This is a genomic window from Azospirillum halopraeferens DSM 3675 (genome assembly GCF_000429625.1).
In the GTDB taxonomy this organism is placed as follows: domain Bacteria; phylum Pseudomonadota; class Alphaproteobacteria; order Azospirillales; family Azospirillaceae; genus Azospirillum; species Azospirillum halopraeferens.
Genome location: NZ_AUCF01000005.1, coordinates 1 through 57,671 on the forward strand (window position 1 = coordinate 1; position 57,671 = coordinate 57,671).

At 70.9% G+C, this 57,671-nt stretch carries 46 protein-coding genes and 4 tRNA genes (1 of these 50 running past the window's edge); 20 read left to right on the forward strand and 30 right to left on the reverse strand.

What is annotated here, in order from left to right; genetic code table 11:
* The 17 genes from G472_RS40020 to G472_RS0106305 all read right to left on the reverse strand — a co-directional run.
* Nucleotides 1-95 (reverse strand): GTP-binding protein (locus tag G472_RS40020; protein ID WP_155888827.1); only part of this gene is annotated, 95 nt, incomplete at its 3' end.
* A 73-nt stretch (nt 96-168) separates the two neighbouring features.
* Nucleotides 169-2,244, reverse strand: a complete 2,076-nt coding sequence (gene fusA / locus G472_RS0106230) for an elongation factor G (RefSeq protein WP_029007682.1) — start codon at nt 2,242-2,244, stop codon at nt 169-171.
* Nucleotides 2,245-2,271: 27 nt separating this feature from the next.
* A complete protein-coding gene (gene rpsG / locus G472_RS0106235) occupies nt 2,272-2,742 on the reverse strand; it encodes a 30S ribosomal protein S7 (RefSeq protein WP_029007683.1) in 471 nt (156 codons plus the stop codon).
* Nucleotides 2,743-2,755: 13 nt separating this feature from the next.
* Nucleotides 2,756-3,127, reverse strand: coding sequence for a 30S ribosomal protein S12 (gene rpsL / locus G472_RS0106240; protein ID WP_029007684.1), 372 nt, complete (start codon nt 3,125-3,127; stop codon nt 2,756-2,758).
* A 253-nt stretch (nt 3,128-3,380) separates the two neighbouring features.
* Nucleotides 3,381-3,728 carry a hypothetical protein gene (locus G472_RS0106245; RefSeq protein ID WP_029007685.1) on the reverse strand — a complete coding sequence of 116 codons (348 nt, stop codon included), beginning with the start codon at nt 3,726-3,728 and terminating at the stop codon, nt 3,381-3,383.
* 153 nt (nt 3,729-3,881) lie between these two features.
* Nucleotides 3,882-8,048 carry a DNA-directed RNA polymerase subunit beta' gene (gene rpoC, locus G472_RS0106250; RefSeq protein ID WP_029007686.1) on the reverse strand — a complete coding sequence of 1,389 codons (4,167 nt, stop codon included), beginning with the start codon at nt 8,046-8,048 and terminating at the stop codon, nt 3,882-3,884.
* A 95-nt stretch (nt 8,049-8,143) separates the two neighbouring features.
* Nucleotides 8,144-12,337: a DNA-directed RNA polymerase subunit beta gene (gene rpoB, locus G472_RS0106255; RefSeq protein WP_029007687.1), complete on the reverse strand. Its 4,194-nt coding sequence runs from the start codon at nt 12,335-12,337 to the stop codon at nt 8,144-8,146.
* Nucleotides 12,338-12,559: 222 nt separating this feature from the next.
* On the reverse strand, nt 12,560-12,937 hold the full coding sequence (rplL, locus tag G472_RS0106260) for a 50S ribosomal protein L7/L12 (protein WP_029007688.1): 378 nt from the start codon (nt 12,935-12,937) through the stop codon (nt 12,560-12,562).
* Nucleotides 12,938-12,991: 54 nt separating this feature from the next.
* A complete protein-coding gene (gene rplJ / locus G472_RS0106265; RefSeq protein WP_029007689.1) occupies nt 12,992-13,519 on the reverse strand; it encodes a 50S ribosomal protein L10 in 528 nt (175 codons plus the stop codon).
* Nucleotides 13,520-13,791: 272 nt separating this feature from the next.
* Nucleotides 13,792-14,493: a 50S ribosomal protein L1 gene (rplA, locus tag G472_RS0106270; RefSeq protein ID WP_029007690.1), complete on the reverse strand. Its 702-nt coding sequence runs from the start codon at nt 14,491-14,493 to the stop codon at nt 13,792-13,794.
* Between the two features lie 3 nt (nt 14,494-14,496).
* Entirely contained in the window at nt 14,497-14,928 is a 432-nt protein-coding gene (rplK, locus tag G472_RS0106275) for a 50S ribosomal protein L11 (protein ID WP_029007691.1), read from the reverse strand.
* Between the two features lie 121 nt (nt 14,929-15,049).
* The gene (gene nusG / locus G472_RS0106280; protein ID WP_029007692.1) at nt 15,050-15,580 is read right to left on the reverse strand and encodes a transcription termination/antitermination protein NusG; all 531 of its coding nucleotides are present in this window, start codon (nt 15,578-15,580) and stop codon (nt 15,050-15,052) included.
* 5 nt (nt 15,581-15,585) lie between these two features.
* On the reverse strand, nt 15,586-15,783 hold the full coding sequence (gene secE, locus G472_RS0106285) for a preprotein translocase subunit SecE (protein WP_029007693.1): 198 nt from the start codon (nt 15,781-15,783) through the stop codon (nt 15,586-15,588).
* Nucleotides 15,784-15,886: 103 nt separating this feature from the next.
* Nucleotides 15,887-15,962 (reverse strand) — tRNA-Trp (locus G472_RS0106290).
* A gap of 119 nt (nt 15,963-16,081) precedes the next feature.
* Complete coding sequence (tuf, locus tag G472_RS0106295) at nt 16,082-17,272, reverse strand: elongation factor Tu (protein ID WP_029007694.1); 1,191 nt, start codon at nt 17,270-17,272, stop codon at nt 16,082-16,084.
* A gap of 95 nt (nt 17,273-17,367) precedes the next feature.
* Nucleotides 17,368-17,441, reverse strand: a tRNA-Gly gene (locus G472_RS0106300).
* Nucleotides 17,442-17,504: 63 nt separating this feature from the next.
* Nucleotides 17,505-17,590, reverse strand: a tRNA-Tyr gene (locus G472_RS0106305).
* 160 nt (nt 17,591-17,750) lie between these two features.
* On the opposite strand from G472_RS0106305, the gene rlmB reads away from it, so the two are divergent.
* The 3 genes from rlmB to G472_RS31620 all read left to right on the forward strand — a co-directional run bounded on the left by rlmB (nt 17,751) and on the right by G472_RS31620 (nt 19,438).
* A complete protein-coding gene (gene rlmB / locus G472_RS0106310) occupies nt 17,751-18,617 on the forward strand; it encodes a 23S rRNA (guanosine(2251)-2'-O)-methyltransferase RlmB (protein WP_029007695.1) in 867 nt (288 codons plus the stop codon).
* A 69-nt stretch (nt 18,618-18,686) separates the two neighbouring features.
* A tRNA-Thr gene (locus G472_RS0106315) sits at nt 18,687-18,762 on the forward strand.
* Nucleotides 18,763-19,129: 367 nt separating this feature from the next.
* Entirely contained in the window at nt 19,130-19,438 is a 309-nt protein-coding gene (locus G472_RS31620) for a hypothetical protein (protein ID WP_035691401.1), read from the forward strand.
* A 78-nt stretch (nt 19,439-19,516) separates the two neighbouring features.
* Here the strand turns inward: G472_RS31620 and G472_RS0106325 are convergent, their stop codons facing one another.
* Nucleotides 19,517-20,095, reverse strand: coding sequence for a polysaccharide biosynthesis/export family protein (locus G472_RS0106325; protein ID WP_029007696.1), 579 nt, complete (start codon nt 20,093-20,095; stop codon nt 19,517-19,519).
* Between the two features lie 310 nt (nt 20,096-20,405).
* Entirely contained in the window at nt 20,406-21,713 is a 1,308-nt protein-coding gene (locus G472_RS0106330) for an outer membrane beta-barrel protein (RefSeq protein ID WP_035691403.1), read from the reverse strand.
* An 801-nt stretch (nt 21,714-22,514) separates the two neighbouring features.
* Between G472_RS0106330 and G472_RS0106335 the strand changes: the two genes are divergently transcribed.
* From G472_RS0106335 to G472_RS0106355, 5 genes are all read left to right on the forward strand, one after another.
* The gene (locus G472_RS0106335; RefSeq protein ID WP_245593409.1) at nt 22,515-22,991 is read left to right on the forward strand and encodes a MarR family winged helix-turn-helix transcriptional regulator; all 477 of its coding nucleotides are present in this window, start codon (nt 22,515-22,517) and stop codon (nt 22,989-22,991) included.
* Nucleotides 22,992-23,176: 185 nt separating this feature from the next.
* A complete protein-coding gene (locus tag G472_RS0106340) occupies nt 23,177-24,415 on the forward strand; it encodes an ABC transporter substrate-binding protein (RefSeq protein ID WP_029007699.1) in 1,239 nt (412 codons plus the stop codon).
* A gap of 41 nt (nt 24,416-24,456) precedes the next feature.
* Complete coding sequence (locus tag G472_RS31625) at nt 24,457-26,325, forward strand: ABC transporter permease (RefSeq protein ID WP_051340556.1); 1,869 nt, start codon at nt 24,457-24,459, stop codon at nt 26,323-26,325.
* Nucleotides 26,322-27,065: an ABC transporter ATP-binding protein gene (locus G472_RS0106350; protein WP_029007700.1), complete on the forward strand. Its 744-nt coding sequence runs from the start codon at nt 26,322-26,324 to the stop codon at nt 27,063-27,065. Before G472_RS31625 ends, G472_RS0106350 begins: the two co-directional genes overlap by 4 nt.
* Complete coding sequence (locus G472_RS0106355) at nt 27,062-27,778, forward strand: ABC transporter ATP-binding protein (protein WP_029007701.1); 717 nt, start codon at nt 27,062-27,064, stop codon at nt 27,776-27,778. The genes G472_RS0106350 and G472_RS0106355 overlap by 4 nt, the downstream gene beginning before the upstream one ends.
* A 2-nt stretch (nt 27,779-27,780) precedes the next feature.
* Here the strand turns inward: G472_RS0106355 and G472_RS0106360 are convergent, their stop codons facing one another.
* Both G472_RS0106360 and otsB read right to left on the reverse strand, forming a co-directional pair.
* Nucleotides 27,781-28,017, reverse strand: coding sequence for a hypothetical protein (locus G472_RS0106360; protein ID WP_029007702.1), 237 nt, complete (start codon nt 28,015-28,017; stop codon nt 27,781-27,783).
* Nucleotides 28,018-28,050: 33 nt separating this feature from the next.
* The gene (gene otsB, locus G472_RS31630) at nt 28,051-28,887 is read right to left on the reverse strand and encodes a trehalose-phosphatase (protein WP_245593410.1); all 837 of its coding nucleotides are present in this window, start codon (nt 28,885-28,887) and stop codon (nt 28,051-28,053) included.
* A gap of 430 nt (nt 28,888-29,317) precedes the next feature.
* Here otsB and nagA point away from each other — a divergent pair, with 430 nt between their 5' ends.
* Nucleotides 29,318-30,484: an N-acetylglucosamine-6-phosphate deacetylase gene (gene nagA, locus G472_RS0106370; RefSeq protein WP_029007703.1), complete on the forward strand. Its 1,167-nt coding sequence runs from the start codon at nt 29,318-29,320 to the stop codon at nt 30,482-30,484.
* Between the two features lie 208 nt (nt 30,485-30,692).
* Here nagA and G472_RS0106375 read toward each other — a convergent pair whose 3' ends face one another.
* The gene (locus tag G472_RS0106375; protein WP_029007704.1) at nt 30,693-31,595 is read right to left on the reverse strand and encodes an ROK family protein; all 903 of its coding nucleotides are present in this window, start codon (nt 31,593-31,595) and stop codon (nt 30,693-30,695) included.
* Between the two features lie 188 nt (nt 31,596-31,783).
* Here G472_RS0106375 and G472_RS40505 point away from each other — a divergent pair, with 188 nt between their 5' ends.
* Nucleotides 31,784-34,114 carry an ankyrin repeat domain-containing protein gene (locus G472_RS40505; RefSeq protein WP_051340511.1) on the forward strand — a complete coding sequence of 777 codons (2,331 nt, stop codon included), beginning with the start codon at nt 31,784-31,786 and terminating at the stop codon, nt 34,112-34,114.
* A 30-nt stretch (nt 34,115-34,144) separates the two neighbouring features.
* Here the strand turns inward: G472_RS40505 and G472_RS0106385 are convergent, their stop codons facing one another.
* Nucleotides 34,145-35,212, reverse strand: a complete 1,068-nt coding sequence (locus G472_RS0106385) for an anhydro-N-acetylmuramic acid kinase (RefSeq protein WP_029007705.1) — start codon at nt 35,210-35,212, stop codon at nt 34,145-34,147.
* Nucleotides 35,212-35,505, reverse strand: a complete 294-nt coding sequence (locus tag G472_RS0106390) for a hypothetical protein (protein ID WP_029007706.1) — start codon at nt 35,503-35,505, stop codon at nt 35,212-35,214. Before G472_RS0106390 ends, G472_RS0106385 begins: the two co-directional genes overlap by 1 nt.
* 161 nt (nt 35,506-35,666) lie before the next feature.
* On the opposite strand from G472_RS0106390, the gene tyrS reads away from it, so the two are divergent.
* The gene (tyrS, locus tag G472_RS0106395; RefSeq protein ID WP_029007707.1) at nt 35,667-36,920 is read left to right on the forward strand and encodes a tyrosine--tRNA ligase; all 1,254 of its coding nucleotides are present in this window, start codon (nt 35,667-35,669) and stop codon (nt 36,918-36,920) included.
* 299 nt (nt 36,921-37,219) lie between these two features.
* Here the strand turns inward: tyrS and G472_RS0106400 are convergent, their stop codons facing one another.
* The gene (locus tag G472_RS0106400) at nt 37,220-40,879 is read right to left on the reverse strand and encodes a YhdP family protein (protein ID WP_051340512.1); all 3,660 of its coding nucleotides are present in this window, start codon (nt 40,877-40,879) and stop codon (nt 37,220-37,222) included.
* A 114-nt stretch (nt 40,880-40,993) separates the two neighbouring features.
* Between G472_RS0106400 and G472_RS0106405 the strand changes: the two genes are divergently transcribed.
* The gene (locus G472_RS0106405) at nt 40,994-43,987 is read left to right on the forward strand and encodes a bifunctional [glutamine synthetase] adenylyltransferase/[glutamine synthetase]-adenylyl-L-tyrosine phosphorylase (RefSeq protein ID WP_029007709.1); all 2,994 of its coding nucleotides are present in this window, start codon (nt 40,994-40,996) and stop codon (nt 43,985-43,987) included.
* On the forward strand, nt 43,984-44,448 hold the full coding sequence (locus G472_RS0106410; RefSeq protein WP_029007710.1) for a peroxiredoxin: 465 nt from the start codon (nt 43,984-43,986) through the stop codon (nt 44,446-44,448). Before G472_RS0106405 ends, G472_RS0106410 begins: the two co-directional genes overlap by 4 nt.
* Before the next feature lie 61 nt (nt 44,449-44,509).
* Here the strand turns inward: G472_RS0106410 and G472_RS0106415 are convergent, their stop codons facing one another.
* The 3 genes from G472_RS0106415 to parA form a co-directional block, all read right to left on the reverse strand.
* Nucleotides 44,510-45,166, reverse strand: a complete 657-nt coding sequence (locus G472_RS0106415) for an outer membrane protein (protein ID WP_029007711.1) — start codon at nt 45,164-45,166, stop codon at nt 44,510-44,512.
* Nucleotides 45,167-45,402: 236 nt separating this feature from the next.
* On the reverse strand, nt 45,403-46,344 hold the full coding sequence (locus G472_RS0106420; RefSeq protein ID WP_029007712.1) for an NAD-dependent epimerase/dehydratase family protein: 942 nt from the start codon (nt 46,342-46,344) through the stop codon (nt 45,403-45,405).
* A gap of 3 nt (nt 46,345-46,347) precedes the next feature.
* Complete coding sequence (gene parA / locus G472_RS0106425) at nt 46,348-46,995, reverse strand: ParA family partition ATPase (RefSeq protein ID WP_029007713.1); 648 nt, start codon at nt 46,993-46,995, stop codon at nt 46,348-46,350.
* A 122-nt stretch (nt 46,996-47,117) separates the two neighbouring features.
* Here parA and G472_RS0106430 point away from each other — a divergent pair, with 122 nt between their 5' ends.
* The 5 genes from G472_RS0106430 to recN all read left to right on the forward strand — a co-directional run bounded on the left by G472_RS0106430 (nt 47,118) and on the right by recN (nt 53,383).
* Nucleotides 47,118-48,089: an L-threonylcarbamoyladenylate synthase gene (locus G472_RS0106430; RefSeq protein WP_029007714.1), complete on the forward strand. Its 972-nt coding sequence runs from the start codon at nt 47,118-47,120 to the stop codon at nt 48,087-48,089.
* 161 nt (nt 48,090-48,250) lie between these two features.
* Nucleotides 48,251-49,672, forward strand: a complete 1,422-nt coding sequence (locus tag G472_RS0106435) for an FAD-binding oxidoreductase (RefSeq protein WP_029007715.1) — start codon at nt 48,251-48,253, stop codon at nt 49,670-49,672.
* Between the two features lie 18 nt (nt 49,673-49,690).
* Nucleotides 49,691-50,803, forward strand: coding sequence for a glycosyltransferase family 4 protein (locus G472_RS0106440; RefSeq protein WP_029007716.1), 1,113 nt, complete (start codon nt 49,691-49,693; stop codon nt 50,801-50,803).
* Between the two features lie 85 nt (nt 50,804-50,888).
* Entirely contained in the window at nt 50,889-51,707 is an 819-nt protein-coding gene (locus G472_RS0106445; protein WP_029007717.1) for an outer membrane protein assembly factor BamD, read from the forward strand.
* The gene (gene recN, locus G472_RS0106450; protein ID WP_245593411.1) at nt 51,674-53,383 is read left to right on the forward strand and encodes a DNA repair protein RecN; all 1,710 of its coding nucleotides are present in this window, start codon (nt 51,674-51,676) and stop codon (nt 53,381-53,383) included. The genes G472_RS0106445 and recN overlap by 34 nt, the downstream gene beginning before the upstream one ends.
* Before the next feature lie 7 nt (nt 53,384-53,390).
* Here the strand turns inward: recN and G472_RS0106455 are convergent, their stop codons facing one another.
* Together G472_RS0106455 and G472_RS31640 are read right to left on the reverse strand one after the other, a co-directional pair.
* The gene (locus G472_RS0106455; RefSeq protein WP_029007719.1) at nt 53,391-54,002 is read right to left on the reverse strand and encodes a LysE family translocator; all 612 of its coding nucleotides are present in this window, start codon (nt 54,000-54,002) and stop codon (nt 53,391-53,393) included.
* Nucleotides 54,003-54,108: 106 nt separating this feature from the next.
* Nucleotides 54,109-55,002: a LysR substrate-binding domain-containing protein gene (locus tag G472_RS31640; RefSeq protein ID WP_051340514.1), complete on the reverse strand. Its 894-nt coding sequence runs from the start codon at nt 55,000-55,002 to the stop codon at nt 54,109-54,111.
* Nucleotides 55,003-55,249: 247 nt separating this feature from the next.
* Here G472_RS31640 and phnA point away from each other — a divergent pair, with 247 nt between their 5' ends.
* A complete protein-coding gene (phnA, locus tag G472_RS0106465) occupies nt 55,250-56,491 on the forward strand; it encodes a phosphonoacetate hydrolase (RefSeq protein WP_029007720.1) in 1,242 nt (413 codons plus the stop codon).
* Between the two features lies 1 nt (nt 56,492).
* A protein-coding gene (locus tag G472_RS0106470; RefSeq protein ID WP_035691408.1) for an alkaline phosphatase family protein crosses the window boundary here: on the forward strand, nt 56,493-57,671 show its 5' portion. Its footprint extends 99 nt past the window's final position; the window shows 1,179 of its 1,278 coding nt (coding positions 1-1,179); its start codon is at nt 56,493-56,495; its stop codon lies off the right edge, out of view.

Sequence of the window (57,671 nt, forward strand, 5' to 3'; positions counted from 1 at the left end):
ATCGCGGCCGTCAGCGACGTCTTGCCGTGGTCGACGTGCCCGATCGTGCCGATGTTGCAGTGCGGCTTGGTCCGCTCGAATTTCGCCTTCGCCATGGCGCTGTGTCTCCGTGTGCTGGATAGTTCTGGCGTTGCTGAGGGGGCCGGCGTGGCGCGGAGGTCGTCCGCGTCAGGCCATTCTGGCGCGGATCTCGTCCGCGACCGCCTGGGGCACCGGTTCGTAGTGATCGAAGTGCATCGTATACTGGGCGCGGCCCTGGCTCATGGAGCGCAGGGTGTTCACGTACCCGAACATGTTGGCCAGCGGCACCATCGCGGCGAGGACCCGGGCATTGCCGCGCTGGTCCATGCCGGTGATCTGCCCGCGCCGGCTGTTGATGTCACCGATGACGTCACCCATGTAGTCGTCGGGCGTCACCACCTCGACGCGCATGATCGGCTCCAGCAGCGCCGGGCCGGCCTTGGCGACGCCCTCGCGGAAGGCCGCACGGGAGGCGATCTCGAAGGCCAGCACGGACGAGTCGACGTCGTGATAGGCGCCGTCCACCAGTTCGACCCTGACATCGATGACCGGGAAGCCGGCGATGACGCCGGTGTTCCGGGCGCCGTCCAGGCCCTTCTGGACCCCGGGCACGTACTCCCTGGGCACCGCGCCGCCAACGACCTTGCTCTCGAACCGGAACCCGGAGCCGGCCGGCAGCGGCTCGAACACCAGCTTCACCCGCGCGAACTGCCCGGTGCCGCCGGTCTGCTTCTTGTGGGTGTAGTCGACCTCGGCCCTGCGGGTGATGGTCTCGCGGTAGGCGACCTGTGGCGCGCCGACATTGGCGTCGACCTTGAACTCCCGCTTCATGCGGTCGACCAGGATCTCCAGGTGCAGCTCGCCCATGCCGCGGATGACCGTCTGGCCGCTCTCCGGGTTGACCGCCACGCGGAACGACGGATCCTCCTGGGCCAGGCGCTGCAGCGCCACACCCATCTTCTCCTGATCCGCCTTCGACTTGGGTTCGACCGCAACCTCGATGACGGGTTCGGGGAACTCCATACGCTCCAGGATCACGGGATGCCGGGGGTCGCACAGGGTGTCGCCGGTGGTGGTCGCCTTCAGCGACGCAAAGGCGACGATGTCGCCCGCCCCGGCTTCCTTGATCTCTTCGCGGCTGTTGGCGTGCATCAGCAGCATGCGGCCGACGCGCTCGCGCTCGCCCTTCGCGGCGTTCAGCAGATGACTGCCGACCTCCACGGTGCCGGAATAGATGCGCACGAAGGTCAGCGACCCGACGAACGGATCGTTCATGATCTTGAACGCCAGCGCCGCGAAGGGAGCGTCGTCGTCGGCGGGCCGTTCATCCGGGGCGCCCTCGGGGGTCACTCCGCGCACGCCGGCGATGTCGCCCGGCGACGGCAGGTAGTCGACCACGGCGTCCAGCATCGGCTGGACGCCCTTGTTCTTGAACGCCGATCCGCAAAGGACCGGGACGAACCGGAAATCCAGCGTGCCCCGGCGGATGAGGCGGCGCAGCGTGTCCGGATCGGGCGGCGTGCCCGTCTCCAGATAGGCTTCGGTAGCCTGCTCGTCCAGTTCCACGGCAGCCTCGACGAGGCGCTCGCGGTAGGACGCCGCGCGCTCCTTCAGCGCGTCGGGAATATCGGTGTGATAGAACTCCGCACCGAGCGTCTCATCCTTCCAGATGATCGCCCGGTTCTCCACCAGGTCGACCAGCCCGACAAAGTCCGACTCGGACCCGATCGGCAGTTGCAGGACGAGCGGCACGGCCCCCAGCCGGTCGTGGATCATCTCCACGCAGCGGTAGAAGTCGGCGCCGATGCGGTCCATCTTGTTGACGAAACACATGCGCGGCACGCGGTACTTGTCCGCCTGCCGCCACACGGTTTCCGATTGCGGTTCGACGCCGGCCACGGAATCGAAGACCGCCACCGCACCGTCGAGCACGCGCAGGGAGCGTTCGACTTCGATGGTGAAGTCGACGTGCCCGGGCGTGTCGATGATGTTGATGCGATGGTCCCGCCAGAAGCAGGTGGTGGCCGCCGAGGTGATGGTGATGCCCCGCTCCTGCTCCTGTTCCATCCAGTCCATGACGGCGGTGCCCTCATGGACTTCGCCGATCTTGTAGGATCGGCCGGTGTAGAACAGGATCCGCTCGGTCGTCGTCGTCTTCCCGGCATCGATGTGGGCCATGATGCCGATGTTGCGATAGCGGTCGAGGGAGTGCGAGCGGGGCATGACACGCGTCTTCCGGGCTGCGGTCGCTTACCAGCGGTAGTGCGAGAACGCCTTGTTGGCCTCGGCCATGCGGTGCGTGTCCTCGCGCTTCTTCACCGCGGTGCCGCGCTGGTTGGCGGCATCGAGGAGTTCGCCCGACAGACGCTCCGTCATGGTGTTCTCGGACCGGGCGCGCGCGGCGCCGATCAGCCAGCGGATGGCCAGGGCCTGGGCGCGGTCCGAGCGGACCTCGACCGGAACCTGGTAGGTGGCGCCGCCGACGCGACGGGAGCGCACTTCCAGGTGCGGCTTCACGTTCGACAGGGCGTCGTGGAAGACCTGGACCGGATCGGCCTTGGCCTTGCCCTCGATGCGCTCGAGCGCACCGTAGACGATGCGTTCGGCGGCAGATTTCTTGCCGTCCAGCATCAGGCAGTTCATGAACTTGGTCAGAACGCGGTCGCCATACTTGGCGTCCGGCAGGACCTCACGCTTCTCGGCGCGACGACGACGGGACATCGCCTGATACTCCTTACTTCGGGCGCTTCGCGCCGTACTTCGACCGACGCTGCTTACGGTCCTTCACACCCTGGGTATCCAGAGTGCCGCGAATGATGTGGTAGCGGACACCCGGAAGGTCCTTCACACGGCCGCCGCGGATCATCACGACGGAGTGTTCCTGAAGATTGTGCCCTTCACCCGGGATGTAGCTGGTGACCTCGAAGCCGTTGGTCAGACGCACGCGGGCGACCTTACGAAGGGCCGAGTTCGGCTTCTTCGGCGTCGTGGTGTAGACGCGGGTGCAGACGCCGCGCTTCTGCGGGCAGGCCTCCAGCGCCGGAACCTTGTTGCGCGCGGCCTCGGGCTCACGCGGCTTACGGATCAACTGGTTGATCGTCGGCATTACAGCCCTTCATTCCTTCCGTTGGGTCGCCCGGTCAGCATTGACCGGACGATGCAAAAGCCCGCCATCGAAGCGCAATCGCCTCGTTGCGGGCTCAATCGTCGAGCGCCGACCGGTGTGATGCGGGTACGGCTATGTCGCAATTCGAGCAGGACAGCGTCTAGGCGTACCCCCGCCTACCACCAGCCCTTCTGAAGTTCACGGACTATATGGATGGTGCGAAGGCGCGTCAAGCGCGATCGCCGCGCAACCGTCACTCGGCCGCCGGCTTCACCAGGGCGTCGAACCGCTTGCCCAGCATGTCCAGTCCACCGCGAAGCTGTTCGATGTCGCGGCGGTCCTGCTGGATCAGGCCGGCGGTGCGCTGTCCCACCTGTTCGATCATCGCTTCCAGGCGGGCGTGCCCCTCCCGTGTCTCCTGACGATGGTCGGCAAGTTCGGCCTTGGTCGCCATTTCGGCACGGACGGCGGCGATGTCGGCCTTGGTCGCCATCTCCGCACGGATCGCCGCGATGTCGTCCCTGGTCGCCATGGTGGACGCGATGACGTCGATGCGGTCCACCAGAACACCAAGGAGGCGCTTCAACTCTTCATCGGCCATCCGCTTCCTCCGCCCGGATCCGGCTGAGCATACCATCGTGAGTGTCGCAGGGCCAGAGGCACCACCGGCCCGCGCAATCGTGCGGCGCGACCACGCCCATAAAAAAAAGGCGCGCCCCGCGGGGCGCGCCTCCCTTTGCCATGATACCGAACGTCAGGCGGCCGAGCTTTCGCCATGGTGCGGCGGCAGAGCCGCCGGCTCCTCCTCCGCGGCAACCGCCGCCAGCCGGTCGCGCTCGGCAGCGATCTGCTTCAGGCGGTTGACCACGGAACCGGTGCCGGCCGGGATGAGGCGGCCGACGATGACGTTCTCCTTCAGGCCTTCCAGGTTGTCGGTCTTGCCCGACACCGCGGCCTCGGTGAGGACGCGGGTGGTTTCCTGGAACGACGCGGCCGAGATGAAGGAACGGGTCTGCAGCGACGCCTTGGTGATGCCCTGCAGGACCGGCTTGCCTTCGGCCGGCTTCAGCCCTTCGCCGACGGTCTTGGCGTTCTCCTCCTCGAACTCCTGGCGGTCGACCTGCTCGCCCACCAGGAAGGTGGTCTCGCCGGCGTCCATGATCTCGACCTTCTGCAGCATCTGGCGGACGATCACCTCGATGTGCTTGTCGTTGATCTTCACGCCCTGCAGTCGATAGACCTCCTGGATCTCATTGATGAGATAGTTGGCCAGGGCCTCCACACCCATCACCGACAGGATGTCGTGCGGAACGGGGTTGCCGTCCATCAGCAGATCACCGCGCTGCACATAGTCGCCCTCCTGGACGGAGATGTGCTTGCCCTTGGGGATCAGGTACTCCCGCTCGTCCGCCGTCTCCTCGTTGCGCACGACGATGCGACGCTTGGTCTTGTAGTCCTTGCCGAACTCCACGCGGCCGTCGATCTCCGAGATGATCGCGAAGTCCTTGGGACGGCGCGCCTCGAACAACTCGGCCACGCGCGGCAGACCGCCGGTGATGTCGCGGGTCTTCGACGACTCGCGCGGGATGCGGGCCAGCACGTCGCCGGCCTTGACCGGAGCGCCGTTCTCCACCGACAGGATGGCGTCCACCGACATGAAGTAGCGGGCCTCCATGCCGTTGGGCAGGGTCACCACATTGCCCGAGGCATCCCGCAGGGTGATGCGCGGCTTCAGGTCGGCACCGCGCGGCTGCTGGCGCCAGTCAACGACGACCTTGGACGAGATGCCGGTGGCTTCGTCCATCACCTCGCGCATGGACACGCCCTCGACCAGGTCGACGTAATGGGCGGTGCCTTCGCGCTCCGTGATGATGGGCAGGGTGTACGGGTCCCACTCCGCCAGCTTCTGGCCGCGTTCCACCCGCGTGCCCTCGTCCGCCAGCAGCTTGGTACCGTAGGGGACGCGGTGACGCGCCCGCTCGCGGCCCTGCTCGTCCAGCAGCACGACCTCGCAGTTGCGGCCCATCACGACCGGGACGTTGGCCGAGTTCAGCACCACGTTGCGGTTGTTGATCCGCACCGTGGCGTCGAAGGCCGCCTCCACGAAGCTCTGCTCCGCGCCGCGCTGGGCGGCGCCGCCGATGTGGAAGGTGCGCATGGTGAGCTGCGTGCCCGGCTCGCCGATCGACTGGGCGGCGATGACGCCGACCGCCTCGCCGGTGTTGACCAGCGTGCCGCGGGCCAGGTCGCGCCCGTAGCACTTGGCGCACACGCCGTCACGCGTCTCGCAGGTCAGCACCGACCGGATGCGCACGGAGTCGATGCCCGACCGCTCGATGCGGTCGACCAGCGGCTCGTCGATCAGGTCGCCGCGCTTGCAGATCATTTCGCCGTTCAGCGGGTCGACCACGTCGTCCACCGCGGTGCGTCCGAGGATGCGATCGGACAGCGGGGAGATGACCTCGCCGCCGTCGATCACCGCCTTGACGGTGATGCCCTTCTCGGTGCCGCAATCGTGCTCGACGATGATGGCGTCCTGGGCCACGTCCACCAGGCGGCGGGTGAGGTAACCGGAGTTCGCCGTCTTCAGGGCGGTGTCGGCCAGACCCTTGCGGGCGCCGTGCGTGGAGTTGAAGTACTCCAGCACCGTCAGGCCTTCCTTGAAGTTCGAGATGATCGGCGTCTCGATGATCTCACCCGACGGCTTGGCCATCAGGCCGCGCATGCCGGCAAGCTGACGGATCTGCGCCGCCGAACCGCGGGCCCCGGAGTGGGCCATCATGTAGACCGAGTTCACCGGCTTGCCCGGTGCCGTGTCGGAGATGACCTTCATCATCTCCGATGCCACCTTCTCGGTGCACTCCGACCAGACGTCGACGACCTTGTTGTACTTCTCGCCCTGGGTGATCAGGCCGTCGAGGTACTGCTGCTCGTACTCCTTCACCCGCTCCTTGGCGTCGTTGACCAGCTTCTCCTTGGCGGCGGGGATGACCATGTCGTCCTTGCCGAACGAGATGCCGGCGCGGCAGGCATGGCCGAAGCCCAGCTTCATCAGCCGGTCGGCGAAGATCACCGTCTCCTTCTGGCCGCAATGGCGGTAGACGGCGTCGATGACGTTGCCGACGTCCTTCTTGGTCAACAAGCGGTTGATCAGGGAGAACGGCACCTGCGGGTGGCGCGGCAGGATCTCCGACAGCAGCATGCGACCCGGCGTCGTCTCGACGATGGTGACGATCCGGTTGCCCTCGGAATCAACGCCCTTGTAGCGCGCCTTGACCTTGGCGTGCAGGGTGATCGCCTTGGCGTCCAGCGCCTGTTCGATCTCGCCCACGCTGCCGAACACCATGCCCTCGCCCGGCTCGCCCGGACGGTCCATGGTGATGTAGTAGAGGCCGAGCACGATGTCCTGCGACGGCACGATGATCGGCTTGCCGTTGGCGGGCGACAGGATGTTGTTGGTGGACATCATCAGGACGCGCGCCTCGAGCTGGGCTTCCAGGCTCAGGGGGACGTGCACGGCCATCTGGTCGCCGTCGAAGTCGGCGTTGAAGGCGGTGCAGACCAGCGGGTGAAGCTGGATCGCCTTGCCCTCGATCAGCACCGGCTCGAACGCCTGGATGCCCAGGCGGTGCAGCGTCGGCGCCCGGTTCAGCATGACCGGGTGCTCGCGGATCACCTCTTCCAGGATGTCCCAGACCTCGGGCCGCTCCTTCTCCACCATGCGCTTGGCCGCCTTGATGGTGGAGGCCAGGCCGTACAGCTCCAGCTTGGCATAGATGAAGGGCTTGAACAGCTCCAGGGCCATCTTCTTGGGCAGGCCGCACTGGTGCAGCTTCAGCTCCGGGCCGACCACGATGACCGAACGGCCGGAGTAGTCGACGCGCTTGCCCAGAAGGTTCTGGCGGAAGCGGCCCTGCTTGCCCTTCAGCATGTCGGACAGCGACTTCAGCGGACGCTTGTTGGCGCCGGTGATGACGCGGCCGCGGCGGCCGTTGTCGAACAGGGCGTCGACGGCCTCCTGCAGCATGCGCTTCTCGTTGCGCACGATGATGTCCGGCGCCTTCAGCTCGATCAGGCGCTTCAGGCGGTTGTTGCGGTTGATGACGCGCCGGTACAGGTCGTTCAGGTCGGACGTGGCGAAGCGGCCGCCGTCCAGCGGGACGAGCGGGCGCAGCTCCGGCGGGATCACGGGAATGACCTCGAGGATCATCCACTCCGGCCGCGACTGGCTTTCCATGAACGCGTCGATGAGCTTCAGGCGCTTGACCAGCTTCTTGCGCTTGGCTTCCGACGCGGTGTCGCGCAGCTCTTCACGGCAGCGCTTCTTCTCATCCTCCAGGTCGAGGGCGGAGAGCATGATGCGCAGCGCCTCGGCGCCGATGGACGCGGTGAAGGCGTCCTCGCCGTACTCGTCCTGGGCGGTGATGAACTCCTCTTCCGAGAGGAGCTGGTGCAGCTTCAGCGGGGTCAGGCCGGGCTCGATGACGACGTAATTCTCGAAATAGAGGATGCGCTCCAGGTCCTTCAGCGTCATGTCGAGCAGCAGGCCGATGCGGCTCGGCAGGGACTTCAGGAACCAGATGTGCGCCACCGGCGAGGCCAGCTCGATGTGGCCCATGCGCTCGCGCCGGACCTTGGAGAGGGTCACCTCGACGCCGCACTTCTCGCAGATGATGCCGCGATACTTCATGCGCTTGTACTTGCCGCACAAGCACTCGTAATCCTTGATCGGTCCGAAGATGCGCGCGCAGAACAGGCCGTCGCGCTCCGGCTTGAAAGTGCGGTAGTTGATGGTCTCCGGCTTCTTGATCTCGCCGTACGACCAGGACCGGATGCGCTCGGGGCTCGCGATCTGGATGCGGATCTGATCGAAGCTCTGAGGGCCCTGGACCTGGCCGAAAATGTTCATCAACTCGTTCATGACCGTCTCCCGCTGGCTTCAGCCGCGTTGTCACATGGGGACGCGCCGCCGGGATGCGCGCCGCTCGCGTTTCCCGGCGGTGGTCGTCGTCTCGCTCAGTAGGACCGCTGGTTCAATTCGACGTTCAGGCCCAGGGAGCGCAGCTCCTTGACCAGAACGTTGAACGATTCCGGAATGCCGGCCTCGAAGTTGTCGTCGCCGCGGACGATGGCCTCGTAGACCTTGGTGCGGCCGGACACGTCGTCCGACTTGACCGTGAGCATTTCCTGGAGCGTGTAGGCGGCGCCGTAGGCTTCGAGCGCCCACACCTCCATCTCACCGAACCGCTGTCCGCCGAACTGCGCCTTGCCGCCCAGCGGCTGCTGGGTCACCAGCGAGTAGGGGCCGATCGAGCGGGCGTGGATCTTGTCGTCCACCAGGTGGTGCAGCTTCAGCATGTAGATGTAGCCGACCGTGACCTTGCGGTCGAACGACTCGCCGGTGCGGCCGTCCACCAGAGTCACCTGGCCCGACCGGTCCAGCCCGGCCAGCTCCAGCATCCGGCAGATGTCGTCCTCGCGCGCACCGTCGAACACCGGGGTGGCGAACGGGATGCCCTTGCGCAGGTTGCCCGCCAGCTCCATCAGCTCCGGTTCGGTCATGTCCGCGACGTCTTCGGCGTAGACCTTGTCGCCGTAGGCGGCGAGGAGCTTCTCGCGCAGGGCCTCCACCGCCGGCTCGCCCGAGCCGCGGGTGCGGTTCAGGTGGCGGTAGCGGTCGATGCACGCGCCGATCTGCCGCCCCAGGCCGGCGGCGGCCCAGCCCAGGTGCGTCTCCAGGATCTGCCCGACGTTCATGCGCGAGGGCACGCCCAGCGGGTTGAGCACCAGATCGACCGGGGTGCCGTCCTCGAGGTAGGGCATGTCCTCCTGCGGGATGATGCGCGACACCACGCCCTTGTTGCCGTGACGGCCGGCCATCTTGTCGCCCGGCTGCAGCTTGCGCTTCACCGCAACGAAGACCTTGACCATCTTCATGACGCCGGGCGGCAGCTCATCGCCGCGCTGCAGCTTCTCGACCTTGTTCTCGAAGCGGTTCTGCAGCGCCTGGATGCTCTCATCGAACACCCGGGCGATGTTCTCGACGTTCTCCATCACCTTCTCGTCGGCGACGGAGATCTGGCGCCACTGGCCGCGGGTGATGGCGGCCAGCCCCTCCTCGGTGATCGGCAGCCCGACCTGGAAGCCGCGCGGGCCGGTCTGGGCCACCTGGCCCACCAGCAGCTCCTTCAGGCGGGTGTAGAAGCTGCGCTCCAGAATCGCCTTCTCGTCGTCGCGGTCCTTGGCCAGCTTCTCGATCTCGGCCCGCTCGATGGCCAGCGCGCGCTCGTCCTTGTCGACGCCTCGCCGCGAGAAGACGCGCACCTCGACGATGGTGCCGGTGACACCCGGCGGCAGGCGCAGGGACGTGTCGCGGACGTCCGACGCCTTTTCGCCGAAAATGGCGCGCAGCAGCTTCTCTTCCGGCGTCATCGGGCTTTCGCCCTTGGGCGTCACCTTGCCCACGAGGATGTCGCCCGGCTTCACCTCGGCACCGATGTAGACGATGCCCGCCTCGTCGAGGTTCTTCAGCGCCTCTTCGCCGACGTTCGGGATGTCGCGGGTGATTTCCTCCTGGCCCAGCTTGGTGTCGCGGGCCATCACCTCGAACTCCTCGATGTGGATCGAGGTGAAGACGTCGTCCTTCACGATCCGCTCGGAGATGAGGATGGAGTCCTCGAAGTTGTAGCCGTTCCAGGGCATGAACGCGACGAGCACGTTGCGCCCCAGCGCCAGTTCGCCGAGCTCCGTCGAGGGGCCGTCGGCGATGATGTCGCCGGCCGCCACGCGGTCGCCCACCTTCACCAGCGGCCGCTGGGTGATGCAGGTGTTCTGGTTGGAGCGCTGGAACTTCAGCAGGTTGTAGATGTCGACGCCGGGAGCGGTGGAGTCGGCGTTGTCGGTGGCGCGAATCACCACGCGGGTGGCGTCCACCTGGTCGACGATGCCGGAGCGCTTGGCGACGATGGTCACGCCGCTGTCACGGGCAACCGTGGCTTCCATACCCGTACCGACCAGGGGCGCGTCCGCCTTCACCAGCGGCACCGCCTGGCGCTGCATGTTGGAACCCATCAGCGCGCGGTTGGCGTCGTCGTTCTCCAGGAACGGGATGAGCGCCGCAGCGACGGAGACGAGCTGCTTGGGCGACACGTCGATCAGGTCGATCGCCTCGGGCCGGAACATCAGGTACTCGCCGCCCTGACGGCACGACACCAGGTCGGCGATGAAGCGGCCTTCCTCGTCCAGTTCGGCGTTCGCCTGGGCGACGACGTAGCGGCCCTCCTCCATGGCCGAAAGGTACACCACCTCGTCGGTCACCCGGCCGTCCGCCACCTTGCGGTACGGGCTCTCGATGAAGCCGTACTGGTTGACGCGGGCGTAGGTGGCCAGCGAGTTGATCAGGCCGATGTTGGGGCCTTCCGGCGTTTCGATGGGGCAGATGCGGCCGTAGTGCGTCGGGTGCACGTCGCGCACCTCGAAGCCGGCGCGCTCGCGCGTCAGACCGCCCGGGCCGAGCGCCGACAGGCGGCGCTTGTGGGTGATCTCCGACAGCGGGTTGGTCTGGTCCATGAACTGGGAGAGCTGCGAGGAGCCGAAGAACTCCCGCACCGCCGCCGCCGCCGGCTTGGCGTTGATCAGGTCGTGCGGCATGACCGTGTCGATCTCGACCGAGGACATGCGCTCGCGAATCGCCCGCTCCATGCGCAGCAGGCCGACGCGGTACTGGTTCTCCATCAGCTCGCCCACCGACCGGACGCGGCGGTTGCCGAGGTGGTCGATGTCGTCGATCTCGCCGCGGCCGTCCTTCAGGTTGACCAGCACCTTGAGGATCTCGAGGATGTCCTCCTTGCGCAGGACGCGCACGGTGTCGTCGGTCTTGAAGTTCAGGCGGGCGTTCATCTTGACGCGGCCCACCGCCGACAGGTCGTAGCGCTCGCTGTCGAAGAACAGGCCGTTGAACAGGGCCTCGGCGGACTCCAGCGTCGGCGGCTCGCCGGGGCGCATGACGCGGTAGATGTCGATCAGCGCGTCCTCGCGCGACGCGTTGCGGTCCGCCGCCATGGTGTTGCGGATGTAGGCGCCGACGTTGATGTGGTCGATCGCCAGCACCGGGATCTCGGCGATGCCGGACTTCTCCAGCTTCTCCAGATCGCCGGCGGACAGCTCGTCACCGGCTTCGTGCAGGACCTCGCCGGTCTGCTCGTTGATGATGTCGACGGCGAGATAGCGGCCGGTCAGTTCCTCGGTGGAGACGAGCTGCTCAGCCAGGCCACCGTCCTGGAGCTTGCGGATCAGGCGCGGGGTCATCTTGGAGCCGGCCTCGGCGACGACCTGGCCGGTCGCGGCGTCGACCAGGTCGGAGACCAGCTTGACGCCCTTCATGCGCTCGGCCGAGAACGGAGTCTTCCAGCCGCCGGACGCCCGGCTGTAGGTGATGACATCGTAGAAGTAGGAGAGGATCTCCTCCTTCGACATGCCCTGCGCCTCGTAGGGCAGCAGGTCCTTGCCGGTCTCCTTGCGGCGGGCGCGCAACGACGCGCTGTCGGCACCGTCGAGCGCGAACAGCAGCGTGGTGGCCGGCAGCTTGCGGCGGCGGTCGATGCGGACGTACACGAGGTCCTTGGCGTCGAACTCGAAGTCGAGCCAGGAGCCGCGGTAGGGGATCACCCGGGCAGCGAACAGGTACTTGCCCGACGAGTGGGTCTTGCCCTTGTCGTGGTCGAAGAACACGCCCGGCGAGCGGTGCATCTGGGAGACGATGACACGCTCGGTGCCATTGATGATGAAGGTGCCGTTGGCCGTCATCAGGGGCATATCGCCCATGTAGACGTCCTGCTCCTTGATGTCGCGGATCGAGCGCAACCCGGTGTCTTCCTCGACGTCGAACACCGACAGACGCAGGGTGACCTTGAGGGGTGCCGCGAAGGTCATGCCGCGCTGCTGGCACTCCTCCACGTCGTACTTGGGCTGCTCCAGCTCGTACTTGACGAAGTCGAGTACGGCCCGGTCGGAGAAGTCCTTGATCGGGAACACCGACCGGAACACCTCCTGCAGCCCGAGGTTCGCCCGCTTTTCGGGCGGGACGTCCATCTGCAGGAAGTGGTCGTACGAGCTTCTCTGAACCTCGATGAGGTTGGGCATCTGGGTGACTTCCGGGATGCGCCCAAAGCTCTTGCGTATACGCTTACGACCGGTAAAGGATTTGGCCATGGATGTCCCCAAACGTCTGTCCGTGTGTGCGCTCATCCGATCGCGCGACGCGTCCCGGCAGCCGGCTGGGCCTTCGGGACGGCAAATGCCGGGCAGCGGGCACCCTCGCGGGAGCCCTCCGACCGGTGGAAGGACGAAAACGCCGTGCGGCGGCGGGCCCCGCGTGGGGGCCAGCCGCCGTTCGGCGTGGATATATGCGTTCCGCTTCGCAGCAAGACGATCTTACTTAATATCCACCTTGGCGCCAGCTTCTTCAAGCTGCTTCTTGATCTTGGCGGCCTCGTCCTTCGAGACGCCTTCCTTGACGGCCTTCGGAGCGCCCTCGACCAGGTCCTTGGCCTCCTTCAGGCCGAGACCGGTGATGGCGCGGACTTCCTTGATCACGTTGATCTTCTTGTCGCCGGCGTCGGCGAGGATCACGTTGAACTCGGTCTGCTCCTCGACCGGCGCAGCGGCGGCGGCGGCACCCGGGGCGGCGGCGACGGCCACCGGAGCGGCGGCGGACACGCCCCACTTCTCCTCGAGCAGCTTCGACAGCTCGGCGGCCTCGATGACGGTCAGGGCCGACAGTTCGTCGACCAGCTTCTGCAGATCAGCCATTTCTCTCTTCCTAAGACTTGGGTTCCGGGTCGGTATACGCGTTTACAGCGAGGCTCAGGCCGCCTCGCCCTGCTCGTCCTTCTTGGCATAAGCCGCCAGAACGCGGGCAACCTGGCCGCCCGGCGCCTGGAGAACGCCGGCGATACGGGTCGCCGGGGTCTGGATCATGCCAACGAGCTTGGCGCGCAGTTCGTCCAGCGACGGGAGTTCGGCGAGCGCCTTCACCCCGTCGGCGTTGAGCATCTGGGTGCCGAGACCGGCACCGACGATGGCCAGCTTGTCGTTGGACTTGGCGTAGGCGGCCACAACCTTGGCCGCCGCCACCGGGTCCTTCGAGTAGGCAATCGCCGTCGGGCCCTTGAACAGGCCGTCCAGACCCTCGAACTGCGTGCCCTTCAGGGCACGGCGGGCGAGCCGGTTCTTCGTCACCTTGAAGCTGGCCCCCGCGGCCCGCATCTTCGCACGCAGGTCGGTCACTTCCGCGACCGTCAGGCCCAGGTGGTGGGTGACCACCACCAGGCCGGTGTCCTGCAGCTTCGAATGCAGGTCCGCGATCGTCGCTTCTTTTTGTGTACGATCCACGGATCGCCTCCAATGCACTAGAGTGCACCATGGGACCGCGTTCTCCCCCGCGAGGGATCGGCGGCCCCGGGTTAACCTGTCCCAGAAGCCCCAAGCCGAAATGACCGCGGGTCCGCCGCGGCCGGTGTCCGGTTGCAACTCCCGTCTGCGCAGGGCGTATTAAGCCGTTGCCGGCGCCTGCGGTCTCGGACAGGGGCGGATGCGGCCGCTCGCGCGCCCGCACCCAGTACGCCGCCCACCCCTACAGGGGAAAGACGGCGAAACGGTGGCCGTCAGGCCTGGCTGCTCAGGCTCGGAATGTCGAGCTTGAGGCCGGGGCCCATGGTCGAGCTGAGCGACACCTTCTCGATGTAGGTGCCCTTGGCCCCCGACGGCTTGGCCTTCGTGATGGCGTCCACGAAGGCGTGGATGTTCTGCGCCAGCGCCTCTTCGGAGAAGCTGGCCTTGCCGACGCCGGCGTGCACGATGCCCGTCTTCTCGGCCCGGAACTCCACCGCACCGGCCTTGGCCGCCTTCACGGCGTCGGCGACGTTGGGGGTCACGGTGCCCAGCTTCGGGTTCGGCATCAGGCCGCGCGGGCCCAGGATCTTGCCGAGCTTGCCGACCACGCCCATCATGTCGGGCGAGGCGATGCAGCGGTCGAAGTTCATCTCGCCGGCCTGGATCTTCTCCGCCAGGTCCTCGGCGCCGACGATGTCGGCACCGGCGGCGAGCGCCTCGTCGGCCTTGCCGCCCTTGGCGAAGACGGCGACGCGGACGGTCTTGCCGGTACCGTTGGGCAGGTTGACGACGCCGCGGACCATCTGGTCGGCGTGGCGCGGGTCGATGCCCAGGTTCATCGCGATCTCGACGGTCTCGTCAAACTTCGCGGTGGCGTTGGTCTTCACCATCTTGATGGCGTCGTTGAGGGTGTAGAAGGCGTCACGGTCGATGTCGCCGTAGGCCTTCTTCAGACGCTTGCCGAGCTTCGCCATGGATCAGCCCTCCACCACTTCGAGGCCCATCGAACGGGCGGAGCCGGCGATCATGCGGGCCGCCGCCTCGACGTCGTGGGCGTTCAGGTCCTGCATCTTCTTCTGGGCGATCTCACGGACCTGGGTCGTGGTGACCTTGCCGATGAAGCCCTTGCCCGGCGTCTGCGTGCCCTTGTCGACGCCGGCCGCCTTCTTCAGGAAGTAGGTGACAGGCGGGGTCTTGGTCACGAAGGTGAAGGTGCGGTCGCCGTAGGCGGTGATCACCACGGGGATCGGCATGCCGACCTCCAGGTCCTGCGTCTTGGCGTTGAACGCCTTGCAGAACTCCATGATGTTCAGGCCGCGCTGGCCGAGCGCCGGACCGATGGGGGGCGACGGGTTGGCCTTGCCGGCCGGCACCTGAAGCTTGATGTAACCGACGATCTTCTTTGCCATGTCTGAACCTCCGATAGCGGCCCCCGCGCGTCACGGCGGGGCCGCTGGGTTTCCGTGGTGCGGCTATGGCGGGCCTTCCACGGTCCGAATAGCCGGCGGCGGGGCATCCCGCCGCGGGCGATCAAACCTTTTCGACCTGGGTGTACTCCAGTTCCACCGGCGTCGAGCGGCCGAAAATGGACACCGCCACCTTGAGGCGGGCCTTCTCCTCGTCGACCTCCTCGACGGTGCCGTTGAACGAGGTGAAGGGGCCATCGCTGACGCGCACCTGCTCGCCCACCTCGAAGGTGATGGAGGGCTTGGGACGCTCCACGCCCTCCTGCACCTGGCGCACGATCCGCTCGGCTTCCTTCTGGCTGATCGGCTGCGGCTTGCCGCCGCCGCCGAGGAACCCGGTGACCTTGGGCGTGTTCTTGACCAGGTGCCAGCTGTCGTCCGTCAGGTCCATGCGGATGAGGACGTAACCGGGAAAGAACTTGCGCTCGGAGCTGACCTTGGAGCCGCGGCGCACCTCGACGACCTCTTCGGTCGGAACCAGGATCTCGCCGAACAGGTCCTCAAGCCCTTTCTGGGCGGCCTTTTCGCGGATCGACTGGGAGACCTTCTTTTCGAAGCCGGAGTAGACGTGGACCACGTACCAGCGCATCGCCATGTCCGTCAGCCTCCGAGACCGAGCACGAGGCGCACGGCGAACGACAGGACCTGGTCGACCAACAGGAAGAACAGCGCGGCAAGGACGACCATCACGAACACCATGGCGGTGGTGACGGCGGTTTCCTTGCGGGTCGGCCAGGTCACCTTCGCGATCTCGCGGCGGACCTCGCTGGCGAATTCTGCGGGATTGACTTTAGCCATGGTGCGATGCGTACCAGCTCCGGGAGCGACGAAGCGCCGCGAGGGCACTCCAGCGAAAAAGCGCCGGCAACGGGCCGGCGCGACGTTCATCGGCGGACGGGAATGGCAGGAGTGGAGGGGCTCGAACCCCCAGCCCCCGGTTTTGGAGACCGGTGCTCTACCAATTGAGCTACACTCCTATCGCCGTTCCGACGCGCCGTCCCGGAGGGCGACGCGCGGTATAGCGTAACTTCCGCTCGAACTCCACCAAAAACTCCGCCGCCGGCTCTGGTCCGGCGGCGGAGCGAGCCTTATACCATCACTCGATGATCTTGGCAACCACGCCGGCGCCGACGGTGCGGCCGCCCTCGCGGATGGCGAAGCGCAGACCCTCGTCCATGGCGATGGGGGCGATCAGCTCCACGCGCACCGACACGTTGTCGCCGGGCATCACCATCTCCGTGCCTTCCGGCAGGACCACCTGGCCGGTCACGTCGGTGGTGCGGAAGTAGAACTGCGGACGGTAGTTGGTGAAGAACGGCGTGTGGCGGCCGCCCTCCTCCTTCGTCAGGATGTACGCCTCGGCCGTGAACTTGGTGTGCGGCGTGATGGTGCCCGGCTTCGCCAGAACCTGGCCGCGCTCCACGTCCTCGCGCTTGGTGCCGCGCAGCAGCGCCCCGATGTTGTCGCCCGCCTCGCCCTGGTCGAGCAGCTTGCGGAACATCTCAACGCCCGTCACCGTCGTCTTCGTCGTCGCCTTCAGACCGACGATCTCGACTTCCTCACCCACCTTCACGATGCCGCGCTCGACGCGACCCGTCACCACCGTGCCGCGGCCCGAAATCGAGAACACGTCCTCGATCGGCATCAGGAACGGACGGTCCTTCGGACGCTCCGGCTGCGGGATGTACTCGTCAACCTTCGCCATCAGCTCCAGGATCGCGTTCTTCCCGATCTCCGGGTTGCGGTCCTCCAGCGCGCACAGCGCCGAGCCCTTCACGATCGGAATGTCGTCCCCGGGGAACTGGTACGACGACAGAAGCTCACGAACCTCAAGCTCCACAAGCTCCAGCAGCTCGGGATCGTCGACCATGTCGACCTTGTTCATGAACACGCAGATCGCCGGAACGCCAACCTGGCGCGCCAGCAGGATGTGCTCGCGCGTCTGCGGCATCGGGCCGTCCGCCGCCGAAACCACCAGGATCGCGCCGTCCATCTGCGCCGCGCCCGTGATCATGTTCTTCACGTAGTCGGCGTGGCCGGGGCAGTCGACGTGCGCGTAGTGGCGATTCGTCGTCTCGTACTCGACGTGCGCCGTCGAGATCGTGATGCCGCGCGCCTTCTCCTCGGGGGCCTTGTCGATCTGGTCGTACGCGGTGAACGTCGCACCGCCGCTCTCCGCCAGAACCTTCGTGATCGCGGCCGTCAGCGACGTCTTGCCGTGGTCGACGTGCCCGATCGTGCCGATGTTGCAGTGCGGCTTGGTCCGCTCGAATTTCGCCTTCGCCATCGCTGTTTTCTTTCGTTCCCGACGTTCCGACGCCCCGACGAATCCGAGGCACGCTAAAGGCCGGACGGCACGGCACATCCGGTGTTCGCGCGGGCTGGAGCGGGTGAGGGGAATCGAACCCCCGTCGTAAGCTTGGAAGGCTTCTGCTCTACCATTGAGCTACACCCGCCTCGCCTGACCAGCCGGCGCGGCCACCCGGGGAGCGCGTTCCCGGCCCAGCCGACAAGAAGAATGGTGGAAGGGGTAGGATTCGAACCTACGTACTCCGAAGAGGGCAGATTTACAGTCTGCTGCCATTAACCACTCGGCCACCCTTCCATGGGGCCGTTCCGGTGTGCCCCGGAACGGAGTTCGGCAATATGAGAATTTTTCGGGGCTTGTCAACGACGATGAAAGCGGGTCCCGTAAAAAAGCGCAGCGGCGGCTTTCGCCCGCCGGCGGCGCCCACTTCCGACGCCCCTGCCGAGCGAGCACAGCCATGAGCCGATCCAAGCCACGCCCCTCAACCGGCCCTACCGGCCAGCCTTCCGGCGGCCCGCGCCCCGGCGGACGGCCGGGTGGCCGACCCGGCGGCCGGCCCGGCGGCGGCGGTGCGCCCCATGGCGGTCCCGGTCTGCTGTACGGCGTGCATCCCGTGGCCGCGGCCTGGGTGAATCCGCAGCGGCGGTGCCGTCGGCTGCTGGTTACCGAATCGGGACTCGAGTCCCTGGGTGAGGCCCTGGCACGCGCAGCGGCGCTCGGTCTGGAGCGCCCCTCCTCCACCCGTGTCGAACGCGCCGATCTCGACCGCATGCTGCCGCCGGGGGCGGTCCACCAGGGTGTCGCGCTGGATGCGGCGCCGCTGCCGGAGATGGGGATCGAGGATGTCTGCGCGGCCGCCGACACCGATTCGGGCGCGCTGGTGGTGGTGCTGGACCAGGTCACCGATCCCCACAATGTGGGCGCCATCCTGCGCTCCGCCGCGGCGTTCGGCGCTCGCGCGGTCCTGGTGACGGAACGGCACGCGCCGGAAGTGACGGGCGTGCTGGCCAAGAGTGCCTCGGGCGCGCTGGAGGCGGTGCCGCTGGTGCGGGTGACCAATCTGGCCCGCGCCCTGGGTGACCTGCAGAAGGCCGGCTTCTGGTGCGTCGGCCTCGACGAATCGGGGGAGCGGACGCTGGCCCGCCTCGATCTCGCGGGGCGCACGGCGGTGGTGCTGGGTGCCGAAGGGGCCGGTCTGCGCCGCCTGACGCGGGAGCGCTGCGACGAGATCGCCCGCCTTCCCACCGGCGGTCCCATCGGCAGCCTGAACGTCTCCAACGCCGCCGCCGTGGCCCTGTACGAGGTGGCGCGCCGGCGGGACTGACGGGACGCCGGCCTTGTCTGCGGCGCAGCGGGACGTTAGTGTGCGGCTGCGCCGAGTCGCCACGGGCATGCCGGATTAGCTCAGCTGGTAGAGCAGCTGATTTGTAATCAGAAGGTCACGGGTTCGAATCCTGTATCCGGCACCAGCCCGCCCGATCCCGCCGGACCATCCTTCCGCCCCGGTTCCACCGCCACGACACGGGTCGCCCGCGGGCTGCCGAGTCGCTGCGCACCATCCTTGAAAAAAAAGCCGGCCCGGCCGGAAAAAAGCCGGCCCGCCGCCCGGTCGTGCGGCGGGCCGGAGTGCCCTTTGGTCTGAAGTGCCAAGCACGCCCCTGCAATCGTCGCGGACGTGCGGTGCGACCCTATGTCGCAGACGCCGTCCGGTCAATGTCCGGGGGCTGCGTGCCAGGCATGCACCCCCCCGGCCCGGCCGGCACGGAACCGCCGGACGCGCAAGCGGTTGGGGCACGGGCAGGACACGGCCACGGAACACGCGAGCGAGGCATGCGAATGACGGATGAAGCGCACAGAGGCGGCAGCGGCAGCGGCGCCACGGAGCGGCCGCCCACCATGGCGGCGCAGCGTCTGCGGGCGGCGATCGACCGCGGCGAGACGGGCGACAAGGTGCCCAACGAAGATCCGGCGGCGGCACCGCTGGGCACCGACGACGAGGCGGCGGGCACGCGCCCGCCCGAGTCGGTGGCCTCCACTCCCGCACCGGGGGGACCGCGGACGCCGCCGGGCCAGAAGAAGGGCCATGAGATCGGCACCGGCTCCGATGCCCACGGCACCGCCGGCATGAACCGCGACCGGCGCTAGCGGGCCGGACGCAGACGGAACGGGCGCGGCGGCGGTGGGCCGCCACGCCGCTCCGGAGAAGCGCCGGCGCGGCGCCGGTCAGAAGAAGCGCTCGGGCACGCGCACCACGTCGTCGGGCATCACCGGGGTGTTGATGGGCGCCCGGTACAGCCGCTTGTCCGGATCGCTGCCGCGGGTGACGAAGATGAACCCGTCGTCGGCGCGGTAGGTGTAGCCGCCGGCGATGGCGACCGCGGTCAGCGCCGTCATGCCGTCGGTGTAGCTGTACTGGCCGGGGTTGCGCACCTCGCCCAGGATGTAGAACGGGCGGTGTGTCAGCACCTCGACGCTGACCCGGGCGTCGCGCACATAGCCGCGCTCCAGGCGTTGGGCGATCTCCCGCTCCACTTCGCGGGTCGTGCGGTTGCGGGCCGCAATCTCGCCGATCAGGGGCATGGCCAGGGTGCCGCTGCCGTCCACGCGAAACTCGCCGGAAAGCTGGTCCTCGCCGAAGACGATGACGCGCAGGGAATCGCCGGCCCCCAGCCGGTAATCGCCGGACTGGACCATGCCGTCCGGCTCGGGCGGGGCGTCGATGGTGGAGCAGCCGGTCACGCCGAAACCGGCCGCGCCGACGGCGGAAAGCCCGATCAGTCGGAACACGTTACGTCGATTCATCCCTTGCCCTTCCCTTGAACGTGGCTGCGTACGGGCCGGCGCCACGGGGGCGGCGGCCCACGAAATCGTTCGGGTAAGATCCTAGCAACTCGCCGCGTCTCGGGAATAAGTGGAGTCGAATTAATACGCGCGGGCATGGCCGATCCGGCGAACGGACGACGCCCGGTTCACAGCATATCCGGGCCGGCCGAAAGGCCGATGTCCGTAAAGGAAAGGGCGCCCGGCCGAAACGACGGGCGCCCTTTGTTTTTCCACCATTTGACCGGCGACCGCCGGGGTCTTGCGCCGGCGGTGCGCAACCCGCCGCGGGTCAGAGCTGGGCGCCGAGGCGCAGGAAGAACAGATTGTCGTCGTAACCGGCCGCGGTATCGGACTCCCGGGTTTCGAAGGTGTAGCCGCCGGTCACGTAGAGATAGCGGTTCACCTGGTAGGTGGCGCCCACCCCCGCGGTGTAGACCTCGTCGAAGCGATCAATGCCGTTGAAGTCGTCGGTGCGGTACTGCAATCGGCCGTTCAGCATCACCGTCCGCAGCAGTTCATGGTCGACGCCCAGAGCATAGACCGTGCGAGTGTAGCTGGAGGCGGACCGCGCACCCTGCGCCGCCCGCGTCTCGCGCACGTGGCGGCTGACCGTGCCGGTGACGGCGGTCAGCTCGGTGACCGCCCAGTTCAGGCGGCCGCCGAAGGCAAGGCCGTCGACGTCGCCCAGCGCGGCGGAGTCGAACTCCCGGCGGAGGTAGCCGACGAACGCCTCGCCGGTGATCAGGCCGGTGAGGTCGGCCGCCACGCCGGCGCCGATGTCGTAGCCCTTGGAGTCGCGGTCGATTCCGCCGTACTTGGTGCTGTCGTCATAGCGCGTCCACGTGTAGGCGCCCTGGACGAACCCCTCGTAGCCCTCGCTGAAGGAATAACCGACTCGCAGCGCGGTGCCATAGGACCAGCGGTTGCGGTCGTCCTCCGGCGAGGTGCGGCCGCCGGCCAGCTTGGCGTCGTCATAGTCGTAATAGGAGGCCAAGCCCGACAAACGGGCGCGCACGCGGTTGAAATGCTGGGTGTAGGCCAGTTCGCCGCCGCTCACCCGGTAGACCACCGGCTCCACCACGCCGACGGTCAGGGTGGGGTCCAATTGGGTGTCGACGTCCCCGGCGCCCTCGTGGCTGCGGCGGTGGAAGAGGCGGCCTTCCAGCGTGTTTTCCCGCCAGACGTCGGCGCGGCCGTCCAGAACCAGACGGTAATCGTCGTAATTCAACCTCGAATGGTCACGGTAACGACCCAGTTCTCCATAGGCCGACAGGTTCAGCGCGTGGCGGTTCCAATTCGACCGCACGTCCAGTTCCGGCCGGATCACTGCGATGATGTCGTCACGGGTGTTCCGCTCGGTGGCGAACACGTTGCTGTCATACGTGGCGCCGGCCTCCAGGCGCGGCATGACGAGGAAGGACCCGGCACGCATGCCGAGCTGCTCGACCTCGGGTCGCGGCCGCTCCAGCACGGTCTCGCCGCGCAGCAGGTCCTGGGCGGCGACCGGTGCCGCGACGAGGCCCGCGGCCAGCGCGCCGGCCACACCGGTGGTCGCGGCGGCAAGAGCACGGATCGACAGGGGGGCAGTCTTTTTCATTGAAATCACCGCGATAGGCATGAAACCGGTCCGGTCCGCCGCGTCCGGCAGCCTCGACCCGGCGGTGTCGCAAGTCAACCCACACCGTGACACCAACGCAACAGTGAAGCCGCGGTGGCGATGCATTTGCCCGCACCTGTGCCCGGCCGGCAACATGACTTCCACCTCCGGTACGCCGGGCGTCCTTCGCGCGGGTTCCTATCGATCATCATAGTCCTTTCGTTGAGAGCGTCGCCCGGTCCGGGCACCGATGCCCCTGTCGGCCGTTGTACCGCACAGGGTCCCTGATTTCTCCACTCCACGGGACTCCGCGCAACTTCCGGGAGGTCCGACGCTCATGACCCCATCCGCCACCGGGCCGGCGCCACAGCCGCCCAAATCCCCCAAACGGCCCAACGACGACGCGATGCCCCCGTACACGCCGGGCGGCGTTCCGCCGCCCGAAGGCCCGCTGCCGGGCTCGGACACGGAACGCAAGCCGCCGCCACCCACCTACCCGCCCAAACAAACACCCTGATCCACCGCGACGAATTGACGCAAACAGCAACCATGCATCGCCGGGGCTGTCGCGCCCCGGTGTTTTCCTGTCGGTCCCAGAGTTATTTTAGAACTTCATCGCGGCATTGTCTTTCAAATATGCGTATTCGCCCCCAAGGCGTGACATTTCGTCGAATTTTCCTTTGTTCGCACATCGGAATCCGGGTACCTCTATCGTCATAGATCGAAAGACGACGCCGGCCGCTCACACAAGGCGGCGCGGCCGTGTCCCGAAGTGGCATCGGCCAGAGGAGCACCCGGACGATGGATATGCAGACAATCGCCTACCGGATCGAGCCGGACGCCGAGTCGCCGGCGGAGGTCGCCAACGACTATGTTCTGGCCAACCAGATCAATCACCGGCTCCGCCGTGCCCATCAGCGCGCCAGCGGGATCTTTCTGGAAACCATCGGGGACGCCCAGCTCACCCCCACCCAGTGGGCCGCCCTGGTGACCCTCCATCGCGAGGGTCCGCTGTCGCAGAACCAGTTGGGCCGGCTGACCTTCATGGACCCGGCGACCACCCAGGGCGTCATCCTGCGCCTGGTGGAACGGGCGCTGGTGGAGCGCCGTCCCGACCCGCAGGATCGCCGGCGCACCAGCGTCCGCCTGACGCGCGCCGGCCAGACCCTGGTCAACCGGTTGCAGGGCAACGCGACGCGCGCCCACGCCCGCACACTGGAGCCGCTGAGCGCCGATGAGCAGCGCCAGTTCCTGGCCCTGCTCGAACGGCTGATGTGATGCGGCTTCCGGCAGATGAAGGCCGCAGGCCTTCATTGAAAGGGGCATACGGTTGAAGCCTTCAGGCGGAAACCGTATGGAACCTCGCGAGGGTGGGGGCACGCGAAGCGGTGACTTTTCGCACGGGTTTGGTATGAACGCGGGGGCCGTCGGCCTTTTCGTTCCTTCAACGCGATGCGAGAGCCATGAATCGCCGCCACACCCTCCGCTTCCTCGGCATGGCCGCCGCCGCGTGGCTGGCCGGCGCGCCGGTCCCGGCGCTTGTCGCCGCCCCGGCCCTGGCCGCGGACGGCGGACCGGTCCGGGTCGGTGAGATCAACAGCTACACCGGCCTGCCCGCCTTCACCCTGCCCTACCGCCAGGGCTGGCAACTCGCGGTGGAAGAGATCAACGCAGCCGGCGGGCTGCCGGGTGGCCGCGCGCTGGAGGTCATCTCCCGCGATGACGCCGGCAAGCCCGACGACGCGGTGCGCGCCGCCGGCGAGTTGCTGGCGAACGAGCGGGTGGACCTGCTGGCCGGCACCTACTTCTCCCATGTCGGCCTGGCCGTCGCCGACTTCGCCGCACGCAACCGCATCCCCTTCGTCGCGGCCGAGCCGCTGACAGACGCCATCACCTGGCAGAAGGGCAATCCCTACACCTTCCGCCTGCGCCCCAGCACCTACATGCAGGCGGCCATGCTGGCGGAGGAGGCGGCGAAGCTGCCCGCCACCCGCTGGGCCACCGTGGCGCCCAACTACGAGTACGGCCAGTCCGCGGTGAAGTGGTTCCGCGCGCTGCTGAAGGAGCGCCGGCCCGACGTGGAGTTCGTGGCCGAACAGTGGCCCGCCCAGGGCAAGCTGGAGGCCGGCCCCACCGTGCAGGCCCTGGCCGCCGCCTCGCCCGAGGCGATCTTCAACGTCACCTTCGGCGCCGACCTCGCCAAGTTCGTGCGCGAAGGCGAGCAGCGCGGCCTGTTCCGCAACCGCGCCGTGGTCAGCCTGCTGACCGGCGAGCCGGAGTATCTGGAGCCGCTGCGCGACGAGGCGCCGGAGGGCTGGATCGTCACCGGCTACCCGGCCGAGCAGATCGACACGCCCGAGCACCGGGCCTTCGCCGACGCCTACCGCAAGCGCTTCGGCGAGTGGCCCAAGCAGGGCTCGGTGGTCGGCTACACCACCTTCAAGGCGATCGCCGCCGCCATCACCAAGGCCGGCGGCACCGATCCCGAGGCGGTCACCGCCGCCCTGAAGGGGCTGGAACTGCCCAGCCCCTTCGGCCCCATCGTCTTCCGCGCCCTCGACCACCAGGCGACCATGGGCGCCTATGTGGGCCGGACCGCGGTCCGCGGCGGCAAGCCGATGATGGTGGACTGGCGCTACGCCCCCGGCGAAGCCTACCTGCCCCCCGACGACGCCGTCCGCGCCATGCGGCCGGTGGAGTAGGGCATTCCTCCCTTTCCCCTCCGGAGAGGGTGCAGGCGATCATGGACTTCTACTTCGTCCAGTTTCTCAGCGGGCTTGCCACGGCGGCCACGCTGTTCCTGGTGTCGTCGGGGCTGACGGTCATCTTCGGGGTGACGCGCATCGTCAACTTCGCCCACGGCTCCTTCTACATGCTGGGGGCCTACGTCGCCTGGTCGCTGGTGGAGCGCTGGGGCGACACACCCCCGGGCTTCTGGGGCGGGGTGCTGCTGGCGGCCGTCACCGTGGGGGTGCTTGGGGCGGTGATGGAGGTGGTGCTGCTGCGCCGGCTCTACCGCTCGCCGGAGCTGTTCCAGCTCCTCGCCACCTTCGGCGTGGTGCTGATCGTGCAGGACGCGGCGTCCTGGCTGTGGGGGCCGGAGGATCTGCTGGGGCGCCGCGCACCGCTGCTGCGCGGCTCCGTGGAGGTGCTGGGGCAGCCCTTCCCCCTCTACGACCTGATGCTGATCGTGCTGGGGCCGCTGGTGCTGGTCGCTCTGCTGCTGCTGTTCCACCGCACCCGCTGGGGCACGCTGGTGCGCGCCGCCACGCGGGACCGCGAGATGACGGCGGCCCTCGGCGTCGACCAGGCGAAGCTGTTCACCTCGGTGCTGTTCCTGGGCTCGGCCCTGGCCGGGCTCGGCGGCGCGCTTCAGGTCCCGCGTGAGGCGGTGAATCTGCACATGGACATGGCGATGGTGGTGGAAGCCTTCGTCGTGGTGGTGGTGGGCGGCATGGGCAGCCTGCCCGGCGCCTTCGTGGCGTCGCTGCTGATCGGGCAGCTCCAGGCGTTCGGCATCCTGGTGTTTCCGCAGATCACGCTGGTGCTGGTGTTCCTGTTCATGGCCGTGGTGCTGGTGCTGCGCCCCTACGGCCTGTTCGGCCGGCCCGAGGAGGGGCCGCCCGCCGGCGAGGCGCCGGGACCGCCGCTGCGCCCCGACGGTCCGCGGGCGGCCACGGTATCCCTCGTCCTTCTGGCCGCCCTGGCGGCGGTGCCGCTCGTGGCCGGCGACTACGCGCTGATCGTGCTGACCGAGGTGGTGATCCTGGCTCTGCTGGCGTCCAGCCTGCATCTCCTGACCGGCCTCGGCGGGCTGGTCTCCTTCGGGCACGCGGCGTGGTTCGGGCTGGGCGCCTACGGCGCCGCCCTGCTGGTGCGGGACGCCGGCGCGCCGATGCTGCCGGCCCTGGCCGCGGCGCCGCTGGTGGCGGGGCTGGGGGCGCTGGTGGCGGGGTGGTTCTGCGTGCGCCGCTCCGGCCTCTATTTCGCCATGCTGACCCTGGCGTTCGCCCAGATCGTCTGGTCCGTGACCTTCCAGTGGTACGCGGTGACGGGCGGCGACAACGGCATCCTCGGGGTGTGGCCGGCCGACTGGGCCTCGTCGAAGGCCGTGTACTACGAACTGACGCTGCTGCTGGCCGGCGGCACCCTGTGGCTGCTGCGCCGCGCCGCCTTCGCCCCCTTCGGGTACGCCTTGCGGGCCGGCCGCGACTCGGCCCTGCGGGCGGAGGCGGTGGGGATCGACGTGCGCCACCGGCAATGGATGGCTTTCACGCTGGCCGGCGCCTGCGCCGGGCTGGCCGGCGGCCTCTACGCCTTCGCCCACGGCAGCGTCTTCCCCACCCTGATGGCGGTGCCGGTGTCGGTGGACGCGCTGGTGATGGTGCTGCTGGGCGGCCTGCGCACCCTGGCCGGGCCGGCGGCGGGCGCCGCCCTGTTCCACGGGCTGGAGACGGAGGCGATGCGGCTGACCGATTATTGGCGGCTGGTGCTGGGGCTGGTCATCGTGGTGCTGGTGCTGGCGTTTCCGCAGGGCGTGGTCGGCTTCGCCCGCAGCCTGTGGGACCGCCGGCGCGGCGGCAACGGCAGCGCTGCGGAGCCGGTGGCGTGAGCCGGCTGGTGGTGCGCGACCTGGCCCGCGCCTTCGGCGGCGTCCAGGCGGTGGACGGCGTCTCCTTCGCGCTGGGCGCGGGGGAGCTGCTGGCCCTCATCGGCCCCAACGGGGCCGGCAAGAGCACCTGCTTCAACCTCCTGAACGGCCAGCTCCGCCCCGACCGCGGGTCGATCCGGCTGGACGGGCGGGAGCTGGCGGGTCTGCCGCCGCGGCGCATCTGGCGGCTGGGTGTGGGCCGCACCTTCCAGATCACCGCGACCTTCGCCTCCATGACCGTGCGCGAGAACGTGCAGACGGTGCTGCTGTCGCGCCACCGCTGCCTGTCCGGCCTGTGGCGGCCGGCGGCGTCGCGGTTCCGCGACGAGGCGCAGGCGCTGCTCGACCGGGTCGGCATGGGGACCCAGGCGGAGCGGCCGTGCGGCGTGCTCGCCTACGGCGACCTGAAGCGGGTGGAGCTGGCCATGGCCCTGGCCGGCGACCCCGGCCTGCTGCTGATGGACGAGCCGACCGCCGGCATGGCGCCGGGCGAGCGGCAGGAGCTGATGGCCCTGACCGCCGCCCTGGCCCACGACCGGCGCATGGCCGTGCTGTTCACGGAGCACGACATGGACGTGGTGTTCGGCTACGCCGACCGCATCCTGGTGCTCGACCGCGGCCGCCCCATTGCCGAGGGGGCGCCGGCGGCCGTGCGCGCCGACCCGCGGGTGCGCGCCGTCTATCTGGGAGACGAGGCGTGACCGGCGAATCGCTGCTCAGCGTGCGCGGCCTGGAGGCGTGGTACGGCCGCGCCCACATCCTGGCCGGCGTCGACCTGGAGGTGCGGCCCGGCGAGGTGCTGGCCCTGATGGGCCGCAACGGTGCGGGCAAGTCCACCACCCTGAAGGCGATCATGGGGCTGGTGGCGCAACGGCGCGGGACCATCCGCTTCGCCGGCCACGACCTGACCGGCCTGCCGACCCACCGCATCGCCCGCCTCGGCGTCGGCTATGTGCCCGAGGACCGGCGGGTCTTCACCGACCTGACGGTGCGCGAGAACCTGGAGGTGGGCCGCCAGCCGCCGCGGCCCGGCGTGCCGGCCTGGACGCCGGAGCGGCTCTGCGACCTGTTCCCCAATCTGGCCGAGTTGCGCGGGCGCCGCGGCGGCCACATGAGCGGCGGCGAGCAGCAGATGCTGACCCTGGCGCGCACGCTGATGGGCAACCCCGCCCTGCTCCTGCTGGATGAGCCGTCGGAGGGGCTGGCCCCGCGCATCGTGCAGCAGATGGCCGCCGCCGTGCGCACCCTGAAGGCGCAGGGGCTGTCGGTCCTGCTGTCCGAACAGAACCTGGCGTTCGCCGGTGCCGTCGCCGACCGCGCGGTGGTGATCGAGAAGGGATGCAGCCGCTGGACGGGGTCCATGGCGGCGCTGGCGGAGGACGAGGCGGCGCGGCGCGCCTGGCTGGCGCTGTAGCTTCAGACCAGCATGTCGAGCAGCCGCTTGCTCATGTCGGTTCCGGCCTGCAGGACCCTGACATTGGCGGCGAAGGCGGTTTCGGCGTTGGCGATGTCGACGATGACGGCAGGGTCCAACCGGTCGGCCGCCACCTGCTCGCTCGCCGCCGCCACCGTGGCCTGCGCCTGCTGCATCCCCGCCAGGGCGGGGGCGGAAGGGCCGAGGGGACCGGCGGAACCCGGGGGACCGACGGACATGGGGCGGACTCCGAATCGTTCACTCCCGCCAGTCTACGCCCCCGCGCCGGTGCCGTCCAGGTGCGCGGCCAGCCGTTCCAGAAACAGGCGGACCTCCGCCGGGTCGTGCAGGCGCCAGGCGGCGGCGGTGGGAGCGGGCGTCTCCATCACGCGCACCCCCGCCCCGCGCCCGGGGCCGCGGTCGGCCAGCGCCCGGAAGGCATCCTCGTCGGTCTCGTCGTCGCCCAGGTAGAGCGGCAGCACGCCGTCACCGCTCAACTCCAGTGCGTCGAGCAGGGCGAGCACGGCTCGACCCTTGTCCCACGGCAGATTGGGGCGCAGCTCGTGGATCTCCTTGCCGCCGGTCACCCGCAGGTCGGGGTGCTCGCCCGCCACCGCGCGCACCGCCTCGGCCACCCGCGGCTTCGCGTCGGCGGCGACCCGGCGGGTGTGGATGGCGATCGCGAAACGCTTGCGCTCCACCAGCGCGCCGTCCACGTCTCCCAGCCGGCGGTTCAACGCGGCGTGCGCGCTGTCGAGGGCCGGCACGTACTCCAGCCCGATCCGGGTGCGCAGCGACGGGCCGCGGATGTCGAAGCCGTGGCTGCCGGCGTACACCAGCCCGTCCAGGTCCATCAATCGGCGCACGTCGTCCAGGTCGCGGCCGCTGACCACCGCCACCGGGCAGAGTTCGGCCAACCGGGCCACAGCCGCCCGCGTCGCCGGATCGAGGATCGCCAGGTCGGGCCGGTCGACGATGGGGGTCAGGGTGCCGTCGTAGTCGAGAAACACGGCCGGCCGGCGCCCGCCCAGGGCGGCCGTGAAGTCGGCGAAACGGTCAAGAGCGGAGGGACGGTCCGCCGGAGGAGCGGAGGGGATCGGGTCGGCCACGGGCATTGCCTTCCGTTCGGGCATTCGTCGCCGATCAACAGGAGGGTCCCATGGCAGGTTGCGTCGTTTGCCATGTTCGGTTGCGAAATCGTGTCATTATCGCAACACCGACCCCTGAAAAAGCGACGGCCCCACTCGGGGGCCGCGCTCCGCTGTTGCAGCGTCGACTGGATCTGTTAAATTTTGCAGTGCAGCAAGCGATTGCTGCTTCGCCCTTCTTGGGCGTTTCCTCCCTAAACTCAGGCCGCTGTCCTCAGCGGCCTTTTTTCTGCCAGAAACGAACGGAACGGACAATCCCTTACGAATGTAATAATTCGTATGGTGCAATGCTTGACCGGATGCCCTTCCGCTGCCGCCGATCCCCCTTGCCCCCGACCGCGGCCGCGCGGTAGCGACGGGGGTATCGTGACCGCGGCCCGGGAGCCAGCCCTTGGAAGCCCTTCTGAACGCCACCGTCCACACCGGCGACTCGGTGCTGGACGGCGTCGCCGTCCTGGTGGAGCACGGGCGGATCGCCGCCGTCGTGCCGGTGGCCGAGGTGCCGGCGCACGCCGCGCGGCGCGACCTGGGGAATGAGGCGGAGGGGGCCATTCTGGCGCCGGGCTTCATCGACCTGCAGGTCAACGGCGGCGGCGGCATCCTCTTCAACGACCGCCCCGACGTGGCGGCCATCGCCGCCATCGCAGCGGCCCACCGCCGATTCGGCACCACCGGCCTGCTGCCCACCTTCATCACCGACGCGCGCGACAAGCGGCGGGCCGCCGTGGCGGCGGTGCGCGCGGCCATGGACGCCGGGGTGCCGGGCGTGCTCGGCATCCATCTGGAAGGGCCGCACATCGCGGTGCCGCGGCGCGGCGTGCATGACGCCCGCCACATCGTCCCGCCCGACACCGAAGACCTGGCCCTGATGACCGGACTGCCCGGCCGGTCGCTGGTGACGCTGGCGCCGGAAACGGTGCCGGATGACATCATCCGGGCGCTCGCCGCCGCCGGCGTCCGCGTCGCCGCCGGCCATACCGATGCCACGGCGGAGCGGATGCGCTCCGCTGTCGCCGCCGGCGTGACCCTGGTCACCCACCTCTTCAACGCCATGAGCCCTCTCCAGGGGCGCGAGCCCGGCGCCGTCGGGGCGGCGCTGACGGAGGACGCGGTGCGCTGCGGCATCATCGTCGACGGCCATCACGTCCACGACGCCTGCATCCGCCTGGCGCACCGGGCCAAGCCGCCGGGCGGGCTGTTCCTGGTCACCGACGCCATGCCGCCGGCGGGTGCGCCGCCGGACAGCGGCTTCACCCTCTACGGCGACTCGGTGACGGTGCGCGACGGGCGCTGCGTGTCGGCCGACGGCCGCCTCGCCGGATCGGCGCTGGACATGGCGAGCGCGGTGCGCAACGCCGTGCGGCGCGTCGGCATCCCGGCGGACGAAGCGTTGCGCATGGCCTCCACCTATCCCGCCGCCGCCCTGGGGCTGGCGGCGCCGGGCACCCCCGGGGGGCGCGGGCGCATCGCACCGGGTTTCGCGGCCGATCTCGTCCTGCTGGACGCCGACTTCCGGGCGCGCGCCACCTGGATCGCGGGAAACTGCGCCGCGTGCTGAAACGCGCGATTCCACCATCCGCCGTTCTGTCGTATAGAGGCCGCTCCACACCACCGGGAGAGCTTCCATGGACATCGCGCTGATGGTTCTGTTCGTCCTGTTCTTCTTCTGGCAGACGATCACCGACTGATATCGGCCGCGACCGCGGCCGCGGCCCGGCCTCCCTCGTGATCGGGCGGTCCGGGCCGGGTGAACCGTTCCGGCCGTTTCAGGATTCCTGCGGCCACAGGCGGGCCGCCCCGCGCATGCCGCTTTCCCCGCCGAAGCGGGCCGTCACGATTCGCGTGCGCGGAGCCGGTGCCAGGGCGTAGCGACCCAGCCGGGCCGACACCGCCGCGCACAGCCCCGGCAGAGCCGACAGGCCGCCGCCCACCACCACCGCGTCGGGATCCAACAGGTTGACCACGCCGGCGAGCGCGCGGGCCAAGGCGTCCGCGTGCCGGTCCAGGGTGACCCGCGCCGCCGTATCGCCGGCGACAGCCCGCGCCGCGATGTCCGGCGCCGTCAGCCGCTGGCCGCTGAGATGGGCATGCAGCCGGGCCAGCCCGGCCCCCGACAGCACGGTTTCCACGCAGCCGATCCGGCCGCAGGCGCACACCTGCGGCGGCCCGTCGGCCGGCGTGCGCCAGGGCAGCGGCACGTGCCCCCACTCCCCGGCCAGGGCGTTGGCGCCCGGCAGGATAAGGCCGCGGACCACGATGCCACCGCCGACCCCGGTCCCCAGCACCGCGCCGAACACCACCGCCGCCCCGGCGGCGGCGCCGTCCACCGCCTCGGACAGGGCGAAGCAGTTGGCATCGTTGGCGATGCGCACCGGCCGGCCGAGCGTCGCCGCGAGATCATCGGCCAGCGGCCGGTGATCGAGCCAGGGGAGGTTCACGGCGCGCACCGTGCCCTCCGCCGGATCGACGATGCCGGGCAGACTGACCCCGACGGGCGCGCCGGTGGCGCCGGTGGCGTGCTCCAGCTCCGCCACCGCGCCGGCCAGGGCGGCCAGGGTGGATTCATAGTCGCGCGGCGTGGTGGTCCGCGTGCGTGCGCATTCGCCGCCGCCGGGGTCGAGGGCGACGGCTGCGATCTTGGTGCCGCCGAGGTCGATGCCGATCCGCATGGGCCGATGGGAGGGTCCGGGTCGGGAGGGAGCGCAACCCTATACCGCCCGGATGGGACGGGGCCAGCCTCCCGTGGGGGGAGGTGTCCCCTTAAGAGCGCGCACGCCGTCCCTTTGCACCGTCGCACCCGGCGGCGGCGGGACTAGAGTCAAGGGCTTAGGTACCGGTCCACTGCCACGGTTCGCCCATGACCCGCCCCGCGCCGCAACCCGTCCCGCCCCCCGCCGCGCCCGAAGCCGCCCGGACGGCCCCGAACGCCGGGAGCCCGGCGCAACGGGAGGCGCTGGAGGGGCTGAAGCTCGCCCTGCTCGCCCGCAAACGCCTGCTGGTCCTCACCGATGCCGAACATACGGACTCCGAACGGCCGTGCGCGGAGCCGCGCCGGGCGGTGTTCGAACGGCTGACCGCCGAAGTCGCCGCGGACGGCGCCCTGGTGCTGGCCGTTGCCGCCGGCACCGGCATGGATGTGGAGACGCTGGTGGCAACCGCGGGCGCCGCCGCCCTGGCCGACCGCCCCGTCCCGGCCGACTTCGACACCCTGGTGGACGAACTGGAGCGCCGCCTGGACCTGGCCGGCAGCGGCCTGCTGGCGGTGGACGACGCCCACCGCCTGGGCCCCGCCACTCTGGCCGACCTGGCCGAGCTGAGCCGCAGCGCCACCGCGCAGGGCCGCTTCCTCCAGATCCTGCTGAGCGGTCCGGCCGAGCTGGAGCGGGCACTCACCCACCCGTCCCTCGCCGCGGCCCTGCGCGACCACGGCGTGATCTACCGCCTGGCCGGGTCCGTGGCGGCGGCTGCTCCGGCGGGAACGGTGGCGGGAACGGCGGCGGGGCTCGTGGCCCCGGCACGCGCCGAGCCGCGGACCGCCCGCCCGGCCCGCACGCGAACCCCGGTCCGGCGGGCGGTGTGGCCGTGGGCAGCGGGCGTCGCCCTGGTGGCCGGCATCGGCACGGCAGCCGCGACCCTGGGTCCGGCGGCCGACCCGGCGCGCCTGGCGACGGAGGTGGGCGACGCCGCCGAACGCGCCCGCACCGCCGCCGCCGAGGCCTGGAGCGACGCGCGCGCCTTCGTCCTGAACCAGCGCGGCCGGGCGGCCGCGCCGGATCATGCGGACCCGGTGCCTGCCGAACCGATGCACGCCGAATCCGTGCACACCCAACCGGCGCCCGCCGATTCCGCACCCGTCCTCGCCGCGGCCGCACCGGCCGAGGCGGCCCCCGCCGCACCCGCGGTGGAGGCCCCGTCGGTGGAGGCCCCGTCAGTGAAGGAACCGGAGCCGCCCGCCGCGATCCAAACGGCGCAGGCACCGCTGCCGGAGCCGGCCACGGAACCGGTCGCGGAGCCGGAACCCGCTCCGCCGCCTGCCGCCCGTACCACGCCCCCGGCCCGGCCTGATCCGCTGGCCTCCCTGCTCAATCGGCTGCCGGACGTGATCGCCTCCGTCCCGCCCGACAGCGCCGCCGATTCCCCTCCCGACACCGGATCCGATGTGGCCGGGGCACCGGTGCCGGCCGATGACCCCTTCGCGGACGGCATCGCCGCCCTCGACGGACCGGGCATGCCCATTCCCCTGATCGACCCGCCGGTCGCGGTGGCGGCCCTGCCGGCCGTCCCCGCCCCGCCCGAGGCGCCCGCTCCCGATCCGGCCGTGGCGGCGGAGGTGGCGGCCCTGCTGGACCGGGCCCGCGCCCAGATCGACGCCAAGAAGCTGACGACGCCGGAGGGCGACAACGCCTTCGAGACGGTGCTGGCGATCCGCACGTTGTCCCCCCGGGCTCCCGAGGCGGACGCCCTGACGGCAGAGATGGTGGACATCTACCGGCGCTGGGCGGCCATGGCCCGCGATCGCGGTGACTGGCGCAACGCCCGCCTGTTCTACGAGCGCGCGCTGGTCATCGCTCCCGACGACGGCGAACTGACGGTCCTCCTGGACGAGGCGCTGTCGCGCACCGGCGGCGCCGGGATCGCCGCCGGTCGCCCGGACGCCATGCCGGCGGTGCTGCGGGACGTGCTGTCCCGCGGGATGCCCGCCGATACCCGGCTGGCCGACGGCAAGACGCCACTGATGCTGGCCGCGGAGCACGGTCTGCTGGATGCGGCGCGCCACCTGCTGCAAAGGGGCGCCAACCCCGGCGCGCGCACCGGCAGCGGTGCCACGCCCCTGATGTACGCCGCCTATGCCGGCCACGCGGAGCTGGTGGGCCTGCTGGCGGCGTCCGGGGCCGACGTCAACGCCGCCAACGTCGACGGCAAGACCGCGCTGATGGCGGCGGCGGCGCGCGGCCACACCGGGGTGGTGCGCACCCTGCTGGCCCGCGGGGCCAGCGTCGACCGGCCGACCCGGCACGGCTGGACGGCGCTGATGTACGCGGCCAACGCCGGGCATGGCGAAGTCGCCCGCGTGCTGGTCGCCGGCGGTGCCGATCCCCGCCACACCGATGGCCTCGGCAATTCAGCGGTCACGCTGGGCCGCGACCACGGGCACTACCGCGTTGTCGAGGCGATGGGCATCCGCTGAAAGCGGGGCGACCGGAGACCGGCGGCGCCGTCATCCCCCCGCGGGATGGAAGCGCCCGCCGGTCAGCGGCGTCGGCACGCCGGTGGTCGACGGCAGGCTGAGCGGCAGGCCGAGGCGGCTGCGCACGGCCAGATAGCCGAACGCCTGCGCTTCCAGCGCGTCGCCGTCCCAGCCCGCATCCTCCACGGGCACCACGGGCGCGCCCAGGCGATCGCCCAGCATGCCCATCAGCGTGCCGTTGTGGCGGCCACCGCCGGTCACCAGCCAGCGCCGCGGGGCTTCGGGCAGCAGCGCCACGGCGCGCGCCACCGCCGCGGCGGTGAAGGCGGTCAGCGTCGCCGCCCCGTCGGCCGGCGACAGCCCCTGCACGGGCGCGGTGTCGAAGGCGTCCCGGTCCAGCGACTTGGGCGCCGGGCGGTCGAAGTAGGGGTTGTCGAGCAGGGCATCCAGCGCCGCCCCGTCGACCCGGCCGGTCGCAGCCAGAGCCCCGCCTGCGTCGAAGCGCGCGCCGCCGTGGGCCAGCATCCAGTCGTCCACCAGGGCGTTGCCCGGTCCGGTGTCGCAGGCGATGACGCTGCCGTCGCCGCCGATCCAGGTGAGGTTGCCGACACCGCCCAGGTTGAGCACGGCCAGCGGCGTTTCCAGCCCGGCGGCCAGGGCCCGATGGTAGAGCGGGGCCAGCGGCGCCCCCTCGCCGCCCGAGGAGACGTCGGCGGTGCGGAAGTCATCCACCACGGCGATGCCGGTCAGCCGGGCGAGAAGCGCGCCGTTGCCGATCTGCCAGGTCCGCCGCTCGGCCGGGGCGTGCAGGATGGTGTGGCCGTGGAAGCCGACGAGGTCGATGGCATCCGCCGTGAGCCCCGCGGCTTCCAGCAGCCGGGCCACCGCGTCGGCATGCTTCTCCGTCAGTTCCCGTTCCACCTCGACGACCGGGCCCTGCCCGCCGAGGCACGAGCGCAGGCGGCTCCGGAAGCCGTCGCCGTAGGGGATGGTGAGGAAGGTCAGGGGCTCCACCCGCTCCTCCCCGTCGGTGCGCAGGAGCGCCGCGTCGATGCCGTCCATCGACGTGCCGCTCATCAATCCGATGACGGTCAGCATCAATGACGCGTCTGGTAGGTGTCCCGATCGTCGTCGGCACCGTCGCCGTCGCCGGACAGATCGCCATAGCGGATGGCGTCGATGTGCGCCTCCAGCTCGGCCAGGCGGAGTTCGTGCTCGGCCAGCCGCCGTTCATGGACGGAGATGCGCCGTTCGATCTCCTCCTGACGCGCGGCCAGAGCCCGGACACGGGCGTCGTAGCGCGCCTCGATCTCGTCCACCCGGTCGCGCAACCAGGCAATCTGCTCCTCGGGCGGCCGGTCCGCCGGAAACCCCTCCCGCACGTTGCCCATGGTTGCTCCTCCGTCTAATCCCGGCCGGCAGCATACCCGCACCGAACCGTGACGTCGACCCGCAACACTCGCCGTGGCTGCGGCCCGCGGAATTGGCGCGACGGGGCGAACCGTGCTAACAGACGCGGCCAATCCATCCCACCAGTCACGACGTTCGGGCCATGACCACCTTGCAATCGGACTTCCTGCGCACGCTGGAAGCGCGCGGCTTCATCCACCAGTGCACCGACATGGCCGGGCTCGACGCCCGCATGGCCGCCGGCCCGGTGACCGCGTACATCGGCTTCGACTGCACCGCGGACAGCCTGCATGTGGGCAGCCTGCTGCCGATCATGATGCTGCGCTGGTTGCAGAAGACCGGGCACAAGCCGGTCGTGCTGATGGGCGGCGGCACCACGAAGATCGGCGACCCCTCGGGCAAGGACGAGAGCCGGCAGCTCCTCACCGACGAGCGCATCGCTGCCAACATGGCGGGCATCAAGCGCATCTTCGGGCAGTACCTGACCTTCGGCGACGGCCCGACCGATGCGATCATGGTCAACAACGCCGACTGGCTGGATGCCCTGCACTACATCCCGCTGCTGCGCGACGTCGGCCGCCACTTCACCATCAACCGCATGCTGACCTTCGAGTCCGTGCGCCTGCGCCTGGAGCGCGAGCAGCCGCTGACCTTCCTGGAGTTCAATTACATGATCCTCCAGGCCTACGACTTCATGGAGCTGTCGCGGCGCCTGAACTGCCGGCTGCAGATGGGCGGTTCCGACCAGTGGGGCAACATCGTCAACGGCGTCGAACTGGGCCGCCGCGTCGACCAGAGCGAGCTGTACGGCCTGACCACGCCGCTGCTGACCACCGCGTCCGGCGCCAAGATGGGCAAGACCGCCTCGGGCGCAGTGTGGCTGACCGCCGACAAGCTCTCCCCCTATGATTTCTGGCAGTACTGGCGCAACACCGAGGACGCCGACGTCGGCCGTTTCCTGCGCCTGTTCACCGAACTGCCCCTCGACGAGGTCCGCCGTCTGGAATCCCTGTCGGGGGCGGAGATCAACGACGCCAAGAAGATCCTGGCCAACGAGGTGACCCGCCTGGCCCACGGCGACGCGGCCGCCACCGAAGCGGCCGAGACGGCGCGGCGCACTTTCGAGCAGGGCGCCGCCGCCGAGGGCCTGCCCACGGTGGAGGTGCCGCGCGACCAGCTCGCCGCGGGACTGGCGGTGGTCGACCTGTTGGTCAGCACCGGTCTCGCCCCGTCCAAGAGCGAGGCGCGCCGCCTGATCAAGGGCGGCGGGGCGAAGCTCAACGACGCTGCCCTCGCCGACGAGGCGGCCCGGGCGACGCTGGCCGACCTGGACGGCGACGGCGTCATCAAGCTGTCCGCCGGCCGCAAACGTCACGCACTCGTAAAAGCCGTATGATTCCCGACTCGCACACGCAGGTTGGACTGTAGCGACTCACGTCCAACCTGCGGTGATTGTGCCCCTTGACAGATCCTGCCCGATGGGGTGATTGTGCCTCTGCCCTAGGGGCTAGCCCGAAAGGCCAGGAGGCCGAACGGCCCGAGTGAGTGGGGGAACGCCCGGAACGCGCACCGAGGACCGATGAACGGGCGCCGGACAACGCGACGCCGCCGCATCGGCCGAAACCTCCCGGAGCGCCCGCAGCCGCGGGGGCTCCGGTTTTCGTTTCGGCTTCCGGTCCGAAACCGCCTTCCCCGTCAGTTGCGGTTGCTCTCGCTGTGCGGACGGCGCGGCCCCGCCGGTTCCGGGTCTCCGCCCTGCCCCAGGAAGAACAGGTTGCGCAGGAACCCGGGCGCCAGCACGGCCAGCGGGTTGACCGACACCTTGGGGTCGGCGAACGGCCCCTGGACGTGCCAGGTCGCCGCGAAGATGCCCTGGCCGGCGCCGCCGCTGAGCACGTCGCCGAGGATGGGGATCTGGCCGACGATGCGGTTCAGCCCGTAGACCGGCACGATGGTGCCGCGCAGGTTGGCCACGTCGGCCACGGTGTCCACCTCGCCCTCCAGCGTCAGGCCCAGCGCGCTGCCGGACGTGCGCACGCCGCTCAGGGTCAGCAGCCGGCCCTGCTTGCGGAACTCCCCTTCCAGCCGGCCGAAGGTGATGCCGCGACCCTGCATCAGTTCGGCGAAGCCGGTGGGTGAGACGGCGTTGAGGATGCGCGCCAGCGTCGGCGCCTCCACCACCGTGTAGTCGGTCATCTCGATCCGCCCCTCGATGGGCGCATCGGCCCGCGGCCCGCGGGTGGTGCCGGTGATCCGCAGGGTGCCCCCCTCCACCCGGTCGTTGAGGTCGAGCATGCGCAGCGCCCGTCCCGCGTCATTGGACAGGACCAGCACGCGGAAGCGGTCGCCGTCCGGCTCGAACCGGATAGACAGGGTGGATGACGGGCCGCTGCTGCCGGTGGCGTCGATCAGCGTCCAGTCCAGCCCGTCGTTGCGCGCCTTGGCGACCACGTCGGTGAGCTGCCGGCCCTCGCCGAACACCACGCGGCCGACGCGCACCGACAGGTCGAGCGACCGACGGCGGCGCGGCGGCGCGGCGGCTCCTCCGGCGGCGGCGCCCGGTGCGGCAGCGGGTTCGTCCTCCAGGAAGCGGCGGGCGTCGAGGCTGCGCCCGGTCACGGTGGCGACGTAGCCGCCGTCGCGCACCAGCACGTCGGCCCGCACCGCCGTCTCGTCCAGCCGCACCTCCTCCAGCAGCACATGGGTCAGCGCCGCGGTGTCGGGGTCCAGGGTGACGGTTCCCGTCGCCGACAGCCCGCCGCCCTCATAGGCGATGCCGGTGACGCGGGCCACCTTGTCCTTGCGGAACTCCAGCGCGAAGCGGGCCGAGGCCGGCACCCCCGGCGCCTTGGACCAGCCGAAATCCTCCAGCACCAGCACGGCCGGGGTGAGGTCGAGGGTGCCGGTCAGGCTGAACCGTTTGTTGCGATCGATGGTAAAGACCACGTCGGTGCCGACGGGGCCGGCGGCGTACTCCGCCGCCTCGACGCCGAACTTCGCGAAGTCGGTGGCGTCGGCGGTGCCGCGGACATGGACGCGGGTGCGCGGCCCCTTGGCTGTGTCCTCGAACTGCTCCTTCCAGTCCAGCACCACCGGCACCCCGTCCAGGCGGGCCTTGCCCTTGACGCTCATGGAGCGGGTGTCGAGCACCAGGTCCAGCGTGCCGTCGCTGGCGTCCAACCCGGCCGCCACCTTGCGCACCGCGGTGCCCGTCAGCTTGGCGTCGACACCCACCTCCACGTCGTCGAAGGTCAGGTCCTGCAGCAGGGGGAAGCGGAAGGTAAGGTCGGCGCGGGCGTGGCCGGCGGTCCCCGCGGGATCGATATCCAGGCGCGACGGGTAGCCCAGCGGCGGGCCGTCCAGCACCGTCAGGATGGTGCGCACCGGCCCCGACACGGGCACCCGGATGTCAATGTCCTCGCGCCCGCCCAGGTTGTTGATGACGATGGTGCCCTCGCCGACCTCCACGTCCTCCAGCCGCCCGCCCCGGGTGTGGACCGTGAAGGTCCGGCCATCGGATTCGGCCCGCACCTCGGCGACCCCCACCACCGGCGGCATCGGTCGGAAATAGGCGATGTCCACGTCCGACGCGGTGAGCCCCGCGTTCAGGGAGTCGAGAACGAAGCCGGCGGGATCGTCGGCGGGAAGCGTGCCGGCGATGACCGCCTGCGCCTCGTGCACCGTCCCCCGCGACAGGTTCTCCGTGATCCATTCCCGCGCCGCGGCGCCGACGCCGGCCGGCCACAGGCGCCCGAGATCGTCCAGCGGCACCGCCTGCGCCGTCACGGTGCCCTGCACCGCCAGGGCGGCACCGCCGGGGGCGGCCGGCACGGCGCGTCCGTGCGCCGTCACGCTCGGCCCGCCCAGGTCGAGCGTCGCCTCCTCCAGGTCCAGCGTCCGGGCGGCGGCGTCGAACGCCAGGCGCAGGACGCCGGAGCGCAGCTCCGGCGGCTCGGCGAAGTGGTCGGGCAGCACCAGCCGCCCGGCCCCCAGCGTCAGATCGACGCGGCCGTCGCGCGGCCGCAACCCGCCGTCCAGGCGCAGCGCCGCGGTGCCCGACACGGGTGGCATCCCCGCGGCCGCCAGGGGCTCCAGCTCCGGTACCAGGCCCGCCAGCAGGGCGGGCTTCAGCCCCTCCAGCCGGATCGCCAGATCGACCCCGTCGGCCGCGCCGCGCACCGCGTCCATGACCAGCGCGGCACTCCCCGGGCCGCTCCCCAGCCCCAGCCGCAGCGAACCGGTCGGCACCGCCCCCTCGGCCACCCCGTCCAGCGCCACGCCGCCGGTCAGCGTCAGCCGCGTCCCCGCCCCGTCGCCCGGCCGGTCCAGGTGCAGCGCCGCGGTTTCGATCTCCAGCCGACGGGCCGCCACGTCGAGGCTGCCCCGCGCGCCGGAGGAGCGCACGACCAGCGTCTCGCCGCCCGCCGCCGGGGGCAGGGTCACTTGGCCCGCCCCACCGGTCAATTCGAAGTGCACCCGCTGCGGCGTCAGCGTGGCGTCGAGGTCGAGGTCCACGGTACCGTCCACGGCGAAGGCGGCGCCGGCCAGGGGCGCCAGCTCCGGGGCGATGCGGGCGAGGCGCGCCGGCTCCAGATCCTCCACCCGCACGGTCGCCGCGGTGCGGCCGGTGGCGCGGTCGAAGGCGGCGGTCGCTGCCAGCGCCGCTGGCTCGCCGCCGGTGTCCAGGGCCAGGCGCAGGGCGGCGTCGACGCCGCGGCCGCTGCGCCGCAGGTCGATGTCGGCGCGCGTCGCGTGCCAGGAGAAGCCGGTCACCTGGTTGATCACCCGCAGGTCGGCCCCGGTGACCGACAGTTGCCGCAGCAGGCCCAGCGGGCGTCCCGCGTCGGGCGGGTCCAGCAGGGTGGCCAGCACCTCCTCGGCAAAGGCGGAGGTGCCCTCGGGCGTCGCCTCGGAGGCTGCGGCATCGGAGCGCACCCCCAGGTCGAACCCGCCGTCGGCGCGCCGCACCACGCCGATGCGGGGGCGCACCAGCTCCAGCCGCGTCGGCTCCAGCCGGGCGCGCAGCAGGGCCCGCACGGAGACGCCGACCCCCAGTTCCGGAACGGCCGCCAGTTCCGCGCCGCGCTCGTCCACCGCGCGCACACTGCGGGCCCGGACGTCCAGCCGGCCGATGCCGTTGTCGTCGTCGTCGACCCAGTCCAGCCCCAGGGAGCCGATCTCCACCCGCGCGCCCGGCACCACGCCGGCCAGCGCGTCCTCCACATAAGGCGTCAGCCCGTCGAGGGACAGCGGTCCCTGCGACAGCCGCCACGCCACGCCGCCGCCCGCCACCGCCACGACGACGACCGCGACGCCCGCCACCCGGCCGAGAAGCCCAACGGTCCTGCGAATCACCCGCCCGTCCTCCGGCTGCGCCCGCCCAAGCCGTCAGGGTGCGCATCACCGTTGACCCGTACCCGTCCGGGGGGCAGGGTGACGGCCACCTCCGGTGCCACCAGGAATGCCGCCATGTCCGTTTCCCTGCCCGCCACGCTGCCCCGCCCCTTCGACCCCGCCCGGGCGGAGCATGGCCAGGAGCGCTGGCGCCAGGAGGCGGCCGGCAAGGACCCGGCCCTGCGCGACTGGGCGCTGGCCTTCGCCGACGATCCCGCCGGCCGGGCGCTGATCGACGCGGTGTGCGGCAACAGCCCGCACCTGGCGCTGAGCCTCACCCGCGAGCACGCCTTCATGCGCCGCCTGATGGCGGAGGGTTTCGACGCCACCTTCGCCGCCCTGCTGGCGGAGCTTGAGGCCGATCTGGCCGGCGAGCGCAACGTGGACCGCCTGATGGCGGAACTGCGCATCGCCAAGCGGCGGGCGGCCCTGCTGATCGCCGTGGCCGACATCACGCGCACCTGGAGCGAGCACCGGGTGACCCGGGCGCTGAGCGACACGGCGGAAACGGCGCTGCGGTTGGCGTCGGCCCACCTGCTGCGCAAGGCGGCGGAGGCGGGCACGCTGACGCTGCCCGATCTGCAGCGCCCGTGGGTGGGGTCAGGGCTCATCGTTCTCGGCATGGGCAAGCTGGGGGCGCGCGAACTCAATTATTCCAGCGACATCGATGTGATCGTGCTCTATGACGACGCCGTCGTGCGGACGCCCCAGCCGGACACCCTCGCCCGGACCTTCATCCGTATCGCGCGCGATCTTGTCCGCATTATGGAGGAACGCACCCGGGACGGCTACGTCTTCCGCACCGACCTGCGCCTGCGCCCCGACCCCGGGGCCACGCCACTGGCCGTTTCCGTCACGGCGGCCGAAATATATTACGGCAGCGTCGGCCAGAACTGGGAACGCGCGGCCATGATCAAGGCCCGCCCCGTGGCCGGCGATCCGGAGGCCGGCACGAACTTCGTCCGCTTCCTGGAACCGTTCGTGTGGCGCCGCCACCTGGATTTCGCGGCGATCCAGGATATCCATTCCATCAAGCGCCAGATCAACGCCCACAAGGGCCACCGCACGGTCACCGTGAACGGCCACGACGTGAAGGTGGGCCGTGGCGGCATCCGCGAGATCGAGTTCTTCGCCCAGACCCAGCAGCTCATCTTCGGCGGCCGCGACACCCGCGTGCGCCCCGCCCCGACGCTGGAGGCGATCGCCGCCCTGGCGGCGGTGGGCCGCGTGCCCGAAGCGGCGGTGGAGGAGCTGGGCGCCGCCTATTGGTTCCTGCGCCGGGTCGAGCATCACATCCAGATGATCGACGACCGCCAGACCCATCAGATCCCCGCCGACGACGCCGGCGTGGCCCATCTGGCGACCTTCCTCGGCTATGACGACCCGGCCGCCTTCCGCGCCGACCTGCTGGGCCACCTGGGCCGGGTCGAGGACCGCTACGCCGAACTGTTCGAGGAGGCGCCGTCCCTGTCGGGACCCGGCAACCTGGTGTTCACCGGCACCGACGACGATCCCGGCACCGTGCGCACGCTGCGGGACATGGGGTTCCGCGACCCCGGGCGGGTGATCGCCGTGGTCTCCGCCTGGCACCGCGGCCGGTACAAGGCCACCCGGTCCGGCCGGGCGCGGGAGCTGCTGACGGAGCTGGTGCCCACGCTGCTCAGCGAACTGGCGAAGACGCCGGACCCCGACGCGGCGCTGATGAACTTCGACGGCTTCCTCGGCAAGCTGCCGGCAGGCGTCGGGCTGTTCTCGCTGTTCTACGCCAACCCCTGGCTGCTCAACCTGGTGGCGGAGATCATGGGCACGGCGCCGCGCCTGGCGGAGGCCCTGTCGCGCAACCCCTCGCTGCTGGAAGCGGTGCTGTCGCAGGACTTCTTCGACCCCCTGCCCGACCGCGCAGCGCTCGCCGCGGATTACGGCCGCGTCATGGCGGCGGCCCGCGACTTCGAGGATTCCCTGGCGCTGGCACGGCGCTGGACCAACGACCATCGCTTCCGCGCCGGCGTGCACATGCTGCGCAACATCACCGACGGCGACGGCTGCGGCCCCTTCCTGGCCGCCCTGGCCGACGTGGCCGTCTGCGACATCGCCGCGCGGGTGGAGGAGGATTTCACCCGCCGCCACGGCCACCTGCCGGGTGCCGCCTGGGTCATCGTCGCCATGGGCAAGCTGGGCAGCCGCCAGCTCACCCTCACCTCCGACATCGACCTGATCGTCGTCTATGAAGCGCCGCCGGAGACGAAGGCATCCGACGGCGCCAAGCCGCTGAGCCCGGCGGAATACTACATCAAGCTGACGCAGCGGCTGACCAACGCCATCACCGCGCCCATGGCCGACGGCCGCCTGTACGAGGTGGACATGCGCCTGCGCCCGTCGGGCAACGCCGGACCGCTGGCCACCTCCCTCGCCTCCTTCGTGAAGTACCAGGCGGAGGGGGCGTGGACGTGGGAGCACATGGCGCTGACCCGCGCCCGCGTCATCGGCGGGGACGACGCCCTGGCGGAGCGGGTGCGCGCGGCGATCTGCGACGCCCTGGTGCGCCCGCGCGACCCCGACCGGCTGCTGTGGGACGTGGCCGACATGCGCCGGCGCATCGACCGGGAGTTCGGCACCGCCAATCCGTGGGACGTCAAGTACGCCCGCGGCGGCCTGATCGACATCGAGTTCATCGCCCAGTACCTGCAGCTCCGCCACGCCGCGGCCGACCGCGGCGTGCTCTCCGCCGACACCGCCGGTGCCATCCGCAACGCCGCCGACGCCGGCCACCTGGCCCCCGCCGTGGCGGAGGAGCTGCTGTCGGCGCTGCGGCTGTGGCGACGGGTGCAGGGGTTCCTGCGGTTGACCACCACGGGCGTGCTCGACCCCGGTCAGGTGTCGCAGAGCCTGTTCGAGGGTCTGGCGCGAACCGCCTTCCCCGATGAGGACGCCCCGGTTGACTTCGCCGCCCTCGACACCAGACTCCGGGACGTCGCCGCGCGGGCCTACGCCCATTTCGGTACCCTGATCGAGCAGCCCGCGGCCCGGCTGACCCCGCCCGCCAACCAGGAAGAGCCCAAACTGCCATGACCGTCGACGCCGGAACCCCCGCCCCCGACTTCACCCTGCCCACCGACGGCGGCGGCAGCGTCACCCTGTCCGCCCTGAAGGGCCGTCCGGTGGTGCTGTACTTCTATCCCAAGGACGACACCTCCGGCTGCACCAAGGAAGCCTGCGGCTTCCGCGACAGCTTCCCCGACTTCTCCGGTCTCGACGCCGTGGTGATCGGCGTGTCCAAGGACGGCGTCGCCAGCCACGACAAGTTCAAGGCCAAGTACGACCTGCCCTTCATCCTGGCCAGCGACACGGAGACCACGGTCGCCGGGGCGTACGGGGTGTGGGTGGAAAAGAGCATGTACGGCCGCACGTACATGGGCATGGACCGCGCCACCTTCCTGATCGACCGGGACGGCGTGGTGCGCGCCGCCTGGCGCAAGGTCAAGGTTCCCGGCCATGTGGACGCCGTGCTGAAGGCCCTGAAGGCGCTGTAGGCACACGGCCCCTCACCCGCCCCCGGTCCGAGCCGGGGGCCGGGTCGGGAGCGGCGCCGGGTTACGGTGCGAAGCGGTAGCTCAGCCCCACCATCAGGGCGTGGTTGGCCACATGGAAGGACACGTCGCGGCCACCCGGCCCGTCGAAGGAGCCCTGCGCCGTACGCATGTAGCGGTAATCGACGTTCAGGCGCACGTCCGGGCTGAAGACATAGCTGACGCCGACGATCGCCTGGCCGCCGAACAGCGTCGCGGTGTCGGACACGGCGGTGAGGCCGCGCGCCGGGTCCTGCACGCCCCAGCCATCGGCGCGCACCCGCACGACGCCCACGCCCAGACCGACGTACGGGACGACCGGCCCGCCGGTGGGCACGTCATAATAGCCGTTGACCATCAGCGCGGTCTGATTCAGGTCGCCGCGCCCGCCGGTTTCCCGGCCGCCCACGGTGACGGTGTCCAGGCCGTTGCGGCGGAACGACAGCTCCACCTCGGCGCGCCACGGCCGCAGAGCGTAGCCGACCGCACCCGAGACGGCCCATCCGGTGTCGCTTTCGGCCTCGCCGTAGGCGGTGCCGCCGCCAACGTCGTAGGCGGGCTGCTGGTTGACGCCGGCGGCACCGGTGACATACCAGCCCGGCGCCATGGACTGCGCCGCGGCCCCCGCCGGCACCAGAAGCAGCGCGCCGGCCAGGAGCAGGGAGAACGGTGTGATCCGCATGGTCCCCTCCTCTTCACGGAAGGACGGAGGCTATGGATCCATGCTACGCCCACGGCCGGCGCAAACAACCGCCGCCGCCACGCGGCCGTGCCATTGCTGGCCCGTGAAAAGCGCAGGCGTCATACGGCCGGAAAATGACCACTTCCATTATTTTCCGGCCGTCAAACCCGGCAGATCAATGCCCTGGCACTGATCGCGAGGGTGACACCAACGGCACCCTTCAGGTGCCGTTGGTGTCAGTCGCGGGCGCGGTACCAGTCCAGGGTGCGCCGGATGCCCTCCGACAAGGGCGTCACGCGCCCGCCGAAGGTCCGTTCGAACTTGGCGGAGTCCATCACGAAGGGGGCTTCGAACTGGTAGAGCAGTTCGCGCATCTCCCGCGCCATCGGGTTGACCAGCCCGGCCAGCGCCAGCATCCAGCCGCGCAGGACGCTCACCCGCACACTGGTGGCGGCTTCCGCGCACACCGCCCGGATGAACTCCCGCCCCGTCACCGGCGGCCCCGAGGGAAGGTGCCAGATCGCGCCGTACGCCATGTCCTGGATGCCCAGTTGCGCCAGGCCGCGGGCGGCGTCCTCCACGAAGGTCAGGGTGTGCGGCGCGTCCAGCGACCCCGGCCAGCGCGCCGTCCGCCCCTCGACCACCGGTTCGAACACCAGGGGGCCGGTGACCGAATTGGCGGCAGGGCCGTAGAGGTCGCCGGCGCGGCCGATGGCGACCGGCACCCGGCCGCGGGCGTGCGCGTCGAGCAGCACCTCCTCCAGCCGGGCCCGCAGGTGACCCTTGGGGCCCTGGGGACGGCGCGGCGTCTCCTCGGTCATCGGGCCGGCGGGCGGGCCGTACATGTAGAGGTTGTCGAAAAAGACCAGCCGCGCCCTCGCCGCCGCGGCCCCCGCCAGGGCGCCCTCGACGAGGCGTGGCAGCATCTCCTCCCACTGCGGGTAGGGGACGCCGGCGCAGGCGTACACCACGGCGGCACCGGCGCAGGCGCGGCGCGCCGCCTCCGGGTCGGCGACGTCGGCCGCCACCCGCTCCACCGCCGCCTCCCCCGCCACCCCCGGCAGGGCGCGGCCGTCGCGGGTGACGGCGCGGACGGGCAGCCCGCGCCCGGCCAGTTCGGCCACCAGGGCCAGGCCGGCGCTGCGGCCGGCGCCGAGGACGACGTGCCGGTCCGCCATGGCTCAGCCCGCCCGGTCGAGGATCTCTTGCGCCAGCGCCTGCATCTCCGCCGCCGCCTGGGTGCGGCGGGCGGCCTCGGTCACCGACAGGCCGGTCATCAGCGTGCCGGCGTAGGCGGTGCGGTTGCCCACCTGCGCCTCGGCCAGTTCCACGTCGGGCGGAGCGACCAGGGCGCGAACCTGCGCCACCAGCTCGTCAGCGATGCGGGCGCGCGGCGGCACGCGGTTGAGCACCAGCAGCAGCCGGCGCTTCTCCTGGCGCGCCAGGTCCAGGGTGGGGTGGACCGCCCACAGGTCCATGGGGCTGGGCTGCACCGGCGCGATCACCAGGGTGCCGGCGCGCACGGCGATGCGCGCCTCGGTCTGGGCGTGGGGCGGGCTGTCGATGACGACCACGTCGTGGTCGCGGGCCAGCCGCTCCACCTCCCCCTGTGTGCGCCAGCCGGCGAGCTGGACGTGGTGGAAGCCCGGCTCGCCGCCGGTGGCGTCCCGGCGCACCTGGAACCAGCGGGTCAGGCTGCCCTGGGGGTCGATGTCCACGGTGGCGACGCTGTGGCCGAGCTGTGTCCAGGCGATGGCCAGGTGGGCCGCCAGCGTCGTCTTGCCGGCACCGCCCTTCTGCTGCGCCACGGTGAAGACCTTGCCCGCCATCCCGCCACCCATCAATTTGTTGCAGCACCCGCCCCGCCGTCTTAAGCCTTGGGGCGGGACGGCGCAACCGCGCCCTTCACCCGTTCGTTTTTTCCGTTTCCTGCTGCCGGATCGCCCGCACCGTGACCGAACACCGCCCGGACGTCGCCCCGCCCACGCCCGACACCCTGGCCCGCGCCGGCGCCCTGCTGCGCGACGGCGCGCTGGTGGCCTTTCCCACCGAAACCGTGTACGGCCTGGGCGCCGACGCCACCGACGACCGCGCCGTCGCCGCCATCTTCGCCGCCAAGGGCCGGCCGCACTTCAACCCGCTGATCGTGCACGTCTCCGATCTGGCCGCGGCGGAGCGGCTGGCGGTGTTCGACGAGCGCGCCCGCACCCTGGGCGAGCACGCCTGGCCCGGCCCGCTGACGCTGGTGCTGCCGCGCCGGCCCGACAGCGGCCTGTCGCTGCTGGTGTCGGCCGGGCTGGACACGGTGGCGGTGCGGGTGCCCGGCCACCCCGTGGCGCAGGCCCTGCTGCGCGCCGCCGGCCGCCCGGTCGCCGCCCCCAGCGCCAACCGCTCCGGCTCGGTCAGCCCGACCACGCCGATGCACGTGGTGGACAGCCTGGGCGACCGGGTGCGCCTGGTGCTGGCCGGCGGGCGCTGCCCGGTGGGGGTGGAATCCACCGTGCTCGACCTGTCCGGACCGGCGGCGGTGTTGCTGCGCCCCGGCGCCGTGCTGCGCGAGGACGTCGAGCGGCTGATCGGCCCCGTCAGCGTCGGCGCCGGCAACGCCGAAGCCCCGACCGCCCCCGGGCAGCTCGCCAGCCACTACGCCCCGCGCGCCGCGGTGCGGCTGGAGGCCACGGGGGCCGACCCGGACGAGGCGCTGCTGACCTTCGGCCCCGACGGGTTCGTGCGGGGCGGCGCGGTGCGCCTCAACCTGTCGCCCGACGGCAGCCTGGACGAGGCGGCGGCCAACCTGTTCGCCCATCTGCGCGCCCTGGACCGTCCGGGCATCCGCGCCATCGCCGTCGTCCCCATCCCCGACACCGGCCTCGGCCTGGCCATCAACGACCGCCTGCGGCGGGCAGCGGCGCCGCGGCCCTGAGGTCGGCCTCCGCAAGCGCCGCCTCGGGATGAGACCGTGGCGCCGACGGATTTGAGCGGGTGCCGTTCGCATCGACCCGACGACTTTCCCCCTCCCCCCGGCCCGCGTTTGCGGGTAAACCGGGCATCCGTACACAGGACAGCCCCACCGGACCCCGCGCCATGACCTCTGCCACCGACGCCCTCCTCGACCGCATCCGCTCCATCGTCGGCCCCGGCGGCATCCTGACTGCCGCGGACGACAAGGCGCCCTATCTGGCGGAGTGGCGCGGGCGGTTCCGCGGCAACAGCCCGGCGGTGGTGCGCCCCGCCACCACCGCGGAGGTGGCGGCGGTGGTGGCCGCCTGCGCCGGGGCCGGCGTCCCCGTCGTGCCCCAGGGCGGCAACACGAGCCTGGTCGGCGGCTCCATCCCCTACGAAGAGGGGCGCGAGATCGTCCTCAGCCTGTCGCGCATGAACCGCATCCGCGACCTCGACCCGCTGAACTACACCATGACGGTGGACGCCGGGGTGGTGCTGACCGCGGTGCAGGAGGCGGCGGCCGGGGCGGACCGCCTGTTCCCGCTCAGCCTCGGGGCGGAAGGCACGGCGCAGATCGGCGGGCTGCTCTCCACCAACGCCGGCGGCACCATGACGCTGCGCTACGGCAACACCCGCGACCTGGTGCTGGGGCTGGAGGTGGTGCTGCCCGACGGGCGGGTGTGGGACGGCCTGCGCCGCCTGCGCAAGGACAACACCGGCTATGACCTGAAGGACCTGTTCATCGGCGCCGAGGGCACGCTGGGCATCGTCACCGGCGCGGTGCTGAAGCTGTTCCCGCGGCCGCGCCAGACCGAGACCGCCTTCGTCGCCGTGCCCGACCCGGCGGCGGCCATCGCCCTGCTCGCCCGGCTGCGCGAGGCGACCGGCGATTCCGTCACCGCGTTCGAGCTGATGTCGCGCCGCTGCCTGGAGTTCGCGCTGCGCCACGTGGCGGGCACCATCGACCCGCTGGCCGAGCCGTCGCCCTGGTACGTGCTGACCGAGCTGACCGCCGGCCGGCAGAGCGACGCCTTCCGCGAAGGGCTGGAGGAGGCGCTGGGCGCCGCCTTCGAGGAGGGGCTGGCCACCGACGCCACCCTGGCCGCGTCGCAGTCCCAGGCCAAGCAGCTCTGGTTCATCCGCGAGGCGATCGTCGAGGCGCAGAAGCACGAGGGCGGCTCCATCAAGAACGACGTGTCGATCCCCGTGTCGCGCGTCGCCGAGTTCATCGAGCGGGCGGAGGCCGCGGTGGCCGCCGCCTGCCCCGGCATCCGCCCCACCCCGTTCGGCCACGTGGGCGACGGCAACATCCACTTCAACCTCAGCCAGCCGGAGGGTGCCGACACCGCCGCCTATCTCGCCCGCTGGGACGACATCTGCCACGTGGTCAACGCCATCGTGCTCGACCTCAACGGCTCCATCTCGGCCGAACACGGGGTGGGCCGCTTCAAGAAGGACGAGATGCCCGCCATCAAGTCCGCGGTGGAGCTGGACCTGATGCGCGCCGTCAAGGCCGCGCTCGACCCCAAGGGCCTGATGAACCCCGGCAAGGTCCTGCCCTGACCCATGGGGGATGCGCGCATGCGCCTGGCGTTCCTGGACTTCGCGGGGTGGACCTACACCCCCGACACGCCCTATGAGCGGCCGCTGGGCGGCATGCAGTCGGCGGCCTGCTACCTGGCGGAGGCGCTGGCCCGCCGCGGCCACGGGGTGTCGCTGCTGACCGGCGACGCCCCGCCCGTCACGGTGCGCGGTGTCGCCGTGCAGCCGGCCACGGGGGAAGCATGCCGCGCCGCCCTGACCGGGACCGACGCCGCCATTGTCGTGGGGGGCTGCACCGCCACCGTCGCCGCCTTCCTGCGCGAGGCGGCACCGCCGCCGGCGCGGCTGGTGCTGTGGACCGGCCACGCCCACGACCAGCCGGCGGTGGCGCCCCTGGCCGACCCCGCCGTGCGCGGCCTGTTCGATTCCGTGGCCCTGGTCAGCGACTGGCAGCGGGGCAGGTTCCACGCCGCCTTCGGCCTCGACGCCGGGCGCACGGCGGTGCTGCGCAACGCCATCGCCCCCGCCTTCGAGGCCCTGATCCCCGAGGACGAACCGGTGCTGGCCGGCCGGCCCCGGCCGCCGGTGCTGGCCTACACCAGCACCCCCTACCGCGGGCTGAACCTGCTGCTGGCCGGGTTCCCCCACCTGCGCCCGCTGGTGCCGGGCGTGCGCCTCCGGGTCTTCTCGTCCATGGCGGTCTACGACGGCACGGCCCCGGAAGCCGATCCCTTCACCTCCCTCTACGACCGGGCGCGGTCGCTGGAGGGGGTGGAGTATGTCGGGGCGGTGCCGCAGCCGGAGTTGGCGCGGGCCCTGCGCTCCGTCTCCTGCCTCGCCTACCCCAACAGCTTCGAGGAGACGTCCTGCATCGCGGTGATGGAGGCGATGGCGGCGGGCTGCCTGATCGCCACCTGCGCCCGCGCCGCCCTGCCGGAGACCCTGGCCGGATTCGGCGTCACCATCCCGCCCGACGACGACCCCGGCACCTTCGCCGGCGACTTCGTGCAGATGCTCGCCTGGCTGCTGCCCCGCTTGCAGGCGGAGGCGCCCGCCTTCGAGGACCGGCTGCGCCGCCAGGTCCGCCACGTCAACGCCACCGGCACCTGGAGCGTGCGCGCCGGCGAATGGGAACGGCACCTGGCGCGGTGAGCGGCCCCGGCTCGCTCATCCTCCTTGCGGCGCGGCCTTGCGCCCGTGCTATATAGGGCCACCGTCCCCGAGCCTCATGAGACCGATGCGCCTTCCCTCCTTCCGCACGCCGATCGCGGCGATCCTGGTCGCGCTGTCCCTGGGCGCGTGCTCCAGCACTCCGGACGAGCCGGAGTATGTCGAGCGCCCGGCCGAAACGATCTTCGAGGAGGCGGAGGCGGCCATGCAGGCCGGCCGTTACAACAACGCCGCCAAGCTGTTCGACGAGGTGGAGCGCCAGCACCCCTATTCGACCTGGGCCACCCGCGCCCAGCTTCGCGCGGCCTATGCCCATTACGAGGACCTGAAGTACGACGACGCCATCCTGGCGGCGGACCGCTTCATCCAGCTCCACCCCGGCAACCCCGACGTGGCCTACGCCTATTATCTGCGGGCGATCAGCTATTATGAGCAGATCACCGACGTGCGCCGCGACCAGCGCATGACCCAGGCGGCCCTGAACGCCCTGGCGGAGGTGGTGCGCCGCTTCCCCAACACCGATTACGCCCGCGACGCCCGCCTGAAGATCGATCTGACCAACGACCACCTCGCCGGCAAGGAGATGGAGGTCGGGCGCTTCTACCTGCGCCAGGGTCAGTACACCGCCGCCATCGGCCGGTTCCGCGTGGTGGTGGAGCAGTTCCAGACCACCTCCCACGTGCCCGAGGCGCTGCACCGCCTCGTCGAGTGCTACCTGACGCTCGGCGTGGTGGACGAGGCGAAGACCGCCGCCGCCGTGCTGGGCCACAACTTCCCCGGCAGCGAATGGTACATCGACAGCTACGCGCTTCTGGTCGACGCGAACATCCGCCCCGAGAGGAACGAACGCTCGTGGATCAGCAGAGCCTGGAACTCCCTGTTCTAGGGCGCTCGACCCTCGCCGCCCTGTCGATCCGCGACGTCGTCCTGATCGAGCGGCTGGCCCTCAACCTGCGGCCGGGCCTGGGCGTGCTGACCGGCGAGACCGGTGCCGGCAAGTCGATCCTGCTCGACGCGCTGGGTCTGGCCCTGGGCGCGCGCGCCGACTCCGGCCTGGTCCGCCGCGGCGCCGACCAGGCCACCGTCACCGCCGAGTTCGACCTGTCCGGCGACCACCCCGCCCTGGACATCCTGCGCGAGCAGGGGCTGGAGGCGGAGGAGCGCCTGGTGGTGCGCCGCACCGTCAGCGCCGACGGCCGCAGCCGCGCCTGGGTCAACGACCAGGCGGTGGGCGTCGCCCTGCTGAAGCGGCTGGGCGAGGAGCTGGTGGAGGTGCACGGCCAGTTCGACACCCACGGCCTGCTCAACCCGCAGACCCACCGCGGCGTCCTCGACGCCTACGCCGGCCTGGACAGCCGGGCCGCCCGGGTCGCCGCCGCCCACCGGGCGTGGCGCCAGGTGGAGGACGCCCGCGCCAACGCCGCCGCCGAGATCGCCCGCGCCCGCGCCGAAGAGGAATACCTGCGCCACGCCGTGGCCGAGCTGGACGCCCTCGCCCCCAAGCCCGGCGAGGAGGAGGACCTGGCCGAGACCCGCGCCGTGCTGATGCACCGCGAGAAGGTGGTCGAGGCGATGAACCAGGCCTTCGCCGAGCTGGCCGGGGAGCGCGGGGCGGAACGCCTGCTGGCCGCCGCTACCCGCACCCTGTCGCGCATCGCCGACAAGGCCGCCGGCCGTCTCGACCCGGTGATCGCCGCGCTGGACCGCGCCGCCGCCGAAGCCGCCGAGGCGTCGAGCGCGCTGCAGGCCGCCTCCGCCGACGTGGACATGGACCCCGGCGCCCTGGAGAAGCTGGAGGAGCGGCTGTTCGCCCTGCGCGCCGCCGCCCGCAAGCACGCGGTCGAGGTGGACGCGCTGGCCGCCCTGCGCGACGACTTCGCGCGGCGCCTGCTGCTGATCGAGGACCAGGGGGACCTGCTGACCCGACTGGCCCGCGAGGCGGAGACGGCGCGCGCCGACTACGTGAAGGCGGCCGAGTCCCTGAGCGCCGAGCGGCGCAAGGCGGCGGGACGGCTGGACAAGGCGGTGGCGGCGGAACTGCCGCCCCTCAAGCTGGACAAGGCCCGCTTCCGCACCCTGGTGGAGGCGCTGGACGAGGCCGACTGGGGCCCCGGCGGCATCGACCGGGTCGCCTTCCAGGTTGCCACCAATCCCGGCGCCCCGCCCGGCCCCATCAACAAGATCGCGTCCGGCGGTGAGCTGGCGCGCTTCATGCTGGCGCTGAAGGTGGTGCTGGCCCAGACGGGCACCGTGGGGACGCTGGTGTTCGACGAGGTGGACACCGGCATCGGCGGCGCCGTCGCCGCCGCGGTGGGCGAGCGCCTGGCCAAGCTGGGCCAGACGCTGCAAGTGCTGGTGGTCACCCACAGCCCGCAGGTGGCGGCCCGCGGCGCCACGCACCTGAAGGTGCAGAAGGCGGTGAAGGGCGAGCATGTGACCACCGGCGTCGCCGTGCTGGACGGCGACGAACGCCGCGAGGAGATCGCCCGCATGCTGTCGGGCGCCACCGTCACCGCCGAGGCCCGCGCCGCCGCCGAGAGCCTGATCGCCGGGCGGGGGTGAGCGGCGCCTACGACGCCGTCAGCGCCCCGGCGGACACCAGGGCGGTGCCGCCCACCCGGTTGACGGTGCGGCGCACCGTCGGCCGCCTCAGCGCCCCCCGCACCCTGGACGCCAGCAGGCCGTACAACGCGGCGTTGGCCGCCGCCATGGCCACGAACGTCGCCCCCATGACCAGGATCTGGTCGCGGAACGGCCGTCCGGGATCGACGAACTGCGGCAGGAAGGCCACGAAGAACACCAGACTCTTGGGGTTCAGCGTCGTCACCATCCACATGTGGACCAGCATGCGCCAGGGCCGCATCGACGGCGCCTCTGCGACGGCGTCCGCGTCCGGCACCGGCGCCCGCCACAGCATGATGCCGAGATAGACGAGGTACGCGGCCCCCGCCCATTTCACCGCGGTGAACAGCGTCGCCGACGCCGCCAGCAGGGCGCCCAGCCCCAGCATGGACAGGGTCATGGCGGTGAAGTCGCCCAGCGCCACCCCGGCCACCGTCGCCAGCATGGCGCGGCGGCCGTGGCTCAGCGAGTAGGACACGACCAGCAGGACGGTCGGGCCGGGAAGGGCCAGGAGGACCGCCGAGGCGGCGGCGAAGGCAAGCCAGATCTCAAATGACATCGGTGGACTCCGGAACGGTTCACCCGCCGAGCCATCCACAGCCATCGTTCGAACGCAATCATCTTTTCAGCCGCCCCACCGGCGGGGCAGCCGGCCCCGCCGGTGGTCACGCCCCGTCGGCCGCACCCCGTCCCTCGGCGCACAGCCACTGCGCAAAGACCGCGGCGTGTTCCGCGGCGCCGCCGGCGGGGTCGTAGAGCGCGACCACGGTCGGTCCCGGCACCCGGATGTGGGGGAAGGGAACGGCCAGACGCCCGGCCGCGATCTCGCCGGCCACCACGGGGACCGGGGCGGCGATCAGCCCCATGCCGTTCAGCGCCGCCTCCAGGGCGACGTAGAAGTGGTTCGACACCATGCGCCGCGGCACCGGCCGGCGGCCCAGTCCGGCCGCCTCCAGCCAGCGTTCCAGCTCCATGGGGCGCGAGGCGCTGCTCAACAGGACGCTGTCCGGCACCGCCTCGGGATCGCCGGCCAGGTGCCGCACCGGCTCCGGCGCGCCCACCAGGGTGATGCTCTCGTCCAGGAACGGCACGGCCGTCCAGCCGGGGACCGCCTCCATGCCGCGGCGGATCACCAGGTCGGCGGGGAAGGCCCGCCAGTCGTCGGTGGTGTGGGTGGTCTGCACGCAGACCTCCACGTCCGGGTGGAGCGTGCGGAAGCGCGACAGGCGGGGCACCAGCCAGCGCAGGGCGACGGTGGCGGGCGCCAGCACCAGAAGCCGCGCCGGCCCGTCGGCGGACAGCCGGCGCGCGCCGCGGGCGATCTCGTCGAAACAGGCGCCGAGCGTGCGGGCGAACTCCGCAGCGTCGGCGACCGGCACCGGCCGGGCACCGCCACGGTCGAGCAGCGGCCGCCCGAACCATTCCTCCAGCCCGGCGATCTGCTTGCTGACGGCACCGTGGGTCACCCCCAGGTCCTCCGCCGCGGCGGAGACGCCGCCGCAGCGGATCACGGCCTCGAAGGCCAGCAGGGATCGGAGCGAGGGAAGACGTCGGCGCATGCCGTGAGGTTACCTCACATCGCCCGTCAATTAAAGTGATTTGCCCGCAGCAAACTCATGCTGTTAACGTCTGCCTCAATAAACGACAGCAATACAGTGTTTCATCTGAATGAAACTTGTGTGACGGTTTTGTTTTGTCGTGGTCAACGGTTCTGTTTTTTGCGCGATATTCTCCTGACCTTCGGCAATTTCGAGAGGGTTTACAGGGGAAGAACCGGCGTTTGCACAACCATTAAGGACTCTTTGTATGCCCAGTGCGATCGAAGTCGAGCTTCACGGACGGACCTACCGCGCCCCGCGCCGACCGACGGTGGTGATCTGCGCGGACGGCTGCGACCCGGACTACATCCGGCACGCCATCGCGAACGGGGTGACGCCGACGCTGGCCCGGTTCATGGACGACGGCTTCGCCGCCGTGGCGGACGCCGCCATGCCCACCTTCACGAACCCCAACAACATGTCGATCGTGACCGGCGCGCCGCCGGCGGTGCACGGCATTTCCGGCAACTACTACCTCGACCGCGACACGGGACGGGAGGTGATGGTCACCGACGCCTCCCTGCTGCGCTCCCCCACCATCCCCGGCCTGCTCTCCCGCGCCGGCGTCGCCACCGCGGTGGTCACCGCCAAGGACAAGCTGCGCCGCGCCCTCGGCCATGGGCTGGAGGGGATCTGCTTCTCCTCCGAACGGGCGGACGACGCCACCGTCGCGGAGAACGGCATCGCCGATCTCGCCGGGCTGGTCGGCCGCCCCGCCCCCGATCCCTACTCGGCCGACCTGTCGCTCTACGTGATGGACGCCGGCATCCGCCTGCTGGAAACCGGCCGCGCCCGACTGCTCTACCTGTCCCTGTCCGACTACGTGCAGCACAAGCACGCGCCGGGCGAACCGGAGGCCGACCGTTTCTACGCCGCCCTCGACGCCCGGCTGGCCCGGCTGGCGGCGCTCGGCGCGGTGGTGGCGCTGACCGCCGATCACGGCATGTCGGACAAGGCCGCACCGGACGGCACGCCCAACGTCCTCTATCTGGAGGACGCTGTGAACGAGCGGTTCGGGGCCGATGCGGTCCGCGTCATCTGCCCGATCACCGATCCCTTCGTGCGCCACCACGGGGCGCTGGGCGCGTTCGTGCGCGCCTATCTGCGCCGGCCCGACACGCTCGGCGCGGTGCTGCGCTTCGTGGCCGGCCTGCCGGGCGTGGAGGCGGTCATGGACCGGGCCGAGGCGTGCGCCCGCTTCGAGCTGCCCGCGGATCGCGAAGGGGATTTCGTCGCCGTCGCCGGCAAGGACTGGGTGATCGGCGCGCGCCGGGCGGAGCACGACCTCTCCGCCCTGGCGGGGAAGCGGCTGCGCTCCCACGGCGGGCTCGGCGAGCAGCCGGTGCCCTTCATCCTCTCGCACCCCCTCTCCCCCGCCCACCGGGAGCGGGCGGCGGAGCGGCTGCGCAACCGCGACATCTTCGACTTCGCGCTCAACGGGGTGGTGTGACATGGCCCGCCGCGCCGTCATCGTCATGCTCGACGGCCTGCGCCGCGACTTCGTCCGGCCGGACCTGACGCCGGAGCTGCACGCCCTGGCCGCCGACGCCTGCGTCTTCCCCGACAGCGCCACCGTCTTCCCGTCCTGCACGCGGGTCGCCTCGGCCAGCATCGCCACCGGCTGCCGGCCCGGCCGCCACGGCATCGAGGGCAACACCCTGGCGCTGATGGAAGACGGCCGCCCCGTCCTGCGCGACGTCGGTCCGCCGGGCTTCTTCGCCCACCGCCGCGCCGTCACCGGGCGCGCCATGGACGTCCCGACGCTGGCCGAACGGGTGGCAGGGCACGGCGGCTCGATCGTCTTCTCCAACGTCTCGCCGGGGGCGGCCTTCGCCCTGGACCCGGACGGCCACGGCTTCGTCTACCACCGCGCCCTGTCGGCCGGCCCCGGCGGCATCCCCGTTCCGGCCGGCGACGCCCTGGCGGTCGGCCCCGGCATCGAAGGGGACCGGGCGATGACGGAACGGTTCTGCGACGAGGTGCTGCTGCACCGCCGGCCGGCCCTCGCCGTGCTGTGGTGCGGCAGCCCCGACACCGGCCTGCACGCCAACCCGCCGGGCTCCCCTGCGGCGGTCGAGGCCGTCGCGGCGGCGGACCTCTGTGCCCGCCGGGTGGCCGCGACCTGCCGGCGGCTGGAGGAGAACGGCGACGAGGTGCTGCTGATCGTCGCGTCCGACCACGGCCACCAGACGGTGGAGGCGGTGGTGGACGTGGCCGGCGCACTGGTCGACGCCGGCCTCAAGGACGCTCCGGAGTCCGACGACGTGGTGGTGGCGCCCAACGGCACGGCGGCGCTGATCTATCTGCATCCCGCCGCCGCCGCCCGCGCGCCGGCGATCGCCGGCTTCCTGCGCGACCGGCCGTGGGCCGGCCGCGTGGCGGAGGGCGAGGAGCTGCGGTCGCTGGGCCTCTCGCCCGGCGGTCCCCTCGCCGTCGCCCTGTCCTTGCGCGACGACGACGCGCCCAACGCCCACGGTGTTCCCGGCCGGTCCTTCGCGGCGGCGGCGGGACCGGGCAAGGCCGTCGCCATCGGCTGCGGCCAGCACGGCGGCCTCGGCCGGTACGAGCGGATGCCCTTCCTGATGATCCGCGGGCCGGGCTTCCCGGCCGGCACGCGCAGCCCCGGCCCC

What these genes read in the sequence shown, in the direction of transcription:
- fusA (WP_029007682.1), bottom strand. Translation starts at nt 2,244, where the DNA reads ATGCCCCGCTCGCACTCCCTCGACCGCTATCGCAACATCGGCATCATG.
- rpsG (WP_029007683.1), bottom strand. Translation starts at nt 2,742, where the DNA reads ATGTCCCGTCGTCGTCGCGCCGAGAAGCGTGAGGTCCTGCCGGACGCC.
- rpsL (WP_029007684.1), bottom strand. Translation starts at nt 3,127, where the DNA reads ATGCCGACGATCAACCAGTTGATCCGTAAGCCGCGTGAGCCCGAGGCC.
- G472_RS0106245 (WP_029007685.1), bottom strand. Translation starts at nt 3,728, where the DNA reads ATGGCCGATGAAGAGTTGAAGCGCCTCCTTGGTGTTCTGGTGGACCGC.
- rpoC (WP_029007686.1), bottom strand. Translation starts at nt 8,048, where the DNA reads ATGAACGAGTTGATGAACATTTTCGGCCAGGTCCAGGGCCCTCAGAGC.
- rpoB (WP_029007687.1), bottom strand. Translation starts at nt 12,337, where the DNA reads ATGGCCAAATCCTTTACCGGTCGTAAGCGTATACGCAAGAGCTTTGGG.
- rplL (WP_029007688.1), bottom strand. Translation starts at nt 12,937, where the DNA reads ATGGCTGATCTGCAGAAGCTGGTCGACGAACTGTCGGCCCTGACCGTC.
- rplA (WP_029007690.1), bottom strand. Translation starts at nt 14,493, where the DNA reads ATGGCGAAGCTCGGCAAGCGTCTGAAGAAGGCCTACGGCGACATCGAC.
- rplK (WP_029007691.1), bottom strand. Translation starts at nt 14,928, where the DNA reads ATGGCAAAGAAGATCGTCGGTTACATCAAGCTTCAGGTGCCGGCCGGC.
- nusG (WP_029007692.1), bottom strand. Translation starts at nt 15,580, where the DNA reads ATGGCGATGCGCTGGTACGTGGTCCACGTCTACTCCGGCTTCGAAAAG.
- secE (WP_029007693.1), bottom strand. Translation starts at nt 15,783, where the DNA reads ATGGCTAAAGTCAATCCCGCAGAATTCGCCAGCGAGGTCCGCCGCGAG.
- tuf (WP_029007694.1), bottom strand. Translation starts at nt 17,272, where the DNA reads ATGGCGAAGGCGAAATTCGAGCGGACCAAGCCGCACTGCAACATCGGC.
- rlmB (WP_029007695.1), top strand. Translation starts at nt 17,751, where the DNA reads ATGAGCCGATCCAAGCCACGCCCCTCAACCGGCCCTACCGGCCAGCCT.
- G472_RS31620 (WP_035691401.1), top strand. Translation starts at nt 19,130, where the DNA reads ATGACGGATGAAGCGCACAGAGGCGGCAGCGGCAGCGGCGCCACGGAG.
- G472_RS0106325 (WP_029007696.1), bottom strand. Translation starts at nt 20,095, where the DNA reads ATGAATCGACGTAACGTGTTCCGACTGATCGGGCTTTCCGCCGTCGGC.
- G472_RS0106330 (WP_035691403.1), bottom strand. Translation starts at nt 21,713, where the DNA reads ATGAAAAAGACTGCCCCCCTGTCGATCCGTGCTCTTGCCGCCGCGACC.
- G472_RS0106335 (WP_245593409.1), top strand. Translation starts at nt 22,515, where the DNA reads ATGGATATGCAGACAATCGCCTACCGGATCGAGCCGGACGCCGAGTCG.
- G472_RS0106340 (WP_029007699.1), top strand. Translation starts at nt 23,177, where the DNA reads ATGAATCGCCGCCACACCCTCCGCTTCCTCGGCATGGCCGCCGCCGCG.
- G472_RS31625 (WP_051340556.1), top strand. Translation starts at nt 24,457, where the DNA reads ATGGACTTCTACTTCGTCCAGTTTCTCAGCGGGCTTGCCACGGCGGCC.
- G472_RS0106360 (WP_029007702.1), bottom strand. Translation starts at nt 28,017, where the DNA reads ATGTCCGTCGGTCCCCCGGGTTCCGCCGGTCCCCTCGGCCCTTCCGCC.
- G472_RS0106375 (WP_029007704.1), bottom strand. Translation starts at nt 31,595, where the DNA reads ATGCGGATCGGCATCGACCTCGGCGGCACCAAGATCGCAGCCGTCGCC.
- G472_RS40505 (WP_051340511.1), top strand. Translation starts at nt 31,784, where the DNA reads ATGACCCGCCCCGCGCCGCAACCCGTCCCGCCCCCCGCCGCGCCCGAA.
- G472_RS0106385 (WP_029007705.1), bottom strand. Translation starts at nt 35,212, where the DNA reads ATGCTGACCGTCATCGGATTGATGAGCGGCACGTCGATGGACGGCATC.
- G472_RS0106390 (WP_029007706.1), bottom strand. Translation starts at nt 35,505, where the DNA reads ATGGGCAACGTGCGGGAGGGGTTTCCGGCGGACCGGCCGCCCGAGGAG.
- tyrS (WP_029007707.1), top strand. Translation starts at nt 35,667, where the DNA reads ATGACCACCTTGCAATCGGACTTCCTGCGCACGCTGGAAGCGCGCGGC.
- G472_RS0106405 (WP_029007709.1), top strand. Translation starts at nt 40,994, where the DNA reads ATGTCCGTTTCCCTGCCCGCCACGCTGCCCCGCCCCTTCGACCCCGCC.
- G472_RS0106410 (WP_029007710.1), top strand. Translation starts at nt 43,984, where the DNA reads ATGACCGTCGACGCCGGAACCCCCGCCCCCGACTTCACCCTGCCCACC.
- G472_RS0106415 (WP_029007711.1), bottom strand. Translation starts at nt 45,166, where the DNA reads ATGCGGATCACACCGTTCTCCCTGCTCCTGGCCGGCGCGCTGCTTCTG.
- G472_RS0106420 (WP_029007712.1), bottom strand. Translation starts at nt 46,344, where the DNA reads ATGGCGGACCGGCACGTCGTCCTCGGCGCCGGCCGCAGCGCCGGCCTG.
- parA (WP_029007713.1), bottom strand. Translation starts at nt 46,995, where the DNA reads ATGGCGGGCAAGGTCTTCACCGTGGCGCAGCAGAAGGGCGGTGCCGGC.
- G472_RS0106435 (WP_029007715.1), top strand. Translation starts at nt 48,251, where the DNA reads ATGACCTCTGCCACCGACGCCCTCCTCGACCGCATCCGCTCCATCGTC.
- G472_RS0106440 (WP_029007716.1), top strand. Translation starts at nt 49,691, where the DNA reads ATGCGCCTGGCGTTCCTGGACTTCGCGGGGTGGACCTACACCCCCGAC.
- G472_RS0106445 (WP_029007717.1), top strand. Translation starts at nt 50,889, where the DNA reads ATGCGCCTTCCCTCCTTCCGCACGCCGATCGCGGCGATCCTGGTCGCG.
- G472_RS0106455 (WP_029007719.1), bottom strand. Translation starts at nt 54,002, where the DNA reads ATGTCATTTGAGATCTGGCTTGCCTTCGCCGCCGCCTCGGCGGTCCTC.
- G472_RS31640 (WP_051340514.1), bottom strand. Translation starts at nt 55,002, where the DNA reads ATGCGCCGACGTCTTCCCTCGCTCCGATCCCTGCTGGCCTTCGAGGCC.
- phnA (WP_029007720.1), top strand. Translation starts at nt 55,250, where the DNA reads ATGCCCAGTGCGATCGAAGTCGAGCTTCACGGACGGACCTACCGCGCC.